The sequence below is a fragment of the Rhizomonospora bruguierae genome (assembly GCF_018397995.1).
Classification (GTDB): domain Bacteria; phylum Actinomycetota; class Actinomycetes; order Mycobacteriales; family Micromonosporaceae; genus Rhizomonospora; species Rhizomonospora bruguierae.
The window spans coordinates 1-52,103 of record NZ_BBQH01000043.1; the positions used below are offsets into that span (position 1 = coordinate 1).

50 protein-coding genes and 1 pseudogene are annotated in these 52,103 nt (G+C 73.3%); 26 read left to right on the forward strand and 25 right to left on the reverse strand.

Features of this window, described 5'->3' with window-relative positions; translation table 11 throughout:
- Nucleotides 1-187: 187 nt before the first annotated feature.
- Nucleotides 188-898: a VOC family protein gene (locus KJS59_RS21410; RefSeq protein ID WP_213454744.1), complete on the reverse strand. Its 711-nt coding sequence runs from the start codon at nucleotides 896-898 to the stop codon at nucleotides 188-190.
- 197 nt (nucleotides 899-1,095) lie between these two features.
- Here KJS59_RS21410 and KJS59_RS21415 point away from each other — a divergent pair, with 197 nt between their 5' ends.
- Together KJS59_RS21415 and KJS59_RS21420 are read left to right on the forward strand one after the other, a co-directional pair.
- Nucleotides 1,096-1,416, forward strand: coding sequence for a hypothetical protein (locus KJS59_RS21415; protein WP_213454745.1), 321 nt, complete (start codon nucleotides 1,096-1,098; stop codon nucleotides 1,414-1,416).
- A gap of 259 nt (nucleotides 1,417-1,675) precedes the next feature.
- Nucleotides 1,676-2,803, forward strand: coding sequence for a PP2C family protein-serine/threonine phosphatase (locus KJS59_RS21420; protein ID WP_213454746.1), 1,128 nt, complete (start codon nucleotides 1,676-1,678; stop codon nucleotides 2,801-2,803).
- Here the strand turns inward: KJS59_RS21420 and KJS59_RS31840 are convergent.
- Entirely contained in the window at nucleotides 2,800-2,922 is a 123-nt protein-coding gene (locus tag KJS59_RS31840) for a hypothetical protein (protein WP_283775836.1), read from the reverse strand. The two genes, KJS59_RS21420 and KJS59_RS31840, sit on opposite strands and share 4 nt — an antisense overlap.
- A gap of 253 nt (nucleotides 2,923-3,175) precedes the next feature.
- Between KJS59_RS31840 and KJS59_RS21425 the strand changes: the two genes are divergently transcribed.
- Together KJS59_RS21425 and KJS59_RS21430 are read left to right on the forward strand one after the other, a co-directional pair.
- On the forward strand, nucleotides 3,176-5,032 hold the full coding sequence (locus KJS59_RS21425; protein ID WP_213454747.1) for an acyl-CoA dehydrogenase: 1,857 nt from the start codon (nucleotides 3,176-3,178) through the stop codon (nucleotides 5,030-5,032).
- Nucleotides 5,033-5,142: 110 nt separating this feature from the next.
- Nucleotides 5,143-5,424, forward strand: coding sequence for a DUF6458 family protein (locus KJS59_RS21430; RefSeq protein ID WP_213454748.1), 282 nt, complete (start codon nucleotides 5,143-5,145; stop codon nucleotides 5,422-5,424).
- A gap of 15 nt (nucleotides 5,425-5,439) precedes the next feature.
- Here KJS59_RS21430 and KJS59_RS21435 read toward each other — a convergent pair whose 3' ends face one another.
- Together KJS59_RS21435 and trhA are read right to left on the reverse strand one after the other, a co-directional pair.
- Nucleotides 5,440-5,949 (reverse strand): SixA phosphatase family protein, encoded by a 510-nt coding sequence (locus KJS59_RS21435; protein ID WP_213454749.1) that lies wholly within the window; start codon nucleotides 5,947-5,949, stop codon nucleotides 5,440-5,442.
- A 125-nt stretch (nucleotides 5,950-6,074) separates the two neighbouring features.
- Nucleotides 6,075-6,749 (reverse strand): PAQR family membrane homeostasis protein TrhA, encoded by a 675-nt coding sequence (gene trhA, locus KJS59_RS21440; protein ID WP_213454750.1) that lies wholly within the window; start codon nucleotides 6,747-6,749, stop codon nucleotides 6,075-6,077.
- A gap of 68 nt (nucleotides 6,750-6,817) precedes the next feature.
- Here trhA and KJS59_RS21445 point away from each other — a divergent pair, with 68 nt between their 5' ends.
- From KJS59_RS21445 to KJS59_RS21460, 4 genes are all read left to right on the forward strand, one after another.
- On the forward strand, nucleotides 6,818-7,432 hold the full coding sequence (locus KJS59_RS21445; protein WP_213454751.1) for a 5-oxoprolinase subunit B family protein: 615 nt from the start codon (nucleotides 6,818-6,820) through the stop codon (nucleotides 7,430-7,432).
- Nucleotides 7,330-8,283, forward strand: coding sequence for a 5-oxoprolinase subunit C family protein (locus tag KJS59_RS21450; RefSeq protein ID WP_213454752.1), 954 nt, complete (start codon nucleotides 7,330-7,332; stop codon nucleotides 8,281-8,283). Before KJS59_RS21445 ends, KJS59_RS21450 begins: the two co-directional genes overlap by 103 nt.
- Nucleotides 8,284-8,288: 5 nt before the next feature.
- Nucleotides 8,289-9,038 carry a LamB/YcsF family protein gene (locus KJS59_RS21455; RefSeq protein WP_213454753.1) on the forward strand — a complete coding sequence of 250 codons (750 nt, stop codon included), beginning with the start codon at nucleotides 8,289-8,291 and terminating at the stop codon, nucleotides 9,036-9,038.
- A 113-nt stretch (nucleotides 9,039-9,151) separates the two neighbouring features.
- Nucleotides 9,152-9,895, forward strand: a complete 744-nt coding sequence (locus tag KJS59_RS21460) for a GNAT family N-acetyltransferase (protein ID WP_213454754.1) — start codon at nucleotides 9,152-9,154, stop codon at nucleotides 9,893-9,895.
- 27 nt (nucleotides 9,896-9,922) lie between these two features.
- On the opposite strand, the gene KJS59_RS21465 is transcribed toward KJS59_RS21460, so the two are convergent.
- The 7 genes from KJS59_RS21465 to pdhA all read right to left on the reverse strand — a co-directional run bounded on the left by KJS59_RS21465 (nucleotide 9,923) and on the right by pdhA (nucleotide 20,649).
- Nucleotides 9,923-11,761: an NHL domain-containing thioredoxin family protein gene (locus tag KJS59_RS21465; protein WP_213454755.1), complete on the reverse strand. Its 1,839-nt coding sequence runs from the start codon at nucleotides 11,759-11,761 to the stop codon at nucleotides 9,923-9,925.
- A 43-nt stretch (nucleotides 11,762-11,804) separates the two neighbouring features.
- A complete protein-coding gene (locus KJS59_RS21470) occupies nucleotides 11,805-13,160 on the reverse strand; it encodes an MFS transporter (RefSeq protein WP_213454756.1) in 1,356 nt (451 codons plus the stop codon).
- Nucleotides 13,161-13,229: 69 nt separating this feature from the next.
- Nucleotides 13,230-15,158, reverse strand: coding sequence for a hypothetical protein (locus KJS59_RS21475; RefSeq protein ID WP_213454757.1), 1,929 nt, complete (start codon nucleotides 15,156-15,158; stop codon nucleotides 13,230-13,232).
- A gap of 1,517 nt (nucleotides 15,159-16,675) precedes the next feature.
- The gene (locus KJS59_RS21480) at nucleotides 16,676-16,822 is read right to left on the reverse strand and encodes a hypothetical protein (RefSeq protein WP_213454758.1); all 147 of its coding nucleotides are present in this window, start codon (nucleotides 16,820-16,822) and stop codon (nucleotides 16,676-16,678) included.
- Nucleotides 16,823-17,030: 208 nt separating this feature from the next.
- Nucleotides 17,031-18,470, reverse strand: coding sequence for a dihydrolipoamide acetyltransferase family protein (locus KJS59_RS21485; protein WP_213454759.1), 1,440 nt, complete (start codon nucleotides 18,468-18,470; stop codon nucleotides 17,031-17,033).
- Nucleotides 18,467-19,456, reverse strand: a complete 990-nt coding sequence (locus tag KJS59_RS21490) for an alpha-ketoacid dehydrogenase subunit beta (protein ID WP_213454760.1) — start codon at nucleotides 19,454-19,456, stop codon at nucleotides 18,467-18,469. The genes KJS59_RS21485 and KJS59_RS21490 overlap by 4 nt, the downstream gene beginning before the upstream one ends.
- Nucleotides 19,456-20,649, reverse strand: coding sequence for a pyruvate dehydrogenase (acetyl-transferring) E1 component subunit alpha (gene pdhA, locus KJS59_RS21495; protein ID WP_213454761.1), 1,194 nt, complete (start codon nucleotides 20,647-20,649; stop codon nucleotides 19,456-19,458). The genes KJS59_RS21490 and pdhA overlap by 1 nt, the downstream gene beginning before the upstream one ends.
- Before the next feature lie 478 nt (nucleotides 20,650-21,127).
- Between pdhA and KJS59_RS21500 the strand changes: the two genes are divergently transcribed.
- A complete protein-coding gene (locus KJS59_RS21500; protein WP_213454762.1) occupies nucleotides 21,128-21,880 on the forward strand; it encodes a hypothetical protein in 753 nt (250 codons plus the stop codon).
- Nucleotides 21,881-21,945: 65 nt separating this feature from the next.
- Here KJS59_RS21500 and KJS59_RS21505 read toward each other — a convergent pair whose 3' ends face one another.
- Genes KJS59_RS21505 through KJS59_RS21520 form a run of 4 tightly spaced genes read right to left on the reverse strand, consistent with a single transcriptional unit; the run spans nucleotide 21,946 to nucleotide 26,784 of the window.
- Nucleotides 21,946-23,157 carry a hypothetical protein gene (locus KJS59_RS21505; protein WP_213454763.1) on the reverse strand — a complete coding sequence of 404 codons (1,212 nt, stop codon included), beginning with the start codon at nucleotides 23,155-23,157 and terminating at the stop codon, nucleotides 21,946-21,948.
- 41 nt (nucleotides 23,158-23,198) lie between these two features.
- Nucleotides 23,199-23,351, reverse strand: a complete 153-nt coding sequence (locus KJS59_RS21510) for a hypothetical protein (protein ID WP_213454764.1) — start codon at nucleotides 23,349-23,351, stop codon at nucleotides 23,199-23,201.
- The gene (locus KJS59_RS21515) at nucleotides 23,348-25,009 is read right to left on the reverse strand and encodes a GTPase (protein ID WP_213454786.1); all 1,662 of its coding nucleotides are present in this window, start codon (nucleotides 25,007-25,009) and stop codon (nucleotides 23,348-23,350) included. Before KJS59_RS21515 ends, KJS59_RS21510 begins: the two co-directional genes overlap by 4 nt.
- 5 nt (nucleotides 25,010-25,014) lie before the next feature.
- Nucleotides 25,015-26,784 (reverse strand): ABC transporter, encoded by a 1,770-nt coding sequence (locus KJS59_RS21520; protein WP_376771231.1) that lies wholly within the window; start codon nucleotides 26,782-26,784, stop codon nucleotides 25,015-25,017.
- 824 nt (nucleotides 26,785-27,608) lie between these two features.
- Here KJS59_RS21520 and KJS59_RS31845 point away from each other — a divergent pair.
- From KJS59_RS31845 to KJS59_RS21540, 5 genes are all read left to right on the forward strand, one after another.
- On the forward strand, nucleotides 27,609-27,743 hold the full coding sequence (locus KJS59_RS31845) for a hypothetical protein (RefSeq protein ID WP_283775837.1): 135 nt from the start codon (nucleotides 27,609-27,611) through the stop codon (nucleotides 27,741-27,743).
- A gap of 315 nt (nucleotides 27,744-28,058) precedes the next feature.
- Nucleotides 28,059-29,972 carry a molecular chaperone DnaK gene (dnaK, locus tag KJS59_RS21525; RefSeq protein WP_213454765.1) on the forward strand — a complete coding sequence of 638 codons (1,914 nt, stop codon included), beginning with the start codon at nucleotides 28,059-28,061 and terminating at the stop codon, nucleotides 29,970-29,972.
- A complete protein-coding gene (gene grpE / locus KJS59_RS21530; protein ID WP_213454766.1) occupies nucleotides 29,969-30,913 on the forward strand; it encodes a nucleotide exchange factor GrpE in 945 nt (314 codons plus the stop codon). The genes dnaK and grpE overlap by 4 nt, the downstream gene beginning before the upstream one ends.
- 33 nt (nucleotides 30,914-30,946) lie before the next feature.
- Nucleotides 30,947-32,125 carry a molecular chaperone DnaJ gene (gene dnaJ / locus KJS59_RS21535; protein WP_213454767.1) on the forward strand — a complete coding sequence of 393 codons (1,179 nt, stop codon included), beginning with the start codon at nucleotides 30,947-30,949 and terminating at the stop codon, nucleotides 32,123-32,125.
- Between the two features lie 29 nt (nucleotides 32,126-32,154).
- Complete coding sequence (locus KJS59_RS21540; RefSeq protein ID WP_213454768.1) at nucleotides 32,155-32,592, forward strand: heat shock protein transcriptional repressor HspR; 438 nt, start codon at nucleotides 32,155-32,157, stop codon at nucleotides 32,590-32,592.
- Nucleotides 32,593-32,605: 13 nt separating this feature from the next.
- Here the strand turns inward: KJS59_RS21540 and KJS59_RS21545 are convergent, their stop codons facing one another.
- The 3 genes from KJS59_RS21545 to KJS59_RS21555 form a co-directional block, all read right to left on the reverse strand.
- Nucleotides 32,606-33,037, reverse strand: coding sequence for a hypothetical protein (locus KJS59_RS21545; protein ID WP_213454769.1), 432 nt, complete (start codon nucleotides 33,035-33,037; stop codon nucleotides 32,606-32,608).
- Between the two features lie 162 nt (nucleotides 33,038-33,199).
- A complete protein-coding gene (locus tag KJS59_RS21550; RefSeq protein WP_213454770.1) occupies nucleotides 33,200-34,402 on the reverse strand; it encodes a cation:proton antiporter in 1,203 nt (400 codons plus the stop codon).
- A 6-nt stretch (nucleotides 34,403-34,408) separates the two neighbouring features.
- On the reverse strand, nucleotides 34,409-34,909 hold the full coding sequence (locus tag KJS59_RS21555; protein WP_213454771.1) for a cation:proton antiporter regulatory subunit: 501 nt from the start codon (nucleotides 34,907-34,909) through the stop codon (nucleotides 34,409-34,411).
- Between the two features lie 172 nt (nucleotides 34,910-35,081).
- On the opposite strand from KJS59_RS21555, the gene clpB reads away from it, so the two are divergent.
- The gene (clpB, locus tag KJS59_RS21560; RefSeq protein WP_213454772.1) at nucleotides 35,082-37,676 is read left to right on the forward strand and encodes an ATP-dependent chaperone ClpB; all 2,595 of its coding nucleotides are present in this window, start codon (nucleotides 35,082-35,084) and stop codon (nucleotides 37,674-37,676) included.
- Between the two features lie 34 nt (nucleotides 37,677-37,710).
- Here clpB and KJS59_RS21565 read toward each other — a convergent pair whose 3' ends face one another.
- On the reverse strand, nucleotides 37,711-38,157 hold the full coding sequence (locus KJS59_RS21565; protein ID WP_249714643.1) for a MarR family winged helix-turn-helix transcriptional regulator: 447 nt from the start codon (nucleotides 38,155-38,157) through the stop codon (nucleotides 37,711-37,713).
- A gap of 64 nt (nucleotides 38,158-38,221) precedes the next feature.
- On the opposite strand from KJS59_RS21565, the gene KJS59_RS21570 reads away from it, so the two are divergent.
- The 7 genes from KJS59_RS21570 to KJS59_RS21600 all read left to right on the forward strand — a co-directional run bounded on the left by KJS59_RS21570 (nucleotide 38,222) and on the right by KJS59_RS21600 (nucleotide 42,854).
- The gene (locus KJS59_RS21570; RefSeq protein WP_213454773.1) at nucleotides 38,222-38,599 is read left to right on the forward strand and encodes a cupin domain-containing protein; all 378 of its coding nucleotides are present in this window, start codon (nucleotides 38,222-38,224) and stop codon (nucleotides 38,597-38,599) included.
- 138 nt (nucleotides 38,600-38,737) lie between these two features.
- The gene (locus KJS59_RS21575) at nucleotides 38,738-39,433 is read left to right on the forward strand and encodes a hypothetical protein (RefSeq protein ID WP_213454774.1); all 696 of its coding nucleotides are present in this window, start codon (nucleotides 38,738-38,740) and stop codon (nucleotides 39,431-39,433) included.
- 125 nt (nucleotides 39,434-39,558) lie between these two features.
- Nucleotides 39,559-40,176: a hypothetical protein gene (locus tag KJS59_RS21580; RefSeq protein WP_213454775.1), complete on the forward strand. Its 618-nt coding sequence runs from the start codon at nucleotides 39,559-39,561 to the stop codon at nucleotides 40,174-40,176.
- Nucleotide 40,177: 1 nt separating this feature from the next.
- Nucleotides 40,178-40,969 carry an SDR family NAD(P)-dependent oxidoreductase gene (locus KJS59_RS21585; protein ID WP_213454776.1) on the forward strand — a complete coding sequence of 264 codons (792 nt, stop codon included), beginning with the start codon at nucleotides 40,178-40,180 and terminating at the stop codon, nucleotides 40,967-40,969.
- A gap of 160 nt (nucleotides 40,970-41,129) precedes the next feature.
- On the forward strand, nucleotides 41,130-41,672 hold the full coding sequence (gene pyrE, locus KJS59_RS21590) for an orotate phosphoribosyltransferase (protein WP_213454777.1): 543 nt from the start codon (nucleotides 41,130-41,132) through the stop codon (nucleotides 41,670-41,672).
- Nucleotides 41,673-41,729: 57 nt separating this feature from the next.
- Complete coding sequence (locus KJS59_RS21595) at nucleotides 41,730-42,107, forward strand: ArsR/SmtB family transcription factor (RefSeq protein ID WP_111244082.1); 378 nt, start codon at nucleotides 41,730-41,732, stop codon at nucleotides 42,105-42,107.
- 114 nt (nucleotides 42,108-42,221) lie between these two features.
- Complete coding sequence (locus KJS59_RS21600; protein ID WP_213454778.1) at nucleotides 42,222-42,854, forward strand: class II aldolase/adducin family protein; 633 nt, start codon at nucleotides 42,222-42,224, stop codon at nucleotides 42,852-42,854.
- A 15-nt stretch (nucleotides 42,855-42,869) separates the two neighbouring features.
- Here the strand turns inward: KJS59_RS21600 and KJS59_RS21605 are convergent, their stop codons facing one another.
- From KJS59_RS21605 to KJS59_RS32325, 3 genes are read right to left on the reverse strand one after another with little or no spacing between them, the layout of a single operon-like run.
- Nucleotides 42,870-43,622 (reverse strand): DedA family protein, encoded by a 753-nt coding sequence (locus KJS59_RS21605; RefSeq protein WP_213454779.1) that lies wholly within the window; start codon nucleotides 43,620-43,622, stop codon nucleotides 42,870-42,872.
- Nucleotides 43,623-43,645: 23 nt separating this feature from the next.
- A complete protein-coding gene (locus KJS59_RS32320; protein WP_376771232.1) occupies nucleotides 43,646-44,071 on the reverse strand; it encodes a hypothetical protein in 426 nt (141 codons plus the stop codon).
- Entirely contained in the window at nucleotides 44,037-44,432 is a 396-nt protein-coding gene (locus KJS59_RS32325) for a hypothetical protein (protein WP_376771230.1), read from the reverse strand. Before KJS59_RS32325 ends, KJS59_RS32320 begins: the two co-directional genes overlap by 35 nt.
- A gap of 379 nt (nucleotides 44,433-44,811) precedes the next feature.
- Here KJS59_RS32325 and KJS59_RS21615 point away from each other — a divergent pair, with 379 nt between their 5' ends.
- Nucleotides 44,812-45,690, forward strand: a complete 879-nt coding sequence (locus KJS59_RS21615) for an SPFH domain-containing protein (RefSeq protein WP_213454780.1) — start codon at nucleotides 44,812-44,814, stop codon at nucleotides 45,688-45,690.
- Nucleotides 45,691-45,765: 75 nt separating this feature from the next.
- Here KJS59_RS21615 and KJS59_RS21620 read toward each other — a convergent pair whose 3' ends face one another.
- Complete coding sequence (locus KJS59_RS21620; RefSeq protein ID WP_213454781.1) at nucleotides 45,766-45,975, reverse strand: hypothetical protein; 210 nt, start codon at nucleotides 45,973-45,975, stop codon at nucleotides 45,766-45,768.
- 174 nt (nucleotides 45,976-46,149) lie between these two features.
- On the opposite strand from KJS59_RS21620, the gene fbaA reads away from it, so the two are divergent.
- Complete coding sequence (gene fbaA, locus KJS59_RS21625) at nucleotides 46,150-47,175, forward strand: class II fructose-bisphosphate aldolase (protein WP_213454782.1); 1,026 nt, start codon at nucleotides 46,150-46,152, stop codon at nucleotides 47,173-47,175.
- Nucleotides 47,176-47,558: 383 nt separating this feature from the next.
- Complete coding sequence (locus KJS59_RS21630; protein ID WP_213454783.1) at nucleotides 47,559-48,620, forward strand: ETX/MTX2 family pore-forming toxin; 1,062 nt, start codon at nucleotides 47,559-47,561, stop codon at nucleotides 48,618-48,620.
- Nucleotides 48,621-48,702: 82 nt separating this feature from the next.
- Here KJS59_RS21630 and KJS59_RS21635 read toward each other — a convergent pair.
- A pseudogene (locus KJS59_RS21635) lies at nucleotides 48,703-49,449 on the reverse strand (LOG family protein); the annotation flags it as partial.
- Between the two features lie 324 nt (nucleotides 49,450-49,773).
- Here KJS59_RS21635 and KJS59_RS21640 point away from each other — a divergent pair.
- Complete coding sequence (locus KJS59_RS21640; RefSeq protein ID WP_213454785.1) at nucleotides 49,774-50,190, forward strand: DUF3151 domain-containing protein; 417 nt, start codon at nucleotides 49,774-49,776, stop codon at nucleotides 50,188-50,190.
- Between the two features lie 112 nt (nucleotides 50,191-50,302).
- Here the strand turns inward: KJS59_RS21640 and KJS59_RS21645 are convergent, their stop codons facing one another.
- Complete coding sequence (locus KJS59_RS21645) at nucleotides 50,303-51,613, reverse strand: MinD/ParA family ATP-binding protein (protein WP_249714647.1); 1,311 nt, start codon at nucleotides 51,611-51,613, stop codon at nucleotides 50,303-50,305.
- Between the last annotated feature and the right edge of the window lie 490 nt (nucleotides 51,614-52,103).

Below are 52,103 nucleotides of genomic sequence, written 5' to 3' on the forward strand. Positions count from 1 at the left end.
CCTGGCCGTGAACTCCTCTTCCAGGGAGTCCGTGTCCGTCTCATCCGTCCACCAGCCTGGCCAGACGTCGACACCGGAAGGCGCGCTGAGATCACCTACACGCCTCGGGATCTGCGGCCGAGCTGCCTCTGACCCTGCCCAAATCCCTGCCGGGGCTTCCGGGGGAGCTGAAACAGGGCGTGGGTCATTAGTCCCAGCAGAGGCAGAAGGGCTTGCCGGCAGGGTCGGCGTAGACCCGCCAGTTCACCCCGCCCGAGGCCAGTGAGGTGGCGCCGAGCTTCAGCGCCGCCGCCTCGGCCGCGTCGATGTTGTCGACCGTGACGTCGAGATGGAACTGCTGCGGATACGCGGGGTCGGGCCACCGCGGCGCCTGGTACTCGGCGATCTGTTGGAACATCACCGGCTGTGCCCCGTCCTCGCCGATCATCGCCACGCCTTCGCCCTCGTACGTGACGGGCTTGCCGAGGAGTGTTGCGTAGAACGTGCTCAGGTTTTTGGCGTCGGGGCAGTCGAGCATCACGTCCGCGAGAGTGGTTTCCGGCGTTGCCGGGAACAGGCACAGGTCGAACGGGTGCCCGGCCGGGTCGGCCAGCGTGTGGAAGTTCTGGTTCTTGCGCAGCGGCTCGGCGCCCAGTTCGACCGCCTTCGCCGAGGCGGCGTCGAGGTCCGGCACGCGTAGGTCGAGGTGCGCCTGCTGCGGGTACGCCGGGTCGGGCCACCGCGGCGGTACGCGGTCGGGGCTGTGCTGGACGGCGATGCGCCACCCGTCCCGGGTTTCCATCGAGATCCAGTCGTCTTCGGTGGACCGCTCGGTCCGCCCGAGGAGGGCGGTGTAGAACGCGGCGATCCGTCGGACGTCGGGCGCGTCGAGCACCACCGCGCGCAACGTGCCGATCATCGCACGCTCCCTCCCGAGTCACCGCCCATCATGCTCGGGCTTGCCGCCCGGCCGGGAACATTTCGTCGAGTATCTGTGCGATCCACAACGGGTCGACGCGCCATGGGCGCCAGGATGCGGGCGAAGAGTTCGACGGGCAACGGCAGCGGCGGGGCGGAGGGGCGGTCCGGGGTATCGCCAGCCGATACTCTGCCGCCATGGCGTCGGTGGCTCCCGTTATGGATGTGGTGTTCGGCGTGGCCGGGCTGCTCTCCGCCGGTGTCGCCGTCGCCCTTGTCCTCGGCAGCCGCCGTCACCCGGGTGCCGCCGTCCCGTGGCGGGACCGGCTCATTCCCGCGCCGAGGCTGCTTTCCCTGGTGTTCGTGCTGCTTGCCGCCGCGTGGGTGGCGCTGTGCACGTCCCGGCTGGCGTTCGGGGTCGACAGCGGCGGGCAGCGGAGCGCGATCGTGCTCGCCTGGCTGCTGTTCGTGGCCGCCGCGCTCACCCACGTCAAGTGGCTGCGCCTGCGTCGGCCGTGATCGCCCCGGCTCCGGTTGGGTCCCCACGGCATCATCCGGTGACGCGTGCGACCGGGGGTCGGCCCGGTGGTAGGCGGCCTGCGAGCCGCGTCATCATCTTGATCGTGGACGCTCGGGCACAGCACGATGGTTGCGGGACCGGACGAAACAGGTCCGCCCGGAGGGCAGGATCGTCCGGCCGGCGTGACGTGGCGTCGGGCGGGACAAAACCCGCTCGGACGACGGGTCAAAACCGTTCAGTCGCGGCCGTCGATCAGGCATGCTGTTCCGCGTAGCCATGCGTGCCTTCGTCTCGGGTCGACGCCCGATGAGCTCCGGTTCCCGCGCCGGTCTTGGCGCGGCCGTCATGCTGCTTTCGCTCGTCTCCGTGGTGGAGTGGGCCGACGGCGCGCAGGCGAATTATCTGGGACTGGTGGCGGCCGCGCCGTTCCTCGCGGCGGCGTTCGCGTCGTGGACCGTGGTGCTGGGCGTGGGCGTGGCGTCGACCGCGATCAGCGTGGCGTTCGCCCTGAACGGGCCGCCGTTCCGGCTGGCGACGGCGGTGAACATCCTGGGCGTGGTGCTGGCCACCGGTATCGCGGCGGCGGTGGCGGCGGTGCGCAGCCGGCAGGCGGAGCGGATCGCGGAGTTATCGCGGCTGGCGTCGGTGGCGCAGCAGGCGGTGCTGCGGCCGTTAGGTCCGCGGATCGGGACGATGGCGATCGCCGGCCGGTACATCTCGGCGAGCGCGGCGGCGGACATCGGCGGGGACCTTTACGAGGCGCTGGACACCCCGTACGGTGTGCGGATCCTCATCGGCGACGTGCGCGGCAAGGGGCTGGACGCGGTCCGGCTGGGCAGCATCGTGCTCGGGTCGTACCGGCATGTGGCGTATGAGCGGGCGGACCTGCGCGCGATCGTGGGTGACCTGGACCGGGCGGTGGCGCGGTCGGTGGGCGAGGAGGATTTCGTCACGGCGGCGCTGGTGGAGGAGCGCGGCGGGACGCTGACGATCGTCAACTGCGGTCACCCGTCGCCGTTGCTGCTGCGGCGCGGTCAGGTGATCACGCTGGAGCCGCCGTCGCCGGCGCCGCCGCTGGGCTTCATGCCGGTGGTGCGGCCCCGGGTGGAGCGGTTGGAGCCGGGCGACCGGTTGCTGCTGTTCACGGACGGCCTGGGCGAGGCGCGCCGGGACGGCGAGTTCTTCCCGACCGCGGAGCGTGCCTGGCAGTTGCTGGGCCACGGGACCGTCGGGGACGGGCTGGCGTCGCTGGAGAGCGCCCTGGTGGAGTGGGTGCGCGGGCGGCTGGACGACGACATCGCGCTGGTGCTGATGGAGTACACCGGCACGCAGGCGGTCACCACGGCCGCGGTCCCGAGCTGGGAAGTCGGGACGAATGGCACCTAGCCGTTCACCTCGGCGGCCGCCGCCACGGGCGGTTCGGGTGCCGGTTGCGCGGCGCGGTGCCGCCCGACGTACCGGTGGTGCTGCTGCTGCCGGAGCAGAACGATCAGTCGATTGAGCATGGGGTTGCCTCCCCGGGCCGGCGCGCCCCCCGCTTGGGCGCGTTCACTGCGAGAAACGATCGCCAACACGGTCGGTCACGAAATGACCGGCGTGGCTGCTTGCAAATCGCCCGAATGGAGGTAAAGCGGCCCGCACCGCGGGCCCGTGACCGGCGCGCGGTCAAGATCCAACTTGCCGCTTCCTACCGGCCGGTAATACAGTGCAGGTTACCGACCGGTAACCACGCGGCGAGAAGCGGGGGCCAGCGCGATCATGAGTCACTACCGAAGCAACCTGCGGGACCTGGAGTTCAACCTCTTCGAGGTCTTCGGGGCCGATCGGGCGTTCGGCCACGAGCCGTACACCGAACTGGACGTGGACACGGCCCGCAGCATCCTCGCCGAGGTGGACCGCCTCGCCCGCGAGGATCTCGCCCCCAGCTTCGCGGCCGGCGACCGGAACCCGCCGGTGTTCGACCCGGCCACGCACTCGCTGACCATGCCGGACGAGTTCCGCAAGTCGTTCGACGCCTTCATGGCCGCCGAGTTCTGGCGGCTGGACCTGCCCGCGGCGCTCGGCGGCACGAACGCGCCCCGCGCGCTGTGGTGGTCGCTGGCCGACCTCGTGCTCGGCGCCAACGCGCCGGTCTGGATGTACGCCTCGGGCCCGTCCTTCGCACACACCCTCTACCTGGAGGGGACGCCGGAGCAGAAGGAGTGGGCCAGGCTGTTCGTCGAGAAGCAGTGGGCCTCGACGATGGTGCTGACCGAGCCGGACGCGGGCTCGGATGTCGGCGCCGGGCGCACCCGCGCCATCGCGCAGCCGGACGGCTCGTACCACATCGAGGGTGTGAAGCGGTTCATCACCTCCGGCGAGCACGACCTGAGCGAGAACATCATCCATTACGTGCTGGCCCGGCCGGTCGGCGTCGAGGGGGCGGGCGGCCCGGGCACCAAGGGCCTGTCGCTGTTCGTGGTGCCGAAGTTCCACTTCGACCCGAAGACCGGCGACCTGGGCGAGCGCAACGGCGTGTTCGCCACCAACGTCGAGCACAAGATGGGGCTGAAGGTCTCCACCACCTGCGAGCTGACGTTCGGCGAGCACGGCACCCCGGCCAAGGGCTGGCTGCTCGGGGACGTGCACGACGGCATCCGGCAGATGTTCCTGATCATCGAGTACGCCCGGATGATGGTCGGCACGAAGGCGATCGCCACCCTCTCGACCGGGTACCTGAACGCGCTCGAGTACGCGAAGAACCGGGTGCAGGGCGCGGACCTGCTGCGCCAGGGCGACAAGACGGCGCCCCGGGTCACGATCACCCACCACCCGGACGTCCGCCGCTCGCTGATGCTCCAGAAGGCGTACGCGGAGGGCCTGCGTGCCCTGGTCTGCTACACGGCGACCTGGCAGGACCGGATCAACATCGGGGCGGCGGCCGGCGACGAGGCGCAGGTCAAGCTCGCCAAGCGGGTCAACGACCTGCTGCTGCCGCTGATCAAGGGGTGCGGCTCGGAGCGGGCGTACGAACTGCTCGGCCACGAGTCGCTACAGACCTTCGGCGGCTCCGGCTTCCTCCAGGACTACCCGGTGGAGCAGTACGTCCGCGACTCGAAGATCGACACCCTCTACGAGGGGACCACCGCGATCCAGAGCCTCGACCTGTTCTTCCGGAAGATCGTGAAGGACGGCGGCGCGTCGCTGCTGACCGTGGCCGGCGAGATCCAGCAGTTCGTCGAGTCCGAGGGTGGCGACGGGGAACTCAAGGAGGAGCGGCTGGCGCTGGGCAAGGCGCTGGCCGAGGTCCAGAAGATGCTCGGCGTGCTGACCGGCTGGCTCGGCGAGGCGCAGGGCGGTGAGCCGCGGGCGCTGTACAAGGTGGGGCTGAACAGTCGCCGGCTGCTGCTGGCGCTGGGCGACCTGGTGGTCGGCTGGCTACTCCAGCGGCAGGCCGAGGTGGCGCTGCGGGCGCTGAACGGCGAGGTCTCCGCCGCCGACCGCGCCTTCTACACCGGCAAGGTGGCCGCCGCCCGGTTCTTCGCCCACGAGGTACTGCCCCGCATCGGCGCCGACCGGCGGATCGTCGAGTCCACCTCGCTGGACCTGATGGACCTGCCCGAAGAGGCGTTCTGAGTCCGGCGTGACGGGCGTGGCCGGCGGGGTGCCCCGTCGGCCGTGTCTCCGCGGATGCCTGCGAAGTGCCTCCTATCCGGTTAGCCTGGCTTTACCGGATAGGAGGTCGTATGGGCATAGGTGGCGGGATCTTTCTCATCGCGATCGGCGCGATCCTGGTCTGGGGAGTCCGGGCGGATCTCCGCGTGCTCGACCTGCACGTGATCGGCTGGGTGCTGATCCTGACCGGAATCCTGGTCCTTGCCCTCACCCTCTGGTTCTGGAACGACCGGCGGCGCCGCGGCCTGGTGACCGTGGTCGAGGAAACCAAGATCGCCCACGACCAGTCGGGCCGCCCGGTGCAGCCCGAGCCGCCCGACTCGTCGATCCCGCCCCCGCCCAGCGGCCCGTAGTCGCGGGCGGCGGCCTCAGCCGCGGGCGGTGTGCGAGGCGACCAGGCGCGCCGCCCCGGGCGTGCACTCCGCCCACGATCCGGTGACGCCGTGCACGGCGATGCCCGCCGTCCGCAGCCCGTCCGAATCCGCGGTGCCGTCCGGGTCCAGCAGCGTGGACAGCTGCGAGATGGCCGGGTTGTGGCCGACCAGCAGGATCGTCGCGACCGTCGCCGGCGCGGCCCGGACCAGGGCGAGCAGCCTTTCCGTCGCGCTCCCGTAGATCTCCCGCTGGTAGCGCACCTCGGGCGCCGCGCCGTCCACCGTGTCGGCGAACGCCACCGCCACCCCGTGCCAGGTCTGGCGGGTCCGCCGGGCGGGCGAGCAGAGAACGAGAGCCGGAAGGTACCCGCGCCGGGCAAGCCAGGCGCCGGCGGTGGTCGAGTCGGCGAGACCGCGGGCGGTCAGGGGACGGTCCTCATCGGGCAGGTTCGGCGCCTGCTCGGCCTTCGCGTGCCGCAGCAACACCAGCGAGCGGTCGGTCATGGGCACAAGCTTGCCTGATGGAGCGAAGTGACGCCTGGGTAAACCGTCAACGCCGGTGCCTCACGGGCGGCTTGGGGCCGGCGGCGCGGGTCGGCCGGCCCGTGCCCTGGGCTGCCGGCGGCCGGTCAGGCGAACAGTCCGAAGTAGATGGCCACGTGGTGGCAGAGCGCGGCGACCAGCGTGCAGGCGTGGAAGAACTCGTGGTGGCCGAAGATGGTCGGCCACGGATTCGGCCGGCGCAGCGCGTAGAAGACGGCGCCCACGCTGTAGGCCACGCCACCGATCAGCAGCAGCACCAGCGCCGCCACGCCGCCGCGGCGCAGGATGTCGGGGAGCACCGCGATCGCCACCCAGCCGAGCGCGATGTACAGCGGGGCGCCGAACCAGCGCGGCGCGTGCGGCCAGATCATCTTCAGCGCCACGCCGAGCATGGCGCCGCCCCAGACCACGCCCAGGATGACCCGCGCCCGGTCCGGCGGCAGCAGCAGCACCGAGAACGGGGTGTACGTGCCGGCGATGAAGACGAAAATCATCGAATGGTCCAGTCGCCGCATGACTTGGTAACCGCGCTCCGACCAGACCCGCCGGTGGTACAGCGCGCTGACCCCGAACAGCCCGCACACGGTCAGGCTGTAGATCGCGCAGCTCACCAGCGGGGCGATGCCCGGACGCGTCGCGGCCAGGGCACACAGGACGATGCCGGCCAGGCCGCCGGCGAAGAACGCGTAGGTGTGCAGCCAGCCGCGCAGCCGCGGTTTGCCGATGTCCACCGGCCGCAGCCGGGGTGCGGAGACGGTCACGCGATCAGGTTACGACACCGTAGGTTACCAGGAGGTAGTGAATCAAATCACGGGCCGGGAGCGGCCGGATGACCGGGCTGCGCCGCGCCGGCCCGTCCGGCCTGCTCATCGAGTGCGCCGACGGGGCCGCCGTCGAGTCCTGGCGCGCCGAACTGTGGCGCCGGCGCGAGGCCGGGCAGCTCGCCGCCGCCGAGATCGTGCCAGGCGCGCGCTCGGTGCTGATCGACGGCCTCGCCGACCCCGCCGCCACGGCCGTCGCCATCGCCGCCTGGCCGCCGCCGCCGGCCGCCGGGCCCGCGTCCGGCCCGCTCGTCGAGATCCCGGTCCGCTTCGACGGTGAGGATCTGCCCGCCGTGGCCGAGCTTTGGGCCATCCCGGTACCGGAGGCAGCGCGCCGCCTGTGCGCCACCGAACTACGCGTGGCGTTCTGTGGCTTCGCTCCCGGGTTCGCGTACCTCACGGGACTGCCGGCGCGGTGGGCGGTGCCCCGGCTCGACACCCCGCGGGCGAGGGTGCCGGCCGGTTCCGTCGCGCTCGCGGGCGAGTACGCCGGCATCTACCCGTCCGGGTCGCCGGGCGGATGGCGGCTGGTCGGCCGGACCGAGGTCACCCTGTTCGACCTGGACCGCGACCCGCCCGCGCTGCTCGCGCCCGGCACCCGGGTCCGGCTGGTGGAGCGGTGATCGAGGTCCGGCGCGCCGGCGCGCTCACCACCGTCCAGGACCTGGGCCGCCCCGGGTACGCGCACCTGGGCGTACCCCGGTCGGGCGCACTGGACCCACCCGCGCTCACGCTCGCGAACCGCCTCGTCGGCAACGCCCCGGGGGCTGCCGCCCTGGAGATCACCGCGACCGGCTGTGCGATCCGGTTGCGCCGCGCGGCGGCCGTCGCGGTCACCGGCGCGTACGCCGAAGTCCGGGTGGACGGTCGGGCGGCCCAGTTCGCGGCGCCCCTGTCGCTGCCGGCCGGCACCACTGTGGACGTCGGACCGGCGCGCGCGGGCGTCCGGTCCTACCTCGCCGTCGGCGGTGGGCTGGCGGTGGCGCCGGTGCTCGGATCGCGGTCCACCGACACGCTGTCCGGGCTCGGCCCGGCCCCCCTGCGGGACGGGGACGTGCTGCCCCTGGGTACGCCGGAGAGGTTCCCGGCGGCGGACTTCGCGCCGTGGCGTCCCCCCGCGGGCGACCTGCTGCTCGCGGTGCGGTTCGGCCCGCGCGCGGACTGGTTCACCGACGACGCCCGCGGCACGCTGCTCAGTACCGAGTACAAGATCAGCCCGATGAGCAACCGGGTCGGTGCCCGACTGTCCGGCGCCCGGCTGGGCCGGGCCCGGGGCGGTGAGTTGCCGAGCGAGGGGCTGGTGCTCGGCGCGGTGCAGGTACCGGCGGCGGGCGAGCCGCTGATCTTCCTGGCCGACCACCCCACCACCGGCGGGTACCCGGTGATCGCCGTGGTCGAGGACGTGACGCCGCTGGCCCAGGCCGGGCCGGGCACCGCGGTCCGGTTCCGGGAGGTCGGCGGGCCGGTACGGTGAGGGCGATGGATCTCAACGCGGACCTCGGCGAGGGCTTCGGCGCCTGGCGACTCGGCGACGACGAGGCGCTGCTCGACGTGGTGACCTCGGCCAACGTGGCCTGCGGCTTCCACGCCGGCGACCCGGGCACCATGCGGCGGGCGTGCCGGTGGGCGGCCGGGCGCGGGGTGGCGATCGGCGCCCAGGTCGGGTACCGCGACCTGGCCGGATTCGGCCGGCGCCGGATCGACTACGCGTTCGCCGATCTCCGCGACGACGTGCTGTACCAGCTCGCCGCGCTGGACGGCTTCTGCCGCGCGGCCGGCGTCGGCGTCGCGTACGTCAAGCCGCACGGGGCGCTCTACAACACCGCGTGCGTCGACGAGGGCCAGGCGGAGGCCGTGGTCGCCGCGATGGTTGACTACGACGCCCGCCTCCCCGTACTGACCCTGCCCGGTTCGGTCCTGGCGCGGGTGGCCGCGGAGGCCGGCCTGAGGGTGGTCGGCGAGGCGTTCGCGGACCGCGGGTACCGGAGCGACGGCCGGCTCGTGCCGCGGACCGAGCCCGGCGCGCTCATCACGGACGGCCCGACCGTGGCGGCCCGGGCGCTGCGCATGGCGGTGGACGGGACGGTCGAGGCCGCCGACGGGACGGTGCTGCGGTGCCGCGCCGAGTCGATCTGCCTGCACGGGGATACGGCGGGGGCGGTCGTGCTGGCCAGGGCGGTCAAGGCGGCCTTGACCGGTGCCGGCGTGTCCGTGGCCCCGTTCGTCTGAGCCCCCGCCCCGCCCCGCCATGGTCGATCTTGGAGGTGTGGTGCCCGTTTCGGTGCGATCGCCACCACAACTCCAAGATCGGCGGGGTCGGGCGGCTGGTTTAGCGTGTGGCTGTGATCGAGACTTCCCTCACCGACCGGGTTCGCGCCGCCCACGCGGACGCGTGGCAGGTGCACGGCGCGATCCGGGCCGGCGTCGCGGAACTGCCCGGCGTCCGGCTGATGGCCTCCGGCCTGCCGTTCGCGCAGTGGAACAGCGGCGACGTGCACGACGTCAGCGTCGCGTCCCCCGCCGACATGATCGACTGGTACGCCGCCCTCGGCGTGCCGTGGGGTCTGCGGGTACCGGCCGGCGCGCGGTGGCCGCACGGGAGATTCCTGTTCTACAAGCGCTGCATGGGGCTGCGCCCCGAGGCATTCGCGCCCGCCCCGGAGGTACCCGGCCTCACCATCCGCCCCACCCGCCCGGAAGACCTGGACACCGCGGCCGTCATCGACGCCGTCGCATTCGGCGACTCCGTGGCGGCCACCCGCGCCTGGATGGCCCCGGAAGTCACGTCCCCCCGGTGCCGACCGCTGCTCGCCGAGCTGGACGGGATTCCGGTGGGAGTCGTCACCGCGATCCGGTCCAGCGGTTGGGCCGGCGAGGCGGTGGGCATCTTCGGCGTCGGTGTCCTCGCCGAGTACCGCCGGCGCGGGATCGGAGCGGCCCTGACCGGCGCCGCCTGCGCCTGGGGCTTCGAGACGGGCGCCACCCTGGCCCACCTCAACCCCGACACCGAGAACGCCGGCCGCCTCTACACCCGCCTCGGCTTCACCGAGACCGGCGGCTTCGACATCTACATCGACCTGGCCTGAAGATCGCGCGTGGGCGGAGGGTGGGGTTCAGCGGTCGAGGCCGCGGAGGATGAGCGGGAGGCGGGCGGCGCCGTCCGGCCTGACGCGGACCGGGACGCCCCAGTCCTGGCGGGTGAGGTGACAGGCGGCGTGCTCGACGTCGGCGTCGCAGGTGGCGGCCTGCGCCACGACCTGGAGCACCCCGCCCTCGACCGCGCCGTTCAGCACCAGCCGGCGGGTCAGGTCCGTCGTGCTGCCGGACCCGTCGAGCAGCAGTTCCGGCGGGGACGCCGAGACCTCCAGCCGGGTGGACGGGCCGAACGACTCGTCGAGCTTCTGGCCGGGCGCCGGGGTGAAGATGACCTCCAGGCTCACCTCGCCGGGTGCCACGTCGGTGGGCGGGCGCTCGGTGCGGTGACGATCCCCGTCCACGACCGATTCGCCGAGGGCGCCCGGCGCCAGCCGGACCAGTCGATGCGCCGCCGACTCGACCACGACGACCGTGCCGTCCGCGGTCAACGCCACGTCGCTGGGCTCGGCGAGCCCGCTCTCCACGGTGGACACCTGCTCCTTCGCCGGGTCGAACCGGCGGACCGCCCCGTTGTACGTGTCCGCCACCAGCACCGACCCGTCGGGCAGCGCGCACACGCCCAGGGGGTGCTGGAGCAGCGCCTGGGCGGCGGGCCCGTCCACGTGCCCGAAGTCGAACAGCCCCTGACCGACGGCGGTGTGCAGGGCGCCGTCCTCGATCCAGCGCAGTGCCGACGTCTCGCTGTCCGCGACCCACAGCCGGCGCCCGTCGACGCCGGTCGACAGCCCGGACGGCTGAGCCATCCACACGTCCGGCAGCGGGCCGTCGCGCAGGGCCTCCACGGTGGTGCCGGCGTACACGCCGATCGTGCGCCTGATCGGGTCGAACCACCACAACTGGTGGATACCGGCCATCGCGATGATCACGCGGTCGTCGTACCAGGCCAGATCCCAGGGGGACGACAGGTCGGCGGCCCGCGCGTCGTGGGCGTGCGCGTCGACGGTCGACCGCCACGGGCGCCCGGTGCCGGCGACCGTGGTCACTTCGCCGGTGGCCAGGCGCACCCCGCGCAGCAGGTGGTTGACCGTGTCGGCGACGACCAGGTCGTACCCGGCCACCCCGGCGACCTGCGGCGGCAGCGGGCACAGCCCCTGCGGCTCGCTGAACTGGGCCGCCTCGGCGCTCCCGTCCGCCCGGCCACGGGTACCGGAGCCGATGCGTCGCACGGGGGTCTCCGCGTCCGCCGACAGTTCCACGATCGCGTGCCGGGCCGAATCCGACACCAGGAACCCGCCGCCCGGCAGCGCCACGGCCTTGCCCGGGAACCGCAGCGCCGTGGCCGGCTCGGCGGGCGGCACGTACGGCCCGCCGCCCCGGTGCAGCGTGCCCCTCGCCTCATGGGTGGCGATCAACTCGTCGAGCAGCCGGGCCAGCCCCTCGGCGTGCCCCTCGCCGGCCATCGACGCCACCACGTACCCCTCTGGGTCGATCACGGACAGCGTCGGCCAGGCCCTCGCCGCGTACTGGTTCCACATGCGCATCTCGGGGTCGTCCAGCACCGGATGCGTGACCCCGTACCGTTCGACCGCCGCCGCCAGCGCCGTCGCGTCCCGCTCGTGCTCGAACTTCGGCGAGTGCACGCCGATCACGACCAGCACGTCGCCGTACCGGTCCTCCAGCGGGCGCAACTCGTCCAGCACGTGCAGGCAGTTGACGCAGCAGAAGGTCCAGAAATCGAGCAAAACGATCTTGCCGCGCAGGTCGGCCAGCGTCAGCTCCCGCCCGCCGGTGTTGAGCCAACCGCGCCCCCGCAGTTCCGGAGCGCGGACGCGGGCGGTCGGACGAGGCGCAGTCATGCGTCCCATCCTGCCGGATGACGCCGTTGGCGCCCGCGACCGGCTACACCCGGACCGGCTCGCCCTCGGCGTCGGTCGGTTCGCCCGCGCGGGCGTCTGTGTCACCGGCGCCGGCGTGCCCGCTGTCCTCCGCCGTGGTACCAGCCGCCGGCACGCGGCCGTCCTGTTCCGGGGTGAGCAGGCGGTGCAGGCTGAGCGCGAGCAGCGTGGCGAGCAGGGACCCGCCGACCACGAGCGCCACCCACAGGCCGCTCCGGCCCGCGCCGATCAGCGGGCCCGCGGTCACCGGACCCACCACGCCGCTGACGCCTAAGATCATCGAGCTGACGGCGTTGTACCGGCCGCGCAACTCGTCGGTGGCGAGCCCGTTGACCAGGGCCGGGAAGACCGGGGAGAGCAGCGTCTCGCCGATCGCGAAAATGGCGGAGCACAGGATGACGCCGCCCGCGGACAGCACCGCGCTGGAGCCGTCGATCACGCCCGAGGCGCCCAGCACCAGCCAGGACGCCGCGAAGATGCCGCCGACCATGGCCAGCGCGCGGGTGCGACTGCGCCCCTCGAGGCTGCGGATCACCAGGAGTTGGGCCACCACGATGGTCACGGTGTTCGCCGCCAGCGCCCAGGCGACGATCCTCGGGCTCACGCCCACCACCCGGGTCGCGAACGCCGCGAAGCCGACCTCGATCTGCGCGTACCCGCAGGTGGTGAGCACCAGGCCGAAGATCACGAGGCGGCGGAACTGGCGGTGTCGCAGGACCGTGAGATAGCCGCCGCGCCCGTGGCCCGCTGCGGCCCCGCCGGACGCGCCCGCCGCGATCCGGCGGCCGACCGCGGGCATGCTCATCAGGATCAGCGCCGGGGCGAGGTAGGTGCACGCGTCCAGCAGGTAGATGAGCTGGAAGGTGCCCGGGCGGGCCACGTCCACGACCGCGCCGGAGATCACGCCGCCGGTGCCGATACCCAGGTTGAGCAGGGCGAACTGGAGCCCGAAGACGCGCTGGCGCTCCCCCTCGCCGGTGAGGGAGGCGAGGATCGTGGCCTGCCCGGACCACAGTGCCGAGGCACCCGCCGCCGCCACCGTGAGCACCGCGAACAGCGCGAGCGGGCGCTCCGCCAGGGCCAGCGAGCCGGTGCCGGCCGCCTCGATCAGGAAGCAGGGCAGCACGATCCGCCGGGCGCCGTACCGGTCGATCAGCGTGCCGCCGATCGGGGACAGCGCCAGCGTCACCACCCCGAACCAGCCGATGGCCACGCCGGCCAGGCCGTCGGAGAGGCCGCGCACGTTGGTCAGGTAGATGAACAGGAACGGGAGCGTCAGCCCCCGCCCGATAGCGGACAGTAGCGTGCCGACCAGCAGACGACGGGCTTCGGGGCGGCTGGGCAACACTGCGCGCAACATGGGCGAAGCATTGCCGCGGGGTACGACAGTTCGCGACCGAATGTGCTCAGGCCGGCGCTGTGTGCCCGGTCACTTCCCGGCCGGGTTCAGGCACAGCACCTGCTCGCGACCCTTGCTCGCGGGCACGATCACGTGCGGCTGGGTGGGATCGGCGCACTGGTTCACCTGGTCCACCTTCTGCACGATCGTGAACGCCCCGGACTCGCCGCAGTCGGCCTTCACCGCCTGGTCGCCCGCCTTGCGGACGCAGGAGTTCACGTCGAAGGTGGGCGTGCCGGGCCGGGTCGCGACCCAGGTGATCCCGAACGCCACGACCAGCAGCAGCGCGGCGGCGCCCACGATACCGAGGATCGCCAGCGGCAGCCGTACGTTCTTCGGCGGGGGCGTCGGGTCCGGGCTCGGTTGGGCGCTGGTGGGCGCCCCGGTGGTGAAGGCGTTGAAGCGCTCCTGCTCGGCCGCGTCCGGCGCTGCCGTACGTGCCGCCCCGTACGTGCCGCCGCCCGCCGCTGGCGACGGGGAGGCGGGTGCGGCGGCTCCGTACATGCCACCGGCCACCGGCGATGGAGGGGAGGCCGGTGCGGCAGCTCCGTACATGGCGCCGGCAGCCGGCGACGGAGTGGAGCCGGGTGCTCCGTACATGGCGCCGGCGGCGGGTGACGGAGAGGAGGCTGGCGCGGCCGCTCCATACATGCCACCGGGTGGCGAGGGCGTGGCGGGTGCGGCGGGTGCGGCGGCTCCGTACCTGCCACCGGTGGCGGGCTGCCCTTCCGGTCGTACACCGACCTGGACCTGCGTGTAGCCCGGCGGGGCGGAATTCTGCGGCGGCGCGCCGTAGATGCTGGGCGCGCCGTCGTCGGGCGGCACGGCCGCGGAGCGGCCGTAGACGCGGGGCTCCGCGGGCCCCGACGCGGTCGGGACGGGCTGGTCCGGCGGCGGGGTGACCCGGTTGACCACCGGGACGCTCGCGGACGCGGCGACTGCCCGGCCGGTCGCGCGCGGGGGCGTGCCGGTGGCGCCCGCGGCACCGTTCGGGGCCGCGCCGCCCGCGGGCTGACCCGGCGTCGGGGCTGCCTGCGGGTCGTACCCCGGGGCCGGCACGCCGTAGGTGCCGGTGGTCGGCGGTGTGGTGTCTCCGCCGGGCACGCTCACGCCGGCCGGCGCGGTGCCATACCCGCCAGGGATCTGCGGCGGCGTGTTCGCGGGCCCACTGGCGCCCTCGGTCGCGGTGCCGGAAAGGGCCGAGCCGTAGGCGTCGACGGCCCGCACGCTGGCACCCTGGGGCGCGGCGGGAGCGGAGTCGTACGTGCTCGACCCATAGGCGGCGGGAACGTAGGTGCCGGCGCTCGGCACGGCGCCGTACGCGGCACCGCCCGCCGCCGCGTCGCTGGCCGGAGGGGCGCTCGACGTGGCGAAGCCGTAGACACCGCCCGGGTCGCTGCCGGGAGGGGCGCTCGGCGTGGCGAAGCCGTAGACACCGGCCGGGTCGTGGGCGCCCGGCGCCGGGCTGTTGGAGCTTGGGACGCCGGCCGGCGGGCTCCAAGGAATACCGGGTACCGCCGTGCTGCCCGCCGCCGCACCTGACGTCGGAGCGCCTGATGTGGGCGCGCCGGACGTCGGGGCGCCGGCAGACGGGAAGCCGGTGTCGGGTGCGCCGGATACCGGCCCGCCCGAGGGCGTGGAGAAGTCCGTGCCGGGGCCGCCGGACGTGGGGGCGCCCGCCGTGAAGGCGCCGGACGAGGAGAAGTCGGAAGGGGTGCCCGGGGTGGAGCAGGTCGGGGTACCGGAACTCTGGCCGTAGGCACCGGGACCGCCCGAGGTCGGAACGCCCGTGGGTGAGCCGTAGGTCGCCTGCCCCGCCTCCGCGCTGTCGTAGCCGGCGCCGTAGCCGCTCTCCGCGGCGCCGTAGCCGCTCCCCGAGGAGGCGTGGCTGCCCGACGAGGTGCCGTAAGCGCCCTCGGCCGTGCCGTAGGTACCGTCGGCCGTGCCGTAGCCGGCCACCGCCGACGGGTCGGCCGGCGATGAGGAAGTCGCTGGCGACGAGAAGTCGGTTGACGACGAGGCGCCGGCCGAGGACGAGCCGGCAGACGACGAAGAGTCGGCGGGGTACGAAGAGCCGGCTGGTGAGGAGCCGAAGCCACCGGACTGGGCGTCGTTCGCCGGCCAGGCGTTCGGCTCCCCGGACGCGTGGTACGAACCGGCAGCCCACCCCGTCGACTCGCCACCGGTCTGAGCCGCGCCACCCGCCTCCGCGTAGGGGCCGCCACTCGCGCCCGACGTGGGCGCCCCCGCCGGGGAGCCGAAAGCGCCCGACGTGGATGCCGCCGCCGGGGAGCCGAAAGCGCCCGACGTGGATGCCGCCGCCGGGGAGCCGAATGCGCCGGACGTCGGCGTAGCGGCCGGTGAGCCGAATGCGCCGGACGGCTCCGGGGCGGGCGCCCACCCGACGCCGGCCGACTCCTCCGCCGGTGCGCCCCACTGAAGCTCGGCGCTCGACCGATCGGCGCTCGACGCCGTTACGCTCGATGGCTCAACGCTCGACCGGGGAGCGGGAATCTGCGCGGATGACGTGGACGAAGCCGGCGTGAAGCCGGGGAACGAGGTGGTGTTCTCGAGGTTGGGGATGGGCGGGACCGCCGGGATTCCCGTGCGAGTGCCCGTGCCGGACCCGCTACTGTCCGCGAACCCCGACGTGGACTCCGCCGGCGAGGCGACGGAGGCGCGGGCGTACCCGGGGGGCGGCTCGTACGGCGCGCGCGGCTGGGGGAGCGGGGGGGCCGCGGAGCCACCCTCCTCATAGGAGCTTCCGGAGCCGCCGTAGGTGCTGCTGGACGGTGGTTCCTGTGTCGGTATGGCCGGCGCGGAGTAGGCGGCCGGTGGCGGTGGGTAGGCGGCTGGCGGCGACGCCGGGTCGGTACCCAGGGAGCCGGAGGCCGACGCGCCGGCACCCGAGCCGAAGTCGTACTCCCCGGGCTCGGACAGACCGAACACACCGGATGACGCGTACGCCGGGCGCTCGCCGGGCTCCGAGGGAAAGCCGGGCTCCGGGGGGAAATCGGAGCCGTAGGCGACGGGAGCGCCGTGGACGGGTCCGTTCGGGGCTGTACCGTCCGCCTCGCGGCCGTCCGGGCGCCGGCTATCGGACGTCATCTTGTGCTCCTTTGTCACCTCGTCGACTCCGGCGACGACCCGGTGGGCCGCGGAGGCGGCGACCCGGTGGGCCGCGGCGGCGCGGGGGCTGCGCCGGCCGGGGGCCGTGGTAGTCCGCCGCCCCTGCGGGTGCGACCCGGTGGCCGGTGATGCGCACCGAGGGATGACGACCGTGCCCAACCGTACCGGTCCGGACCCGGACCCGGTACTCCGGACTCCGCGCCGCACGGTCAGAACCGTGCCAACTGGACGGTGGTTGCGGGCGCGGATCCAGCGTGGGCGGCAAAGCAACGACCCGGCGGGGTCAGTACCCGCCGGGTCGATGGGAGGGGGTGCGCTTCGAGTCGCCGGCGCCGGCGTGGCCGGAATCAGAAGCGCGGGATGTAGTAGCGGTCCGCGATGGACAGGATCTCCTCGCGGAGGGCCGGCGTGTTGGCCGAGTTCAGGGCGCGCTCGATGGCGCGGGTGCGGCGGGCGGCCTCGCGGCGACTGCGGTAGCGGTTCAGCATGTTCATTGTTCATCCCCCGGATGCCAGAGTGGTTCGATGACTATTGAACCACCCGACCCGCGCCGCGGACAAAAGATTCGACGGTGATGTCCGACACCAGCCGAAGAATCTAAGGTCAGCGCCGGCCTCAATGGGGTCATGAAACGGCTGCGGCCGGCGCTCCAGCGGGTCTTGCACCGCCGGGCGCCGGCCGCGGGCCGGGCTGGTTGAGGGGTCAGGTCCAGGCGAGCAGGGCCGCCTCCGGGTCGCTGAGGAAGGCTCCCACGTCCCGCAGGAACTTGGACCCCAGTTCGCCGTCGATGATCCGGTGGTCGAAGGACATGCCGAGCGTGGTGACCTGCCGCGCCCGGATCTTGCCCTTGTGCACCCAGGGCTGCTCCCGGATCGCGCCCAGGGCGAGGATCGCGGCCTCGCCCGGCGGCAGGATCGGGGTGCCGGTGTCCACGCCGAACACGCCGACGTTGGTGATGGAGAACGTCCCCCCGGCCATGTCCGCCGGCGAGGTGCGGCCGGCCTTGGCCGTCCGCACCAGGGCGGTCAGCTCGTCCGCCAGGTCGCGGAGGGTGAGCCGGCCGGCGTCCTTGATGTTCGGGACGATCAGGCCACGCTCGGTCGCCGCGGCGATGCCGAGGTTCACGTACTCCTTGATGATGATCTCGTTGGTCGCGGCCGACCAGGTCGAGTTGATCATCGGGTACCGGCGGATGCCGAGCAGGACGGCCTTGGCGACCAGCAGCAACGGGCTGATCCGGGCGTCCCGCCACTCGGCGCGCTCGCGGAGCCGGTCGAGGGCCCTCACGCCGCGCGTGACGTCCACCGTCAGGAACTCGGTGACGTGCGGGGCGGTGAACGCCGAGGCGACCATGTTCTCCGCGGTGAGCTTGCGCACGCCCTTGATCGGGGTGCGCTGCTCGCGGTCCGGGCCGAACGCCGGCGCCGCGACCGCGGTCGCGGCCATCGCCGGAGCCGGCGCGGCGGCCGAGGTGGCGGCCTGCACGTCCTCGCGGGTGATCGAGCCCAGCGGCCCGCTGCCCGTCAGGGCCGTGAGGTCGACGCCGAGGTCCTTCGCCAGCTTCCGGACCGGCGGCTTGGCCAGCACCGGGACCCGCGGGCCGACCGCCGCCGGCCGGCCGCCGGCGGGCGCCGACGACACCGGCGCCGCCACGGAGACCGGGACCGCCGGTGCCGGAGCGGGAACGGGCGCCGGGACCGGCGGCGCCGCCGGCTCGACGGCCGCGCCGCCGACCGCCGCCGCCATGCCGTTGGTCGCCGTCTTGCGGGCGCGGCGCTTGGCCGCGCCCGTCTTCGGGCCGTACCCGACCAGCACGGCGGTGCGCTCCTCCGCCACGTACGCCGGTCCGTCCGCCGGGGCGTCGTCCGCCGGCGGGTCGCCCGCCTCCGGGTCGGTGTCGATGGCGATGATCGGGGCGCCCACGTCCACCGTGGCGCCCTCCTCGTGGAAGATCGCCGTGACCCTGCCGGGCCACTTCGCCGGGATCTCCACGGCCGCCTTGGCGGTCTCCACCTCGACGATCGGCTGGTTCTGCGCGATCGTGTCACCGACCTTGACGAACCACCGGAGGATCTCGCCCTCGGTGAGCCCCTCGCCGAGGTCGGGCATCTCGAACTTGCGGATCCGGGACACGCCGCTCACCACCCGAAGGTCCGGTCGACGCCGTCCAGGACGCGGTCCAGGTCGGGGAGGAACTCCTCCTCCACCCGGGCCGTCGGGTACGGGGTGTCGTAGCCGGTCACCCGCAGCACCGGTGCCTCCAGCGAGTAGAAGCACTCCTCGGTGATCCGGGCGGCCAGTTCCGCGCCGAGGCCGATGGTGCCCGGCGCCTCGTGCACCACCACGCAGCGCCCGGTGCGCTTGACCGACTCGTACGCCGGGCCCAGGTCCAGCGGGGAGAGCGTGCGCAGGTCGATGATCTCCAGCGAGCGCCCGTCCTCCGCGGCCGCCGCGGCCGCCTCCAGCGCCGTGCGTACCATCGGGCCGTACGCGAGAACCGTCGCGTCCGTGCCCTGGCGCAGCACCCGGGAGGCGAACAGGGGGCGGGCGCCGTCCAGGGACGCGTCCAGGTCGACCTCGCCCTTCTCCTGGTACCGGCGCTTGGGCTCGAAGAAGATCACCGGGTCGTCGCAGGCGATGGCCTGCTGGACCATCACGTACGCCTCGGCCGGGTCGGCGCAGGCGACCACCTTGAGGCCGGCGGTGTGCGCGAAGTACGCCTCCGGGGACTCCGAGTGGTGCTCGACCGCCCCGATGCCGCCGCCGAACGGGATGCGGATCACGATCGGCAGGCGCAGCTTGCCCTGCGACCGGTAGTGCATCTTCGCCACCTGGGAGACGATCTGGTCGTACGCCGGGTAGACGAAGCCGTCGAACTGGATCTCGCAGACCGGCCGGTACCCGCGGATGGCCAGGCCGATCGCGGTGCCGACGATGCCGGACTCGGCCAGCGGGGTGTCCAGCACCCGGTTCTCGCCGAAGTCCTTCTGCAGGCCGTCGGTGACCCGGAAGACGCCGCCGAGCTTGCCCACGTCCTCACCCATGATCACGACCTTGGCGTCCGCTTCGAGGGCGCGGCGCAGGCCGGCGTTGAGCGCCTTGACCATGGTCATCGTCTTCGCCGCCATCAGTGCCCACTCCCCTCGAAGGACGCCTGGTACTCGACGAACCGCGCCCGCTGCTGCCGGATCTGCGGCGTCTCGTCGACGAAGACGTGGTCGAACAGCGTCACCGGCTCCGGGTCCGGCATCGCCAGTACCCGCTCGCGCAGGCTCATGGCCTCCGCGGTGGCCTGCTCGTCCACCTCCGTGAAGAAGCCGGCGTCCGCGATCTGCTGCTTCGCCAGGAACGCCCGCACCCGCGCGATCGGGTCCTTGGCCTGCCACGCCTCGACCTCGCTGATCCCGCGGTACCGGGTCGGGTCGTCGGTGGTGGTGTGCGCACCCATCCGGTAGGTGTGCGCCTCGATCATCGTGGGGCCCTGGCCGTGCCGCGCGTTGTCCAGCGCGTGCCGGGTGACCGCGTACGTGGCGAGCACGTCGTTGCCGTCCACCCGCACGCCGGGGAAGCCGAAGCCGGCCGCCCGCCGGTACAGCGGGATGCGGGTCTGCCGCTCGATCGGCTCGGAGATCGCGTACTGGTTGTTCTGGCAGAAGAAGACGATCGGCGCGTGGTAGACGCTGGACCAGATGAACGCCTCGTTGACGTCGCCCTGGCTGGTCGCGCCGTCGCCGAAGTAGGCGATGACCGCCTCGCCGTCGGCCGGGTCGTCGGAGTTGCCGACCTTCCCGTCCATGGCGATGCCCATGGCGTAACCGGTGGCGTGCAGGGTCTGCGCGCCGATCACGATCGTGTACATGTTGAACTTGTGCTCGACCGGGTCCCAGGCGCCCTGGTCGACGCCGCGGAACAGGCCCAGCGGCATGATCGGGTCGATGCCCCGGCAGTAGAGGACGCCGTGCTCCCGGTACGTCGGGAAGGCCATGTCCTGCGGGCGCAGCGCCCGGCCGGAGCCCACCTGGGCGGCCTCCTGGCCCAGCAGGCTGGCCCAGATGCCCAGTTCACCCTGGCGCTGCAGCGCGGTGGACTCGGCGTCGAGGCGGCGCACCACGACCAGGTCCCGGTAGAGCCCGCGGTATTCGGAATCGCTGAAGTCGACCGAGTACTCGACGCCGTCCGGGCCGGTCACCCGGTCGATCCGCTCACCCTCGGGCGTGAGCAGTTGAACCAGGTCGTCGCCCAGCGGCGCGCCCGGCTCGGCCGGCGGTGGACCGGCGGTACGCCGGTCGCGGAGCCGCGCTCCGCGGTCGCCCTTCGCCATAGCGTGTCTCCCTGTCGTGTGTGCGGCCGCGGGGTTGACCCGACCGGCGCGCGACTCTGGCGCCTTCCGGCGAATGCCGGGCAGGCTATCGGGGTGCCGCGCCCTAGCCCGGGTGGGGTTGCCGCGCGGCGTGGTCGGGGTTCGGGCGGAACCCCGGCCGGGGGGAGCGGCGGCGACGGTTCGGGCCCGGGCGTGGGTGCGCGCGAGCCGCGGCCGCGTTGCCGCCGCCTCCATCCTGGCAGACGAGGTGAGGGCGGCCACAGAGGCGGTTTGATCACATCAGCGATTCAATCGGTTGGTGGCCCATGTCGGCACCGGTTGCGCAAGTATCGCAAGGTCGCCGAACTAGCACAGTGCGTAGTGATGGCGATGTACCCGCGACCGCGTGACCCTGTTCCGCGTTAGCCCAGTCGCCGGACCCGACGGTCCATCGAAGACGTCCGACGAATCCCCCGGTTGTCGAGCGCGAGGAGGGCACGTGCCGCCCGATCCGCCCCTCAGGCACGAGCCCGGTACGCACCGGGCCCCGGCATACGGGCTGGCCGGCCCCGGCCGCCGGTACGCCCTGATCGTGCTGCTCCTGACGGGACTCACGTCGCTGCCCACGCTCGCCGCGATCCGGGCCGGCTCGGCGACGATCGACGACGCGGCGATCCGCGGCGGGACCACCCCGTTCGTCCCGCCACCGAGCCAGCCGCCGCCGGTGACCGTGCCGCCGCTGGTGCCGCCGACCGACGTGCCGCTGTTACCGCCCCGGCCCGGCCGGGACGCCCTCCCGCAGGACGCCTCGCCGATTTTGCGGCGGCCCGTCCCGCCCGGGCCGCGACCCGTCCTGGTCGTCGGACGGGACGAGTCGTCCAGCGCCGGGGGCAGGCGATGGATCGCCGAGTCGGCGACGAGTCCAGGCACCCACCGGCAACGCCCGCCGAAGCCGCTCCGGCCCGAACTGCCGCGCCCGCCCAAGCCGCCCCGGCCCGAGCCGCCCCGCCCGCCCGAGCCACCGCGGCCCAAGCCGCCGCGCCCGCCCGAGCCGCCGCACCCGCCCAGGCGGCCGCGCCCCGAGCCACCGTCCATCCCGGGGCCGCCCCGGCACCCGAAGGCGCCGTGCCCGCCGCCGAGGCGCCCCCTCCCGCCGAAGGTGACCAACCCGAAATGGCGGGACGGCCACCACCACCGGTACGAGAACCACGGGGGCGCAGGCAGGCCGAAGGGCGCCGGCCGCGGCCGCTAACGTGCGATCCGTCGTACGAGGAATGTCGCCCCAGGATCGTCCGATGTGGAGCGTGGTCGGGCCGGCTACTCGCCGAGCCGGTCGCGGTTCTCCTGGATCCAGGCGTCCACCGCGGCGGGGTCGTTCGGGTCCACACCGTCCGAGATGAGTTGGGCGACCGCCGCGGTGGCGGTGCTGCGCCGCTCGCCCGTGGCGTACAGCCGGGCGAACTCGTCCGTCATGTCCACCACCGCCGCGTCGGTCCGCGCCGCGGCGGTGGCCGGCAGGCCGCGCACCCGGGTCGCGTACGCGGCCCAGGCGCGCACCACGCGAGGCAGCATCGCGGCGTCGTCCATGTCCAGCACGGCGCGGCGGTGCACCCAGTCCAGCAGGAACAGTTCCGCGACCATCGGGCTCCAGCGCAGCGGCTCGGGGTCGGGGAAGCTCCCGGCGTAATCCAGGATCAGGCTCAGGCAGAAATGCAGCGACGACTCCTCGACGCCGCTCGCGTCGGCCAGCCGGGCCGCCGCGGCCTCCGGCGAGGCGAGGAAGTCGCGCTGGAGCCGGTCCCGCTCGGCGTCCATGAGCGGCCGCACCGACTCGGGCGCCGGCGGACCGTTGGCGGGCAGCGCCGCCAGCCGGGCGCCGACCAGGGCCCGGTCGGTGGCGAGCGAGCCGTCGTCCGGCAACTCGTCCAGGTCGTCGGTGAACGCCAGGTGCCGGGCCACCTCGCCGCGCAGCCGGGCGGGCGGCACCTCGGCGAACCAGATCAGCTCATCGCCGCCGCACGCCTCGCGCACCTGGCCGACGATCGGCGCCGCCGGGCCGACGAAGATGTCCTTCGCGATGCCGATGTTGTGGTCCACCAGCGCCACCACGGCGTGCTCCTCGCCGCCGCCGGTGTCGTCCTCGTACGCGAAGGTCGCCAGGTAGCTGGTCTGGTCCCCGTACACGTCGCCGTAGGCGTAGCTGCCGGTGAGCCGCACCCGCCCCAGGTGGGCGGACCACGGCGGTGCCGGCGGGCCGGGGCGGACGGCGCCGGCGCCGGGGGCGTCCGGCACGAGCGCTGCGAAAACCTGGCGGATCGCCGTGGCCGCCGCGCCGCGCCGGCGGGCCGTGGCGGCGAGGAAGTCGCCCACGAAGGCGCGCACCGCGTCCGCCCGGTCGTGCTCGGCGACCGCGTACACGCTGCCGAGCAGGGCGGTGCCGAGCATCTCCGCGTCCAGCGCGGAGGTCAGCTTGGTGACGTCGCGGGCGGCCAGGAGTATGGCTTCGTGCGGGGTCTTCGGCGTCGCCATGGTCCGACCCTACGCGGTCTTGGGCGCCGGTGTGGGCATCGTCACCGGCCGCTGCGGCCCGGGCGCTCGACCGGCCCGCCGCGCACCGCCGGCAACCGGCGCACCAGCACCAGCAGGGCCAGCGGCAGCAGCACCCCGCCGGCCAGGCTGACCCAGCGGTCCGGGCCGGCCATCAGCCCGTGGCGGGCGGTCACGAACGCCCGGCGGCGGTGAGCAGTTCGCGGGCGTCGGCGTAGGCGTGCAGCACCTCGCGGACCGGGGCCACCACGCACTCCCGGGCCACCTCGGTGACCGCCGCCCGCAGCCGGGCCTCCGCCCGCCGGGCGGCCCGCCGGGCACCCCAGCTGACCAGCGGCCTGACCAGCAGCGCCGCGAGCACCCCGAGCAGCAGGCCGCCGAGCAGCAGCAGCGTCGGCACCGGGGTCAGGCCCACCTTCGGGTTCTGCAGCGCCGGCAGGCCCAGCGCACGGACCACATACCCGGCGACCAACCAGCCGAGGCCGACCACCGCGGCGAGCGTCGCCAGCCACTGGATCACCCCGGCGACCCGCCACCAGACCGGCGTCCGGTGCACGCCCAGGTCGGTACCGGCGACCGCGCGGTCCAGCGCGTCCGGCACGTCGTCGAGGCGGGACCGGGCGGCGGCGGTGACCGCGGCGGGCCACGGCACCGGCAGGTCCCGGGCCGCCTGCGCGGCGACGCCCCGCACGGCGAGCCCCACGGCGGCGCGCTGCGCCTCATCCGGGTCCGGCACCGAGGTGACCGGGAGCGGGGCGCCGGCCTCGCCGCCCTCCTGCAGGTGCAGGCGGCGCAGCGGGTCCGGGCGGAGCCGGCCCAGCCAGCGCAGCAGCGGCCACCCGGCCGCGGCGGCCGCCCGCTGCCGGTACGCGCGCCCGGTCGCCGACACCACGGCGGGCACCCCGGCCGAGCCGGCCAGCGCGTCGGTCAACTCGCGGACCGTGACCCGGTCCACCATCTCCCGCGGCGCGGGCGGACCCACCGCGTCCGACAGCCCGGCCACCGCCTGGTCCACGTCGCCGTTGAGACGTTCCAGGGCGGCCTGCCGGGCGGCCACCGTCCGCTCCAGCATGGCCCGCAGCTCGCCGTGCCCGTTCGGGTCCACGGCGGAGGTCGCCAGCACCGGCACGTCGGGCAACTCGTCCCGCTCCAGCAGGCGGCGCAGGTCCGCCAGCAGCCGGGTGAGGTCGACGGCGCTGAGCCGGTCCGCCTGGTTGAGCACCACGACGGTCACCCCGGCCAACCGGTGGAACTCGCGCAGGTAGCTCTGGTGCACCACCCGATCGGCGTACTTCTGCGGGTCCAGCACCCAGATCACCAGGTCGACCAGGCCGAGCAGCCGGTCCACCTCCAGCCGGTGGCTCTTCTCCACCGAGTCGAAGTCCGGCAGGTCCAGCAGGACCAGGCCGTGCAGCGCCGCCTCGTCGTCGCCGTCCAGGGCGCTCTCCCGCACGAACCGGTTGCGCGGCAGCACGCCGACCCAGTCCAGCAGGCGGCCGGCCGGCTCCAGCGGACCCCACACGCAGGAGTGCGCCACGCCGGTGGTCGGGCGCAGCACGCCGACCGGGGACAGGTCCAGCCCGGCCAGCGCGTTGAACAGGCTCGACTTGCCGCTGCCGGTCGAGCCGGCCAGGGCGACCACGGTGTGGTCCCGGGACAGGGCCAGCCGGGCGCCGGCCCGCTCGACCGCCGTCTGCGCCTTCACCAGTCGCTCCGACGGCAGGTGTCCCTCGACCGTGCGCACGAACCGGCGCAGCGCCTCCACCCGGTCCACCAGCCGGTCGGCGTCGACCCGGTGGTCCGTCCGCAGCGCCTCCCGCATCCGGCTCACCATCCCGCTCACCCGAGGCCCTCCGGGGCGGCGGGGTAGCCGGCCGGGAAGTCGAGCACGGCCCGCCCCCGGGACAGGCCGGCGGCGGAGCGGGTGGCCTCCACCTCGGCCGCCGCCGCGCGCAGCCGCTGCCCCGGCTCGGCCGCGGCGTCCGCCGCGCCCAGCCGCTCCAGGTACCGGGCCGCCTCCTGGGCGAGCAGTTCCTCGACCCGGTCCAGCAGGTCTTCCCGGGCCTTCCCCGCCAGGCCGCGAATCGCCTGGTCGCCGAAGATCGCCTCAAGGATCTTCTGCGCGGCGACCGTCGTGCCGCCGGCCACCGCGATCTCCGCGCCGGTCGGGATGAACGCCGTCGAGGCGAACACCGTCACCATCACCAGCAGGCCGGTGGCGTTCACCGCGTACGCCGCGCCGCGCGCCGTGGCCCGCTTGTCGGCCGCCTCCCGGCGTACCAGGTCCAGCACGCTCCGCTGCCACTCCCGGACCAGACGCTCGGCCCGCTCGTCGAGGTCCGGCGACGGGCGCGACAACTCCGCCCCCAGCAGCGCGGCGCCGGCCGGATGCGCCTGCCAGCCCGTGTACGCCTGCTCGGCGGCGTCGCCCGCGGCGCCCCGGATGAGGGTCACCAGCCCGGACTCGATCGCCGTGCGCAGGTCGCCACCCGGCGCCGGTCGCCCCCGCACCGCCGCGGCGACCCGGTCCCGCAGCCGGCCGATCCGCGCCTCCAGGGCGCGCAGCAGCTCACCGGTACCCACGAACTCCTGCCAGCGGGCCAGCACCTCGCCGCGCAGCAGCGTCCCGTCCTTGACCCCGTGCGCCACGATCGCCAGCCCCGACCGGTACGCCGCGCCCACCCGCTCGGTGAGTACCTCGGTCGCGGCGGCCTGCTCCTCCACCGCCGCCGCGAGCCCCTCCACGGCGGGGCCGAGCGCCGTGAGCGCGCCGTCCAGCGTCTGGCGCACCACGGCCGCCCGCGCGGACGCGTCCGCCGCCAGCCGGGCGAACCACTCCCGCAGCGGGCCGACCTCCGCGTCGGGCAGCAGCCCCTGGCCGTCCACCCCGGTCTCGGTCAGCACGAACAGCGGCGCCTCGGCCAGGCCGTGCTCGGCCAGCATCCGGCTCAGGTGCCCGGCCACCGCGCCGGTCGCCCCGGGCGGCACCCGGTCCAGGACCAGCGCGGTCACCGTGCCCCGGAACCGCGCCGCGCGCAACAGCTCCCACGGCACCGCGTCCGCGTAGCGGGCGGCCGTGGTCACGAACAGCCACAGGTCCGCCGCCGCCAGCAGCTGACCGGCGAGGGCGCGGTTGGCGTCCACCACCGAGTCGATGTCCGGCGCGTCCAGGAACGCCAGGCCGGGGGTCAGCGCCGGGGCCACGACGAGCTGGAGCGTTCCCGGGTCGTCCGTCGCCGATGAGGTGCGGGTCAACCCCGGCAGCAGGTCCCCCTTGCGGAACCAGGAGCTGTCGGAGGGGTGGCAGACCAGGACCGGCGCCAGCGTCGTGGGCCGCAGCACACCGGTCGCGCTCACCGGCGCCTGGACCAGGCTGTTCACCAACGTCGACTTGCCGGCACCGGTGGAACCGCCGACCACCACGAGCAGCGGCGCGTCCAGCCGCGACAGGCGCGGCAACAGGTAGTCGTCCAACTGCGCCATCAGGCCCGCGCTCGCCTGGCGGGCCGCCTCCGCCGAGGGCAGCACCAGGGGGTACGCGGCCCCGCCGATCGCCGACCGTAACTCGACCAGCGCGGCGGCCAGATCCTTCGCGGGACCGACCGGCACCGGGACGGGCTCCGCCCAGGCGGCGCCGCCGTCGACCGCACCGCTCCCATTACCGGTGGGCGTGGTGTCGCGCCACGCAGCGCTCTCGGGGAAGCCCTCGCGGACCGAGTCAGCGGCGAGGCCGCCCGCGGTGACGGCTGCGACCTTGCCAGCCACCTCGCTGGCCGCCAGCCAGGCGGAATGCTCCGTGACTTCGTCGGCCGGCTCGGTGGCGGGGCCGCCGGCCGGGCCCGTGTGGGGGTCGCTGGCTGCCGTGTGGTCCGTGGCGCCTGCCGGCTGGGTGGGGTCATCGGCTGCGCCAGCGGCGGGCTCATTCGCGGTCTCGTTGGCTGGCGTGCTGGCGGGATGGTCTGTGGCTTCGTCGGCCGGCTGGGTGGCTGGGTTGCCGGCTGGGTTGGGTTCGCTTGCGGCCTCACTGGCTGCCGCGCTGGCGGAATGCTTCGCGGCTTCGCTGCCCAGGGCGGTGGCAGGGTCGGCGGCCAGCCCGGTGCCGGAGTCGCCCGCGGCCCCGACGGCCGGTCGGGTCTCGACGGACGCGGCAGGCTCATCGATGGATGCCAGCTCCTCGGGCGGCCCGGCCCCCGCCCCGGGCGTGGCCTTGCCAGCGGTGGGTTGCGCGCCCGCCGGCTCCTCGGAGGGCGGCGGCGTCTCGGGGTTGCCGTGCAGGTCAGGGGCCTGTTCCGGGATGTTGGGGGCGCCATCGGTGAACGACGGCTGCTCCTCCGACCGGGGTGCGGGATCCCCTTCGGCGGGCGTGGCCGAGCGCGCGGCGGCGGGCATACCGTGCGGCGTCACGCCCACACCCTAGTGTTTACGCGCCCGCCGTGCCTGACCAGTTCGCACGCCTCAACCGCGCCGCCCACCCCATCCCGACCCGCCCCGACCTGCTCCGCCCCGACCCGCGCCGCGCGCTCCGCCCCGACCCGCTCGGCCTTCGCCACCCCGGCCCCCGAGGGTGAGATCTTGGTACGACACGCCGCTTTTCTGGCCAGATCGGTACCAAGATCTCCCACCCGGCGGCCGCCACGGGCACCGACACGGCGCCGAAACGGACAGGTCCGGTAAGGAGTGCTGCTTCCTCTGCGGAAGCAGAGCGAGGCGCGGCCATCTTTACCGCAGGTGGCGTCGAGGGGGAGGGAGGGCGAGGCGGAGGGACTTGCGTGTGATTGACTCAACTTCGGGTTGCCGCTCGGCGGCCCCGTGGCAGAATTGAGCCCGGCCCGCTCAACTTGCGGGGCATCCACAGCGAACTACGCAGAAGCGAGGAAGCGAAGATGGCACGTGCGGTCGGCATCGACCTCGGTACGACCAACTCGGTCGTGTCCGTGCTCGAGGGTGGCGAGCCCACCGTGATCGCGAACGCCGAGGGATCGCGGACCACGCCGTCGATCGTCGCGTTCGCCCGCAACGGCGAGGTTCTCGTCGGCGAGGTCGCCAAGCGGCAGGCGGTGACGAATCCGGACCGGACGATCCGCTCGGTCAAACGCGAGATGGGCAGCGGTTGGTCCATCGACATCGATAGCAAGAAGTACACCCCGCAGGAGATCTCCGCGCGGGTGCTGATGAAGCTGAAGCGCGACGCCGAGGCGTACCTGGGCGAGCAGATCACCGACGCGGTGATCACCGTGCCGGCGTACTTCAACGACGCGCAGCGCACCGCCACCAAGGAGGCGGGCGAGATCGCCGGCTTCAACGTGCTGCGGATCGTGAACGAGCCGACCGCGGCCGCGCTGGCGTACGGCCTGGACAAGGGCTCCAAGGAGCAGACGGTCCTGGTCTTCGACCTGGGTGGCGGCACCTTCGACGTGTCGCTGCTGGAGTTGGGCGAGGGCGTCATCGAGGTCAAGTCGACCAGCGGCGACAACGCCCTGGGCGGCGACGACTGGGACCAGCGGGTCATCGATCACCTGGTCAAGACGTTCCGCGGCCAGCACGGCGTGGACCTGTCCCAGGACAAGATGGCACTGCAGCGGCTGCGCGAGGCGGCCGAGAAGGCCAAGATCGAGCTGTCCGCCGCCACCACCACGAACATCAACCTGCCCTACATCACGGCCGGCCCCTCCGGCGCGGACGGCGGCCCGTCGGCCCCGCTGCACCTGGACGTGACGCTGACCCGGGCGGAGTTCCAGCGGATGACGCAGGACCTGCTGGACCGCTGCAAGGGCCCGTTCGAGCAGGCGATCAAGGACGCGGGCGTCCGGATGCAGGATGTCGACCACGTGATCCTGGTCGGCGGCTCGACCCGCATGCCGGCGGTCTCGGAGCTGGTCAAGCAGCTCACCGGCCGGGAGCCGAACAAGGGCGTGAACCCGGACGAGGTGGTCGCGGTCGGCGCGGCGTTGCAGGCCGGCGTGCTCAAGGGCGAGGTCAAGGACGTCCTGCTGCTCGATGTCACCCCGCTGTCGCTGGGCATCGAGACCAAGGGCGGCATCATGCACAAGCTGGTCGAGCGGAACACCACCATCCCGACCAAGCGCTCCGAGGTCTACACCACGGCGGACGACAACCAGCCCTCCGTGCTCATCCAGGTCTACCAGGGTGAGCGGGAGATGGCCGCGTACAACAAGAAGCTCGGCACCTTCGAGCTGACCGGCATCCCGCCGGCGCCGCGGAACGTTCCGCAGATCGAGGTCACCTTCGACATCGACGCGAACGGCATCGTCCACGTCAACGCGAAGGACCTGGGCACCGGCAAGGAGCAGTCGATGACCATCACGGGCGGCTCGGCGCTGCCCAAGGATGACATCGAGCGCATGATGCGCGACGCCCAGGACCACGCGGACGACGACAAGCGCCGCCGCGAGGAGGCGGAGACCCGCAACCTGGCCGAGCAGTTGCAGTGGCAGACCGAGAAGTTCCTCGCGGAGTCCGGCGACAAGCTGCCGGCCGAGTCGAAGGACGCGCTGACCGAGGCGCTGGGTGAGCTGCGCGGCGCGCTGGGCGGCTCGGACATCGAGAAGATCAAGTCGGCCCACGAGAAGCTGATGGCCGCGAACCAGCAGGCCAGCCAGCAGCTGTACGCGAACGCGCAGGCGTCCGGCGCGGCCGGTGAGCCGGGCGCGGGTGCGGGTGCGGGTGCGGCCGGCGGTGCCGCGGGCGATGCGGCCGGTGCTGCTACCGGCGGCGCGGCCAGCGGTGGGGACGATGTGGTCGACGCCGAGATTGTGGACGAGGACGACAAGAAGTGACCGAGAAACCAGGCGCCACCGGCCCGGCGGCGGAGCCCGGCGACGGGCTTGCCGCCGAGCGGGTGGTGATCCGGGACAGGAGGAAAGTGGACGCCACCGGTCGGGCGAAGCACGCGGCCGAGTCGCGGGACGACGCCGACGCCAAGCCGGGTACCGGGGCGGCGAGCGCGGGCAGCACAGCCAGCGGCCCCGACGCCCCGGCCGGCCGCTCCGACGCCAAGGGCGCCGATGACGCGGCGGCGGAGGCCGGCGGCGGTGCGGAACCGGCGGCGGAAACCGGCGGTGCGAAGCCTGCGGCCGGCGAGCCCGGCACCGGCGAGCCGGAGCAGCCGGCGGTGGCGGAACCGGCGGGTACCGAAGCACCCGCCGGCGAGTCCACCGCCGCCGAACCGGGGGCCACCGACCCGTCGCCGGCGCAGCCGGTCGAGGTTCCGGCCCAGCCGGTGGCCGACGAGGACGCCGAGCCGGGTGCGGAGCCGGACGGGAAGGCCGCCGGGGCCACACCCGAGTCCGAACTGGAGTCGGTGCGGGCGGAGTTGGCCGAGCGCACGCGGGACCTGCAGCGGGTCACCGCCGAGTACGCCAACTACCGCAAGCGCGTCGACCGGGACCGGAGCCTGGCCGCGGAGCAGACCACGGGCGCGGTGCTGAGCACGCTGCTGCCGGTGCTGGACGACCTGGACCGGGCGCGGGACCACGGCGACCTGGTCGGGCCGTTCGGGTCGGTGGCGGAGCAGTTGATCGCCGCGCTCGGCAAGTTCGGGCTGACGCCGTTCGGCGAGAAGGGCGACGCGTTCGACCCGACCCGGCACGAGGCGGTGGCGCACACCACGTCGGCCGAGGTCACCGAGCCGACCTGCGTCGACGTGATGCGCCGCGGCTACCTGCTCGGCGAGCGGCTGCTGCGCCCGGCGATGGTCGCGGTGGCGGACCCTGAGTAAGCGGACAACGAGATCGGACGGGGAGGTGGACCGGTGAGTTCCAAGGATTGGCTGGAGAAGGACTTCTACGCCGTCCTTGGCGTGTCCAGGTCCGCCTCGCCGGACGAGATCAAAAAGGCGTACCGGAAGCTGGCCCGGGAGAACCACCCGGACCACAACCCGGGCAACGCGGCGGCCGAGGAGAAGTTCAAGGCCGTCTCGGAGGCGTACGACGTGCTCTCCGACGCCGGGCGGCGCAAGGAGTACGACGAGATGCGCAGCCTGTTCGGCTCCGGTGCGTTCCGGCGGGGCGCCCAGGGCGGCGCGGGCTTCGACCCGTCCGACCTGTTCGGCGGCTTCGGCGGCACAGGGGCCGGCGGTGCCGGCGGCGATCGTCGGTTCGGCGGCGCCAGCTTCTCGGACCTGTTCGGCTCGATCTTCTCCGGTGGCGGCGGCACCGGGCGGCGCGGCCCGGCCCGGGGCCGCGACGTGGAGGCCGAGGTCACGCTCGACTTCGCGGACGCCGTCAAGGGCACCACGCTGCCGCTGACCCTGCGGGCGCCCGGGGTCTGCGACACCTGCAAGGGCAGCGGTGCCAAGCCGGGCACCCAGCCGCGGAACTGCCCGCAGTGCCGTGGCAGCGGGCTGGTGACCCGCAACCAGGGGTCGTTCAGCTTCTCGGAGCCGTGCCGGGAGTGCCAGGGCGTCGGGACGGTCGTCGAGGAGAAGTGCCCCGAGTGCCGGGGCACCGGCGGCGTCACCAAGACCCGCACGCTCAACGTCCGCTTCCCGGCGGGCGTGGCGGACGGGCAGCGCATCCGGCTGGCCGGCCGCGGCGAGCCGGGCGAGCGCGGCGGTCCGGCCGGCGACCTGTACGTGCTGGTGACGGTGCGCCCGGACGCGCTGTTCGGGCGGACCGGTGACGATCTCACGCTGACCGTGCCGATCACGTACCCGGAGGCGGTTTTCGGGGTCGACCTGAAGGTACCCACGCTGGATGGGGCGGTGACCCTGCGGGTGCCGCCGGGCTCGCCGAGCGGGCGGGTGCTGCGGGCCCGTGGCAAGGGCGTCGTGAAGAAGTCCGGCCAGGCCGGTGACCTGCTGGTCACACTGGACGTGATGGTGCCGAAGGACCTGTCCGACTCGGCGCGCAGCGCGCTGGAGGAGTACGCCGCGAAGACGCCGCCGGCGCCGCGCGAACATCTCCGCTCGCAGGTGCGCCGGCACGAGTGAGGCTGTGCAGGTGGGGAGGGTGAGCCGAGGTGGATGAGGAGTTCACCGTCCGCGTCGAGTCCGACGCGAAGGTGCTGATCATTTCGGTGGCCGCCCGGATGGCCGGGATGCACCCGCAGACGCTGCGCCAATACGACCGGTTGGGGCTGGTGCAGCCGGGGCGGGCGGCCGGCGGCGGCCGCCGGTACAGCGCACGCGACGTGGCGCTGCTGCGGGAGATCCAGCGGCTGAGCCAGGATGAGGGCGTGAACCTCGCCGGCGTGAAGCGGATCATCGAGCTGGAGCAGTTGGTCGGCGAGCTTCAGGAGCGGATGGTCGCGATGGAGGCCGAACTGGACGCCGCCTACCGGCGGATCGCCGAGCTTCAGGCCGGCAGCGCGTATCCGCGCGGCGACATCGTGCCGATGGGGCGCACCTCGACCGCGCTGGTCGTCTGGCGGCCCCGCCGCTTCGCCGACGGGAAGTGAGCCCCGGCGCGCCTCAGCCGAGCCGGCGGGGGTTGCGGACCAGGCCGCCCTCGCACCAGTCGGGGTAGGTGAACAGCTCGGGGCGGGCCAGCAGCATGCGGCTGTTGTGCGCCCAGTAGCGCATCATCTCGTCCCCGTCCGACTCCGCCTCCTCGACCAGCTTCCGCAGCTTCCGGCGCGGGTGGGCGCGGAAGTTCGTGCGGATCGCGTCCGCGGCGTAGATGTACAGGCAGTGCAGGGCGAACCGGCGCGCCGGGCAGCTCGGGTCCATCGCCAGGTCGAACAGGGTGCCGACCAGCCGGTCGCCGGAGACCAGCAGGTCCCAGTCCGCGGGCATCGTGTGCAGCGGGACGGAGCCCGGCTGGTACGCCCAGGCGCGCAGTTCGCGCGGCGTGGGGTCGACCGGGTTGGCGAACCCGCGAAACATGGACTCTTGCACGCTCACCGCTCACCCGCCCCGGCAGCAAAGCCTGATCTGGGCGTCACGGTAGCGCGCGGCGAGCGGGCAGCGGAAGGCTGCACGCCCCATTTGGGCCCCGACCGTTACGAGTGGGTCGCCGGCACCCCCGCCCTGGTCCGGGCCGCCGGCGCGGCGGCGCCCGCGGGCTCAGTCGGCGGCCGGCACCGGCCCGGCGCGGTGGTGGGCCACCCAGCGCCGAACTATCCGCTTGAACCAGGTGGCGTCCGGCACCCGGGCCAGGATCGGCCCGGTGACCACGGTGATCAGTACGTATGCGGTGGCGAGCGGGGCGAGTCGGGGCTCCACGCCGGCGGTCACCGCCAGCCCGGCGATGACTATCGAGAACTCGCCGCGTGGGGTCAGCGCGAAGCCGGCACGCAGCCGACCGGGCAGCGCGATTCCGGTGCGGCGGGCGGCCAGGTACCCGGTCGCCACCTTCGTCGCCATCGTGACCACGGCCAGGCCGAGCGCGGGCAGCAGCACCGGCGGCATGGCGGCCGGGTTCGTGGCCAGGCCGAAGAAGACGAAGAACACGGCGGCGAACAGGTCCCGCAGCGGCGTGAGCAGTTCGGTCGCGTGATGGGCGACCGGGCCGGACAGCGCGATGCCGACCAGGAACGCGCCCACGGCGGCGGAGACCTGCAGTTCGGCCGCGAGCCCGGCGACCAGCAGGGTGAGGCCGAGCACGCCGAGCAGCAGCGCCTCGGGGTCCTCGGCGGACATCGCCCGGGACAGCAGGTGCCCGTACCGGATGGCGACGACCAGCACGAGCAGCACCGCGCCGACCGCGATGGCCAGCGCCTTGCTGCCGCCGAGCAGGCCGGTGCCGGCCAGGACGGCGGTCAGCAGCGGCAGGTAGAGGGCCATCGCCAGGTCCTCGATGACCAGGATCGACAGGATCACCGGGGTCTCCCGGTTACCGAGCCGGCCGAGGTCGCCGAGCACTTTGGCGATGACGCCGGAGGAGGAGACCCAGGTGATGCCGGCGAGCACCACGGCGGCCACCGGCCCCCAGCCGAGCAGCAGCGCGAACGCGGCGCCCGGCAGGGCGTTGAGCAGCCCGTCGATCAGGCCGGCCGGGGCGGCGGCACGCAGGTTGCCGACCAGTTCGGTGGCGGAGTACTCCAGGCCCAGCATGACCAGCAGCAGGATGACACCGATCTCGGCGCCGACCTGGATGAACTCCTCGCTGGCGGACAGTGGCAGCAGGCCGCCCTGGCCGAAGGCGAGGCCGGCGAGCAGGTAGAGCGGGATCGGGGACAGGCCGATCCGCCGGCCGAGCCGGCCCAGGGCACCGAGCGCGAACAGCAGCGCGCCGACCTCGATCAGCAGGATCGTCGTCGAGTGCACCGGCGATCAGCCCGCCGGGTCGTCGACGGCGAGGATCGCGGAGGCGCCGTCGAGGCCCTCCCGGGTGCCGACCAGGACGACCACGTCGCCGGCGGCGAAGAGGAACTCCGGGCCGGGCGATGCGTTCACCTCCCGGTCGCGCAGCACCGCCACGATCGACGCGCTCGTGCGGGTACGGATCTTGGCGTCGCCGAGCGGGCGGCCGACGTAGCGGGAGCCGGCGGGGATCGTGATCTGCTCGGTGAGCAGGCCGGCCGCCTGCTGGCGCAGCCCGGTGAGTTGGCCCAGCATCAGCGACGCGCCGAGGATGTCGGCCAGCGCCTCGGCCTCGTCGTCGGTCAGCGGCACCGACGCCAGGCAGGAGTCCGGATCATCTGGATCGAACACCAGGAAATCCCGCCGGCCGTTGCGGTGCGACACCACGCCGATCCGCCGGCCGGTACTGGTCACGACGTCGTGGCGGACACCGATGCCCGGCAGCGTCACTTGCTCTACCCGAACTCGCACGGCGCTAAAAATACCGTGTGGTCCGGTGGCGCTGGTGCCGGCAGGGTCATGCTGCGCGCGGTGAGCCGGTTCACCGGGACGACATAGACTTGAGCGCGCTAGACTCAACTCTGGTCGGAATCGAATCCGATCTTCGGACCCACGTCCGCGACAGTTTCCGCCAGGGGAGCGCATGAACGCCGAACGTCTCACCACCAAGAGCCGCGAGGTCATCACCGATGCGGTGGCCACCGCCACCCAACGCGGCCACGCCACGGTCGAGCCGTGGCACCTCCTGCTGTCCCTGCTGGACACCGGCGGTTCGCTGGCCGGCGCGCTGCTGCGCGCGGTCGGCGCCAATCCCGCCGACATCCGCCGGGCGGCCGCCCGGGCGTTGGAGAACCTGCCCACCGTGCGCGGCTCCAGCGTCGCCGAGCCGAGCCTGGCCCGCGAGTTCGCCAACGCCGTCGGGGCGGCCGAGCAGATCGCCCGCCCACTGGGCGACGAGTACATCTCCACCGAACACCTGCTCGCCGCGCTGGCCCGGGTGGGCGGCGCGGTCGCCAAGGTGCTCAAGGAGGCCGGCGCCACCGAGGAGAACCTGGTCGCCGCGTTCCCCGCGGTGCGGGGCGGCAACCGCCGGGTCACCACCCCGGACCCGGAGCAGACCTACCAGGCGCTCGAGAAGTACGGCGTGGACCTGACCACCCAGGCCCGCGAGGGCAAGGTGGACCCGGTCATCGGCCGGGACGCCGAGATCCGTCGGGTGATCCAGGTGCTGTCCCGGCGCACCAAGAACAACCCGGTGCTGATCGGCGAGCCGGGCGTCGGCAAGACCGCGATCGTCGAGGGCCTGGCCCAGCGCATCGTGGCCGGCGACGTGCCCGAGTCGCTGCGCGACAAGCGCCTGGTCTCGCTGGACCTGGGCGCCATGGTCGCCGGTGCGCAGTACCGCGGCCAGTTCGAGGAGCGGCTCAAGTCCGTCCTGGAGGAGATCAAGAATTCGGACGGCCAGGTCATCACGTTCCTGGACGAGTTGCACACGGTCGTCGGCGCCGGCAAGGGCGAGGGCTCGATGGACGCCGGCAACATGCTCAAGCCGATGCTGGCCCGCGGCGAACTGCGCATGGTCGGCGCGACCACGCTGGACGAGTACCGCGAGCACATCGAGAAGGACCCGGCGCTGGAGCGGCGGTTCCAGCCGGTGCTGGTCGGCGAGCCCACCATCGAGGACACGATCGGCATCCTGCGCGGGCTCAAGGAGCGCTACGAGGTGCACCACGGTGTGCGGATCACCGACGCCGCCCTGGTCGCCGCCGCGTCCCTGTCCGACCGGTACATCGCCGACCGGTTCCTGCCGGACAAGGCGATCGACCTGGTGGACGAGGCGGCGTCCCGGCTGCGCATGGAGATCGACTCACGCCCGGTCGAGGTGGACGAGGTCGAGCGCGCCGTGCGCCGGCTGGAGATCGAGGAGATGGCGCTGGCGAAGGAGCCGGACGAGGCGTCCGCCCAGCGACTGGAGCGGCTGCGCGCCGAGCTGGCCGATCGGCGCGAGCAGCTCACCGCGCTCAGCGACCGGTGGCGCACCGAGAAGGAGCACATCTCGAAGATCTCCACCGCCAAGGAGGAGCTGGAGCGGCTCAGCGGCGAGGCCGACCGGGCCGAGCGCGACGGCGAACTGGAGCGCGCCGCCGAGCTGCGCTACGGCCGGATTCCGCAGCTCAAGGCCGATCTGACGCGGGCCGAGCAGGAGCTGGCCGTGTTGCAGGACGCGGGCGCGATGCTCAAGGAGGAGGTCGGCGCCGACGACATCGCCGAGGTGGTCGCGTCGTGGACCGGCATCCCGACCGGCCGGCTGCTGGAGGGCGAGACCGCCAAGCTGCTGCGCATGGAGGAGTCCCTGGCCGCCCGGGTCATCGACCAGGAGCGCGCCGTGCAGGCGGTCGCCGACGCGGTCCGCCGCGCCCGCGCGGGCGTCGCCGACCCCGACCGGCCCACCGGCTCGTTCCTGTTCCTCGGCCCCACCGGTGTCGGCAAGACCGAGCTGGCCAAGGCGCTGGCCGAGTTCCTGTTCGATGACGAGCGGGCCATGGTTCGCATCGACATGAGCGAGTACTCGGAGAAGCACTCGGTCGCCCGCCTGGTCGGCGCACCGCCCGGCTACGTCGGCTACGACGAGGGCGGCCAGCTCACCGAGGCGGTCCGGCGCCGGCCGTACTCGGTGGTCCTGCTGGACGAGGTGGAAAAGGCCCACCCGGACGTGTTCGACGTGCTGCTCCAGGTGCTCGACGACGGTCGGCTGACCGACGGCCAGGGGCGCACCGTGGACTTCCGCAACGCGATCCTGGTGCTCACCTCCAACCTCGGCACCGCGGGCCTGTCCGACCCCACGATCTCCGACGAGGAGCGGGAGAACACCGTGTTGGCGGCGGTCCGGTCACACTTCAAGCCGGAGTTCCTCAACCGGCTCGACGACATCGTCGTGTTCCACTCGCTGGCCGGGCCGGCCCTGACCCGCATCGTGGACATCCAGCTCGCCCGGATGCGCAAGCGCCTGTCCGACCGGCGGCTCACCCTCCAGATCACCGATGGGGCGACGACCTGGCTCGCCGAGCGCGGCTACGACCCGCTGTACGGTGCCCGGCCGCTGCGCCGCCTGGTCCAGTCCGCGATCGGGGACCGACTGGCGAAGGCGCTGCTGGCCGGCGAGGTCCGGGACGGCGACACGGTCCTGGTCGACCTGGCCGACAACAAGGAGGGCCTGACCGTCACGCGCGCCGGCTGACGCCGGCCGGGTGCGGCGGCGGGCCGCGTGCCCGTTACCAGAAGGGGCGCAGCGGCGGTGGATTGCCGCCGCTGCGCCGCGCGATCAGGGTCGTCAGCGCCTCGCGGAGCCGGGTCAGTTCCTGCGCGCCCACCTGCGCCTCGACCTCCCGCTCCAGCTCCCGCATGATCCGGCCGGCGGTCACCAGGTGCTCCCGGCCCCGCTCGGTCAGCACGACCAGCCGCCGCCGGCCGCCCGCCGGGTGTGGCTCCCGGCGCAGGTAGCCCTTGCCGACCAGCTCGTCCACCAGGTGACCGGCCGCCTGTTTGGTCACCCCGAGGGCCGCCGCCAGCTCCGTGCCGGTCGCCCCGCCGTGCTGGACGGCCTGGAACACGTACCCGTGCATGGGTCGTAGATCCGGGTACCCGGCCGCCTCCACCCGCCGGACGAACTCCGCCAGCAGCAGCTGGAAGCCCATGCCCAGGAGGAACGTCAGCTCCATGTAAAGCATCTTGACACACCTGCTTTACTGGCTGAGTAAAGGAGCTTTACTCAGGAGGCGCAACATGCTTGTGATCACTCCCGACGACGCCGCGGTCGTCACCACCCCGAACGGTCGGGTGACCCGACTGGCCACCCCGAGCCTCGGCAGCGCGGAACTGAGCACCTGGCGGCTCCGGATGGAGCCCGGCTCCGCCGGCCCCGTCCACAGCATCGACCGCGAGCAGATCCTCATGCCGGTCGAGGGCGCTTTCGAGATCACGGTGGACGCGGTGGCGCACCGGGTGGCGGCCGGCCAGGTCGCCGTCCTTCCCGCCGGGGTGGTCCGCCAGGTACGCCCGGCCGGCGAACGCGCGGCCGAGGCGGTGGTCTGCATGCCCGTCGGCGGCGTCGCCCTGCTCCCCGAGACCGGGGAGACGCGCGACCTCCCCTGGGCCCGGTAGCGCCCGGCACGAGGTCACGCGCATTCTCGACCACGCCCGGTGCGGGTGGTGCGATTACTGATTCGGGTACCCCAAGGGCGGGCCGGTTGCCGCACCGGTGGGTAACGTGCCTGCCAGACAGGACCGAGGAGGAAACGCATGTCCGATGTGACCGGTGCGCCCGCTGAGCGCACCCGCCCCGCCATCGTGACCACAGCCGGCTATCTGCTGTACGTGGTGGCGGCGGTGCAAGTGATCAACGCCATCGCGGCGATCAGCACGGCGGGAACAGTCTCGCGGGTCTACAAGGAATGGGCCGCGGGGACCCCGGCCGAGTCCGGGGGGACGTTCGCCGTGGTCGGCTCGATCGCCAGCGCGGTTATCGGGCTGATCATCGGCGTCGTGCTGGTCGTGCTGGCCATCTTCAACAACCGGGGGAGCAACGGCACCCGGATCACCACCTGGGTGCTCAGCGGCATCCTGCTGTGCTGCACCGGCCTGGGCTTCGCGGGCAGCGCGGTGAACAGCGGCCTCAGCGGTGGCGGTGGCACCCCGGACCCGAAGGTGCTCCAGGAGCGGCTGACGCACGAGTTGCCGGGCTGGTACAACGGTGTCACGATGACCAGCAACGTGATCACGGTCCTGGCGCTGCTCGCGGTCGTCATCCTGCTGGCCCTGCCGCCGGCGAACGCGTTCTTCCGCAAGCCGGCGCAGGTGTGGGAGCCGCCGGTGCCGGGCTACCCGACGTACCCGCCCGCCCCGGGTGGCCCCGGTGCGCCCGGTGGGCCTGCCGCGCCCGGTGGGCCGCAGGCGCCTGGTGGGCCGGGTGCCCCGCCGCCTCCGCCGGCCGGCTGACGCGGCCGGGCCGACCGGACGCCGGTGCCCTTCCCCGTCCGGCTTAGCTGACGGCGATCAATCGCAGCGGGCACATCCCCACGGGTAAGTTCATCCGCGGATGACGTACTCGGGGGGATGTGCCCATGTCGTACCCGGAGCCGGCCCTCGCGCGCCGGCGCCCCGCCTCGGTGACCGCCGCCGCCGTCCTGATGCTGGCGATGGCGCTGCTCGGCGTGGTCGGCGCCGTGGTCATGCTGGTCACGGTCGGCGGCATCGTGGACGACTTCCGCGCCGCCGCGGCCGGCGCCGCCCGGGACCAGGTGAACGGTCTGTCCACATTCCTGCGCACGTACTCGGTGCTCGCCGCGGTCCTCGGCGTGCTCGGCGCGATCCTGCTCGCCGCCCTGGCGCTGGGCAACCTGCGCGCGGTGCCGGGCGCCCGGATCGGTACCTGGGTGCTGTGCGGGCTGGGGTTGGCGGTCGGGTGCTGCGGCGTGTTCGGCGTGCTGCTGTCCGGCGCGGTGCAGTTGAACGACGCGACGGCGGCGGACCCCGCGGTGGCGCGCGCCCTGGCGGACGCGTACCCGGGATGGTGGCTGTGGGTGAACGCCGTGGTGTCCGGCGGGCAGGCCCTGGGATACATTGCGGTGGCCGGGTTGCTCGCCCTGCCCGCGGCGAACGGGTACTTCCAGCGCACGCCGCCGGCCCAGGCGACACCGGTCTGGTATCCGGCGGCCGCGCCGCTGTCCCGTCCGATGTGAGGTGTCCGTGACCGGTCCCGCCCGCCGGCGTGCCGCCGTGGTCACCGGCGCGACCGCCGGCATCGGCGCCGCCTTCGCCCGCCGCCTCGCCACCGAGGGGTACGACCTGCTGCTGGTCGCCCGGGACGCGGATCGCCTGCGCGGCACCGCCGCCGACCTGAGCGGCCGCTACGGCGTGAGCGCCACGGCGCTGCCGGCCGACCTGTCCACCCCGGACGGCTGCGACTCCGTGGCCGCGCGGCTCGGCGGCGTCCACCTGGTGGTGAACAACGCCGGCATGAGCCTGAACCGGGGGTTTGTCGGGTCCGACGTGGCCGATGAGGAGCGGTTGCTGGCGCTGAACGTGACCGCCGTCCTACGGCTGACCCACGCCGCGCTGCCCGGCATGGTGGAGCGGCGCCGGGGCGCGGTCGTGAACGTCTCCTCGGTCGCCGGCTTCGCCGCGCTCATGCCGGGCTCCACCTACGGCGCCAGCAAGGCGTGGGTGACCGCGTTCAGCGAGTCCATCGGCCAGTCCGTTCGCCCGTTCGGGGTACGGGTGATGGCGCTGTGCCCCGGCTACACCCGCACCGAGTTCCACGATCGGGCCGGCATCGACATGTCCGGGACCCCGCGGTGGCTGTGGCTGGACGCCGATCGGGTGGTCCACGACGGCCTGCGCGACCTGGCGCGGGGGCGGCTGGTGAGCGTGCCGGACTGGAAGTACCGGGCGGCGGTGTTCGGCATGCGGCACGCGCCGGCCCGGCTGCTCCAGGCCGTCGCCCGGGACACCCGGGGGCGCACCGGCCGCTGACCGGTGCGAAAGCTCACATCCGTCACAGTGATCGCCGTCTTTCCCGCCCTGCTCGCGATGGTCGGCGCTGCTCGGAGGTTCTTGCGGCCGTCGATGAGGTACGGGTCACCCACGCCGGGTCGTCGCTTCGGATCACCGGGGCGCGCAGTACCCTCGACGCATGGGGGATCGGGAAGATCTGCGTAAATTCATCACTGATCTGGCGGTCGTGCACGGCCGGGTGGTGCTGTCCTCCGGACGCGCGGCCGACTACTACGTCGACCTGCGCCGGGTCACGCTGCACCACGCGGCGGCGCCGCTGATCGGGCGGGTCCTTCTCGACCTCACCAGCGACTGGGAGTACGACGCCGTGGGTGGCCTGACCCTCGGCGCCGACCCGGTCGCCACGGCGATGTTGCACGCGTCCGCGGCCGGTGTGGGCCGTCCGCTGGACGCCTTTGTGGTCCGCAAGGCCGAGAAGACGCACGGCCTGCAACGGCGCATCGAGGGGCCCGACGTGACGGGTCACCGGGTGCTTGCCGTTGAGGACACCTCGACCACCGGAAGTAGTGTGCTTACCGCTATCGAGGCGTTGCGCGCCGTTCGGGCCGAAGTCGTGGGCGTGGCGGTTATTGTCGATCGGGGTGCGGGCGAGGCGGTCAAGGCCGCCGGATTGCCGTACCGGGCCGCCTTTACGATGGCCGACCTCGGCCTTCCGGCCTGAAAAACTGCCGGTTCGGACCTGCTGGTATGCAGGCGGATCGATGGCATTGGTGGAAGGATGGAGTACGTGGGAACTGCGTTGGCCGAAATGACTATGCCTCAGATCTCGCCGCTTGCCGGCGAGCCAATCGAACGAGCCGATGCCGAGCGGCTCGCGGGGGTGCTGAAGGCGCTCGCCGACCCGGCCCGACTGAGGCTGCTGAGCCTCATCCAGTCGGCGCCCGAGGGGGAAGCGTGCGTCTGCGACCTCACCGCACCGCTGGGCCTGTCCCAGCCGACCGTTAGCCACCACCTGCGCATCCTCACCGAGGCTGGCCTGCTGGAGCGGGAGAAGCGCGGCGTGTGGGCGTACTACCGGCTGGTCCCGTCGGCGATCGCCACGATCGCCGACCTGCTCACCCCGCCGCGCAAGCGGGCCACCAAGAGGGCTCGCTGACCCGGCAGGTGATCGCACCGCCCCGGCGTCGGCGCCTCGACGCGTGACGCCGGGCGGCGCGGCGGCGGACGACCCGCCACTCCCGTCTGGGGCAACAGACGGGTGCGGGCGGCGATGACGCACGCCGGCGGTGACCTGCGCGACCGGCTCGCCCGCGTCGGACACGACGTGGCGGGAGCCGGTCTCGTGGTGGCGTCCGGAGGCAACCTCTCCGCCCGGGAGCCGGGCGGCGATGAGTGCTGGGTCACGGCGACCGGCACCTGGTTCGACCGCCTGGACCGCGAGTCGTTCGTCCGCGTCCGCCTGCGGGACGGCGCGGTGCTCGACCGTGCCTCGCCCACGTCGGAACTCGCCCTGCACCTGGCGACCTACCGGGTCCGCCCGGACGTGAACGCGATCGTCCACCTGCATCCGCAGACGGTGGTCCTGCTGGCCGCGCTCGGCGAGCGCATCCGCCTGGTCACGACCGACCACGCGCACTACGTCCGCCGCGTCGCCGTGGCACCCTTCCACCCTCCGGGCACCCCGGAGCTGGCCACGGCGGCGGACGCGGTCGCCGACGGCACGGACTGCGTCGTGCTCGCCCACCACGGCGTCTCGGTGCTGGGCGAGACGGTCGAGTGGGCGCACCGCCGCGCACGGAACCTGGAGGAGGCGGCCCGCCTCACCTACCGGGCGCTCGCGCTGGGCAGGCTGGACACCCTCCCCGAGTGCCCCGGCTTCACCCCCGGCCACCCACTCGTCTGACCCGGCCGGGTGTGCTCACTCCGCCCGGTGACGCGGGCGCGCGGCTCCCGACTCGGATGCGGCGAGGGCGCCGGCGCGGCGGCGCTGGCGGCGGTCCCGGAGGATCTCCAGGAAGATCGGCAATACCGAGATCAGCACGATCACGAACACCACCGGCAGGATGTACTTGTCGATGTCCGCCGGGTTGATCACCTTGATGATCTGGGCCGCCAGGTAGTAGCCGCCGAGAAGGATGCCGTCGGTCCAGATCACCCCGCCGACGATGTTCCAGATCAGGAACTTGCGGGCCGGCATGCCGAGCACCCCGGCGACCGGGTTCAGGAACGTGCGCACGATCGGGATGAAGCGCGCCAGCACGACCGCCTTGGCCGGCCCGTACTTGGTGAAGTAGTACTCCGCCTTCTCCACGTACTCGCGCTTGAACAGCCGGGAGTCGGGCCGGTTGAACATCCGGGAGCCGAACCGGGCGCCGAGGTGGTGCCCGAGCTGGGCGCCGGCGATCGCGCACGCGGGCGCGCCGATCAGCAGCGCGATGATGCTCAGCCGGGTGCCGTCCCCGAAGATCGCCTCGGCGACCGGGGAGGCGGCGACGCCGGCCAGGAACAGCAGCGAGTCGCCGGGGAAGAAGAAGCCGATGAGCAGCCCGGTCTCGGCGAAGATGATTGCCCAGACGCCGATCAGGCCGAACGTCTGCACCAGCGCCTTGGGATCCAGCGGGTTGAACGTCAGCCCGTCGGACAGGGCGCGATACTGCTCGGCGTTCTTCACGCAGACGAGGGTACCGGCGCCGGCTAGAGCCTGGGGTCCACGGGTTCGGATTCGCTCGCCAGCACGGCGAACACCGGTTCGTGCACCCGCCACAGCGGCTCGCCGGCGGCCAGGCGGGCCGGGGCGTCCACGCTGTCCGGGTCGGCCGCCTCGTCCTCGAGCCGCCGCTCCGCCAGGCGGGCCAGGGCCTCGCCGGCCAGGGCCCGGCGGTGCGCCAGGTATCGCCGGGTCACCAGGGCGCGCTCCGGGTGCCCCGCCAGCCACCCCTCGCCCGCCCGCAGCAGCTTCTCCACCTCGTCCGGCGCGACCCAGTAGTGCTTGGCGTCGTCCAGGGCGGGCAGCAGCACGTACAGGTGGTTCAGGGCGTCGGCGAGGCGCAGCGCGCCGGTGAGGGTGAGATCGATGTAGCGGCTCTCACCCCATTTGGGGTACTTCTCGTCCCCCGGTATCGGCCACGCCCCAGCCGAGCGGCGCGAAGAACCGCTCCGCCAGGTCGGCGCCGCCGGGGCAGCGCAGCACCGGAATCCGGATCTCCAACGGCAGCGGCGCCGCCGCCAGCGCCGGCCGATCCCGGGACGCCCCCCGCAACGCCGACCGGTACACCTTCGCCAGCGCCGCCGCGAGCAGGCTCGACGCCGCGTACGGCCGGTCGTTCACGTACTGCCCGAGGGTGAACCCGTCCGGCGCGTCCTTGCGGCCGCGCCCCATCAGCCGCCCCGGGTCCACGTCCAGCACCAGCGCCGCCGTGCAGCGCTCGGCCGTCGCCTCCGGGTACAGCACGTATGCGGTACCGGTGGGCAGGTCGGCCACCTATACCCGGTCGGGGTGCTTCACCAGCAGGTACCCCAGGCCGTGGCGGGTCGGTGGGTGGTGGTGATCGTGAGCAGCACCGGTCGATCGTGCCAGGCGCACCGTGAACGTGGGGACGATTTCCCGGCCCGAATACACATTGGACACCGGTGTACCGCGGGAGGCGTGGCGGGACGGCGAGCGCCCGAGAGCTACTGTCGCCGGCACGGGCCGCCTCCCACGCCGAGTGGTCCGCACCCGTCACCAGCACGAGGAGGGCGCCGCGTGACGCGCTTCGGCCGGCCCCGCCGACCGACCGTCCATTGTCGTCGGTGCCACCCGGTAGGGCGCCCCTCGGCGCCATCCGGATCCGCGATGACCGCAAGGAGAAGTAAACCCCGTGATGCCCACCGCTTTCTGGGCCGCGATCGCCTTCGCGGCGCTCGCCGCCGTCGCCGCCATCGCGGCCCTGCTCACCCGCAGGGCGCCCCGGCGCTCCACCCTCGCGTCCACGCACCAGCTGCTCCGGGGCGGCGCCATCGCCGCCGTGGTGGTGGCCGCGCTGTTCACCGTGGTCGCGTCCGCGAACACCGTGCCGGTCCGCAACGTCGGCATCGTGACCGCCTACAACAAGCCCACCGGGAAGACAACCGGATCCGGATTCCACTGGACGAAGCCCTGGCAGAAGATCGCCGATTGGGACGCCTCGATCCAAACCGATGACGCGAGGACGAACGTCCGCATCCAGACCGGCGCCGTCGCGGAGGTCGTGAACAAGGTCCGCTGGCAGGTCAGGGAGGAAGCCGCCCCCCGCCAGTACACCGACTACAAGGGCGACTTCGACAACATGCGGCGCAACCTGTTCCAGGTGGAGAAGCAGGCCGCGTTCAACGAGGCGTTCGCCGACTACAACCCCATCAACCAGCAGTCCGGCGACGACGGCAAGGTCGTGTTCGATCTGGGGAAGATGGCCGACGAGGTGAAGCGGATCCTCGCCGCGAGGCTCGGAAACGACTTCATCATCCACTCCGTCGTCATCCCGATCATCAACCACGACAAGGCCACCCAGGCGGCGATCGAGGCGTACCAGAAGAACGTCGCCGACGGCCGGAATCTCGAGCAGAAGGAACGCAACGCCGAGGTGGAGCGGCGGATCGCGGACCGACTGAAGAACCTGCCGCCCGAGTACTACATCAACAAGTGCCTGGACCTGGCCAAGGAGCTGAACAAGGACCCCGGGTTCTGCATGACGGGGCCCCCGACGCGAGTGTCGTCGTGACCGCGCCGCTCGGGGTGGTGGCTGGGACCGCGCCGGACCCGACCACCGCCCGGAGCGGTACTACAGGTAGCCGATCTACCGATAGTCGTCCTCGAAGCTGACCACCCGGGCCTGCTCGACGGCGTCCCAGTCGTCGACCTCCAGGCCGCGGTGTACCTCCTCGGTGCCGTCGGCCGGGTCCGCCACGGTGGCCTGCTCCACGGCGTCCGCCGCTGGCGCCTCCGGGTCCCGCTCGTCGGGGCTAAGGTGATCGGTGAGGATCACGTCTTCCTCGGGCTGGGCCATGGCCGCCTCCTCGGCTGTCGCGGTCGGTTCCACGGTACGGCGCAACGGGCGCCATCGCAGGGACGTACCCGGAAAGGCCCCGATTCCACGCCGGCACCCGGCTGGGGAATACTTCGGGGCGGAGGACAGCGCGGTCCGGGCGCACACAAAACACGTCAGCAAGGAGCATTCGAGATGCCCATCGCTACCCCCGAGGTCTACGCGGAGATGCTGGACCGGGCCAAGGCCGGCGCGTTCGCCTACCCCGCGATCAACGTCACGTCGTCGCAGACGCTGCACGCGGCGCTGCGCGGCTTCGCCGAGGCGGAGAGCGACGGGATCGTCCAGGTCTCCACCGGCGGCGCCGAGTACCTCTCCGGCTCCACGATCAAGGACATGGTCACCGGTTCGGTGGCGTTCGCCGCGTTCGCCGCCGAGGTCGCCAAGAAGTACCCGGTGAACATCGCCCTGCACACCGACCACTGCCCGAAGAACAAGCTGGACGGCTTCGTCCGCCCGCTGCTGGCCGTCTCCAAGGAGCGGGTCGCCCGGGGCGAGGCGCCGCTGTTCCAGTCCCACATGTGGGACGGCTCCGCCGTGCCGCTGGCCGAGAACCTCCAGATCGCCGAGCAGTTGCTGGCCGACGCCAGCGCCGCGCACGTGGTCCTGGAGATCGAGGTCGGCGTGGTCGGCGGCGAGGAGGACGGCATCGTCGGTGCGATCGACGAGAAGCTGTACACGACCGTGGAGGACGGCCTGGCCACCGCCGCCGCGCTCGGCCTGGGCGAAAAGGGCCGCTACATGGCGGCGCTCACCTTCGGCAACGTGCACGGCGTCTACAAGCCGGGCAACGTCAAGCTCCGCCCGGAGATCCTCAACGAGATCCAGGACGCGGTCGGCGCCAAGTACGGCAGGGAGAAGCCGTTCGACCTGGTGTTCCACGGCGGCTCCGGCTCCCTGCTCGAGGAGATCCGGGCCGCGCTGGACTACGGCGTGGTGAAGATGAACATCGACACCGACACCCAGTACGCCTTCACCCGCCCGGTCGCCGCGCACATGTTCACCAAGTACGACGGCGTCCTGAAGGTGGACGGCGAGGTCGGCGACAAGAAGTCCTACGACCCGCGCACCTGGGGCAAGGCCGCCGAGCAGGGCATGGCCGAGCGGGTCGTGCACGCCTGCGAGAACCTGCGCAGCACCGGTACCACGCTGGCCAAGTAGCCTTTCGCAGCCGTCGACACGGCCGGCCGGGAGCGGTCCCGCGCCGGCCGTTCGCGTACCCAGCGGTTACCCGCTGGCGAGTGCCGGCGCGGGATCCATCCGCTTGCCTGCCCGACCGTCGAGGCTTCGGCTCATCGGCTCCGCCCCGTTGGCGTTGATGAATGAGCGCCCCCGCTCGGAAAGCGCATGCACCGGGCGCAGCGGCCTGACGCGGCAACAACATGGCGGCCGGTGGGACGCAACCGTCCGGACTGGAAACTGACTCTCCGGTCAGGATGGTATTTTCCCGCGGCGGCACCGACTCCTGTCCCTGTCTGCCGTCCGGTGCGGACGCCCGCACCGGACGCCACTGCCACAAGCAGGTCAACAGAGACGAGGAGTCAATGCACTTACGGAAAACCGTGGCCGTCCTGGGAAGTATCCTGACCGGGCTCGGGATGACCCTGGCCATGGCGCAGCCGGCCGCCGCCCAGCCCTACTGCGACGTACCCATTCCGCCGCCGAGGTGCAACCCGGGCGAGCCGGAACCGCCGCCACCGCCCACGTACGCACCGGTGCTCGCCATCGACGCCGCACAGCAGACAACGTCGCGGACCGGGGTGCGGGTGCGGGGATGGACGGCCGACGGCGACCAGCCGACGACCGCGCTGACCGTGCAGTTCACAATCGACGGTGCGTACGCCGGCTCGATGGTGGCCAACGGATCCCGGCCCGACGTCGCGGCGGCGTACCCGCAGTACGGTGCGGCGCACGGCTACGACATCACGCTCGCGGCGTCGGCTACCGGCCACACCGTCTGCGTCACGGCGGTGAGCGTGGGCGGTGGGGCCAACACCCAACGATGCACCAGTGTGGACACCATCGTCTCGTTCGACCCGTACCGGATCGACTACGACACCGCGCACGCGGTGCTGACGAGCGCCTCACTCGACCAGTTGGACCGGGTCACCACCGACAACGACACAGAGGTCCAGCAGTCGACTGAGATCAGCGGATCGAAGACCCGGACGGAAAGCAAGGGCTGGTCGGACACTCAGGGCGTGCGGATCTCGGCGTCGACCAGCTTCAAGGTCGGCGTGCCCATCTTCGCCGAGGGCAAGGTGACGGTCTCCGCCGAGGGCTCCTTCACCTTCACCCAGAACGGCTCCGTCCAGACTTCGCAGACGTGGTCCTGGCGGCAGCCGGTGCTGGTGCCGCCGCGGTCCATCGTGGAGGTGACGGTCACCGTCACCAGCGCGACCATCACCGTTCCATACACATTGTCCGGTGACTTCGTCTACGCCAGCGGTGCGCGCGCCGCCGGCACCCTGGGCGGGATGTTCGCCGGCGGCAACAGCGAGAACCTGAGGGTCACCCTGAAGCAGTACAACCTGGACGGTACGCCGACCGCAGCGCCGGTCAAGCAGCCGCAGGCCACGCTGCTGAAGGTGGAGCGGGTGCGGTAACCCACTTCGGTACAGCGCCCCGCGTCGGTGGTCCGGCGCGGGGCGCTGCACGCTGGTGCCGGGTCAGGCCGCATGCTGCGTGCTATGCGGTGAGCAGGGCGATAGCCTCCCGGGCGTCGTCGGTAACGTGGACCAAAGTGGACAGATCGCCATGCGGTGAGCTGGCCAGAAGCGTGCGGAGCAGGTCCGGTGCCGGGAGGCCGGTGGCCCAGAACGCGGCGTCGAGGAACACGAACGGACCGCTGGCGCCGTCGGTGCCGTAGTGCGTCTTCGTGGCGGCCTGGAAAACCTCCTGGACCGTGCCGGCGCGACCCGCCGCGAAGACGATGCCGCCCCGCGCCAGGCGCAGGATGGTGTCCTCGCGGATGGCGTTCGAGAAGTACTTGGCGATCAGGCCGGCGAACAGGTTGGCCGGCTCGTGCCCGTACAGCCAGGTGGGGATCGCCAGGCCGCCGGTCCAGCCGCCGCCGGGGGCGGGGAAACGGTCGCGGACGGCCAGCGCCGCCTCCGTGTACGGGTCGTGGTCGCGGAAGTCGGGGGCGGTGGCGAGCAGGTCCACGGCGGTGCCCAGTTCGGCGGCGGAGCGGGCCGACAGGTACGCGCCGAGGTTGGCCGCCTCCATCACGCCGGGTCCGCCGCCGGTCACCACCAGCCTCCCGGCCCGGGCCAACTCCCAGCCGAGGGTCGCGGCCAGGCGGTACGCGGTCGAGCCGCGGCGGACGGCGTGCCCACCCATGATGCCGACCACCGAGGCGGGGCCGTGCTCGGCGATCCAGGCGCCGGTCACGTCGACACCGGAGAGGTCCGCGCCGGCCAGGCGCAGCCCCTGCACGGTCAGGCCGGCCAGGCTGCCGGCCGCGACGTGCCGGTCCAGTTCCTCGGGGGCGTCGACATCCGCGGCGGTGTGGTCGTGCGGCGCGATGACGTCGGCGGGTGGTGGGGTGGACACCCGTGTGTTTATAGATGAGAGCCCGGTGACGTGGTCACCGGGCTCTCGTAACCGGGTCCTGGGGAGGCTCCGGACCTCCTATTCTCGTCCCGGGTCGGCGGCTGCGGCACCGGCCACCCGCCCGGAGGGGACCACCGGATCGCGTGACGAATTACTCAGCCGTTCAGCCATGACCCCGGGGGTGGGTACCGGTCTAATGGGGCGATGAGGAACCTGCTGCCCGAACCGCCCGCCACCCTGCTGCCGCCGGACGAGGAGGCGGAGGCGGCCCTGACCGCCGCCATGGACGAGCCCGGCGTCGAGGCGGTGGCCGCCCGGTGCCCGGACTTCAGCGGCGCGTGGGCGGCGCTGGCCGGGTTCGCGCTGAACGCGGGCAAGCCGGTCACGGCGTACGCGTACGCCCGCACCGGCTACCACCGGGGGCTGGACCAGTTGCGCCGCAACGGCTGGAAGGGCCACGGTCCGGTGCCCTGGTCCCACCTGCCGAACCGGGGCTTCCTGCGCAGCCTGCACGCGCTCTCGCTGGCCGCGGACGCGCTCGGCGAGGCCGACGAGGCGGCCCGCTGTGCCCGCTTCCTGCGCGACTGCGACCCGGCCGCGGGGGACGCCCTGGCGGGGTGACCCCTCGCGGGGTGTGGCGGCGTCGTCCGCGGGCCCGTCCGGCCGCGGGCGCCGCCGCCGGTGGAAAGAGTGCGGCCCTGACGGAGGGCCGCCGTTCGCTGGTCGGGGGGCGTCAGAGCCCCTCGGCCACCGCCGCCGCGATCTTGAGCCAGGCGTCCTTGGTGGCGCCGGACAAGTGGCCGTAGCGCAGCGGCTCGCCCGAGTCGATCAGCTTCTCGTACGGCGCCAGCAGCACCGCCCGGGTTCGGGCGGCGAAGTGCCGCTCGATCGCCGGCAGGTCGATGTCCTTGCGGGTCGGCGGCATCGACACCACGCTGACCGCCTGCCGCACCAGCCGCTGCCGGCCGGTCTGCTCCAGGTGGTCCAGCGCGCGGGCGGCGGTCTCGGCCGAGTCGTTACGGGCCGACATGGTGACCACGAGTTGGTCGGTCGCGTCGATGGCGGCCTGCCAGTTCTGCGCCCGGACGTTGTTGCCGGTGTCCACGAAGATCAGCTTGTAGAACCGGCTGACCACCTCGCGCAGTTCGCCGAACGCGCCCGCGGTGAGCATCTCGCCCGCGGTCGCGGACTCGTCCGAGGCGAGTACGTCGAACATGCCCTCGCCCTGGGACCGTACGTACTGCGACAGGTCGCCGACCCGCCCGTGCGCGCCCTTGAACTGGCCCAGGTCGCGCAGCATGTCCCGCACGGTGCGGCTGTGGAAGTCCTGCTGGGCGCGCATGCCGAGGGTGCCCTGGGTCTCGTTGTTGTCCCAGGCCAGCACGTAACCGCCGCGCCGCTGCCCGAACGTCATCGCCAGCAGCAGCACGGCCACCGTCTTGCCGGCACCGCCCTTCGGGTTGATGACGGTCACCTGGCGCAGCCCGCCGAAGTTGCGCCGGACCGTTTCGACGTCCCGGCGCATCTCCTGCTCGCGCCGGCCCGGCCCGAGCTTCACCAGACCCATGGAGCTGCGCGCGATGACCGCCCGCACGCCCTGCGTCGCGCTCTGCTCGGTCGGCCTCGCCGCCCGCCGCCGCGCGAACTCCTCCGCGGTCGGCACGCTCGGGTCCGGCATCCAGGCGGCGTCCTGGTGGTACGCCGGTGGCGGCTGGTGCGGCATCTGCTGCTGCTGCGGCACCTGCTGGTGAGGTGGTACCTGCTGGTACGGCGGCACCTGCTGGTGGGGCGGCATCTGGTACACGCCCGGCGCCTCGGGGCGCGCCTGCGGCGGTGGGGGCAGCGGGGTACCCGGGTGCGGCTGAAGGAACGACTCGTCCAGGTCGGTCGCTGCCGGCGGGACCGTCGGGTACTGCTGTGGGCCGTGCGCCAACGACGGCGGGTGCGGGCCGGCCGGCGGGTGGTACCCCGGCGGCGGCGCGGGCTGCTGGTACTGCTGCGGGGGCGGCGGCGCGGTGACCGGTGGGACCGTGGGCGGTTGCACCGCCGGCATCGGCTGTGGGGGCTGGGGCGGCGCGGTCGGCGGCTGCGCCCACGCGGACTCGGGCGCGTTGGGCAGCCCGGCGTCACCGCGGTCGCCACGCGGTGGCGTGCCAGCGTTCGGGATCGCGACCGAGGCCCGCGCCACGGCGGAGCCAGCGGTCGGGCCCCCCGGGACGGGCTGTGCCCTGCCGGCGCCCGGTGCCGCCGCGCCAGCGGTCGGTGCGGGGCCGGTGCCGGACGTCGCGGCGGGGCCGGCTGCGGGGGCGGGAGAAGGTGTGGCCGGCCCGGGAGTGGGCGCACCCGACGGGGCCGATGCCGATGGGGCGCCGGGCGGGCCGGAGGTGGGTGAAGCGCCGGGCGGGCCGGACGTCGGCTGCGCCGCGGGGGCGCCGGAGGTCGGGCGCGCGGTCGCGGCGACCCGACCGGCCTCGGCCCGCGCCTGCCCCGGTTGCGCGGGCTGCCCCGGCTGCCCCGGCAGTGCGGTGCCTGAC

What these genes read in the sequence shown, in the direction of transcription:
- KJS59_RS21410 (WP_213454744.1), bottom strand. Translation starts at nt 898, where the DNA reads ATGATCGGCACGTTGCGCGCGGTGGTGCTCGACGCGCCCGACGTCCGA.
- KJS59_RS21415 (WP_213454745.1), top strand. Translation starts at nt 1,096, where the DNA reads ATGGCGTCGGTGGCTCCCGTTATGGATGTGGTGTTCGGCGTGGCCGGG.
- KJS59_RS21420 (WP_213454746.1), top strand. Translation starts at nt 1,676, where the DNA reads ATGCTGTTCCGCGTAGCCATGCGTGCCTTCGTCTCGGGTCGACGCCCG.
- KJS59_RS31840 (WP_283775836.1), bottom strand. Translation starts at nt 2,922, where the DNA reads ATGCTCAATCGACTGATCGTTCTGCTCCGGCAGCAGCAGCACCACCGG.
- KJS59_RS21425 (WP_213454747.1), top strand. Translation starts at nt 3,176, where the DNA reads ATGAGTCACTACCGAAGCAACCTGCGGGACCTGGAGTTCAACCTCTTC.
- KJS59_RS21430 (WP_213454748.1), top strand. Translation starts at nt 5,143, where the DNA reads ATGGGCATAGGTGGCGGGATCTTTCTCATCGCGATCGGCGCGATCCTG.
- KJS59_RS21435 (WP_213454749.1), bottom strand. Translation starts at nt 5,949, where the DNA reads ATGACCGACCGCTCGCTGGTGTTGCTGCGGCACGCGAAGGCCGAGCAG.
- KJS59_RS21445 (WP_213454751.1), top strand. Translation starts at nt 6,818, where the DNA reads ATGACCGGGCTGCGCCGCGCCGGCCCGTCCGGCCTGCTCATCGAGTGC.
- KJS59_RS21450 (WP_213454752.1), top strand. Translation starts at nt 7,330, where the DNA reads ATGGCGGCTGGTCGGCCGGACCGAGGTCACCCTGTTCGACCTGGACCG.
- KJS59_RS21455 (WP_213454753.1), top strand. Translation starts at nt 8,289, where the DNA reads ATGGATCTCAACGCGGACCTCGGCGAGGGCTTCGGCGCCTGGCGACTC.
- KJS59_RS21465 (WP_213454755.1), bottom strand. Translation starts at nt 11,761, where the DNA reads ATGACTGCGCCTCGTCCGACCGCCCGCGTCCGCGCTCCGGAACTGCGG.
- KJS59_RS21470 (WP_213454756.1), bottom strand. Translation starts at nt 13,160, where the DNA reads ATGTTGCGCGCAGTGTTGCCCAGCCGCCCCGAAGCCCGTCGTCTGCTG.
- KJS59_RS21480 (WP_213454758.1), bottom strand. Translation starts at nt 16,822, where the DNA reads ATGAACATGCTGAACCGCTACCGCAGTCGCCGCGAGGCCGCCCGCCGC.
- KJS59_RS21490 (WP_213454760.1), bottom strand. Translation starts at nt 19,456, where the DNA reads ATGGCGGCGAAGACGATGACCATGGTCAAGGCGCTCAACGCCGGCCTG.
- pdhA (WP_213454761.1), bottom strand. Translation starts at nt 20,649, where the DNA reads ATGGCGAAGGGCGACCGCGGAGCGCGGCTCCGCGACCGGCGTACCGCC.
- KJS59_RS21505 (WP_213454763.1), bottom strand. Translation starts at nt 23,157, where the DNA reads ATGGCGACGCCGAAGACCCCGCACGAAGCCATACTCCTGGCCGCCCGC.
- KJS59_RS21515 (WP_213454786.1), bottom strand. Translation starts at nt 25,009, where the DNA reads ATGGTGAGCCGGATGCGGGAGGCGCTGCGGACGGACCACCGGGTCGAC.
- dnaK (WP_213454765.1), top strand. Translation starts at nt 28,059, where the DNA reads ATGGCACGTGCGGTCGGCATCGACCTCGGTACGACCAACTCGGTCGTG.
- clpB (WP_213454772.1), top strand. Translation starts at nt 35,082, where the DNA reads ATGAACGCCGAACGTCTCACCACCAAGAGCCGCGAGGTCATCACCGAT.
- KJS59_RS21565 (WP_249714643.1), bottom strand. Translation starts at nt 38,157, where the DNA reads ATGGAGCTGACGTTCCTCCTGGGCATGGGCTTCCAGCTGCTGCTGGCG.
- KJS59_RS21570 (WP_213454773.1), top strand. Translation starts at nt 38,222, where the DNA reads ATGCTTGTGATCACTCCCGACGACGCCGCGGTCGTCACCACCCCGAAC.
- KJS59_RS21575 (WP_213454774.1), top strand. Translation starts at nt 38,738, where the DNA reads ATGTCCGATGTGACCGGTGCGCCCGCTGAGCGCACCCGCCCCGCCATC.
- KJS59_RS21580 (WP_213454775.1), top strand. Translation starts at nt 39,559, where the DNA reads ATGTCGTACCCGGAGCCGGCCCTCGCGCGCCGGCGCCCCGCCTCGGTG.
- pyrE (WP_213454777.1), top strand. Translation starts at nt 41,130, where the DNA reads ATGGGGGATCGGGAAGATCTGCGTAAATTCATCACTGATCTGGCGGTC.
- KJS59_RS21595 (WP_111244082.1), top strand. Translation starts at nt 41,730, where the DNA reads ATGGAGTACGTGGGAACTGCGTTGGCCGAAATGACTATGCCTCAGATC.
- KJS59_RS21600 (WP_213454778.1), top strand. Translation starts at nt 42,222, where the DNA reads ATGACGCACGCCGGCGGTGACCTGCGCGACCGGCTCGCCCGCGTCGGA.
- KJS59_RS21620 (WP_213454781.1), bottom strand. Translation starts at nt 45,975, where the DNA reads ATGGCCCAGCCCGAGGAAGACGTGATCCTCACCGATCACCTTAGCCCC.
- fbaA (WP_213454782.1), top strand. Translation starts at nt 46,150, where the DNA reads ATGCCCATCGCTACCCCCGAGGTCTACGCGGAGATGCTGGACCGGGCC.
- KJS59_RS21630 (WP_213454783.1), top strand. Translation starts at nt 47,559, where the DNA reads ATGCACTTACGGAAAACCGTGGCCGTCCTGGGAAGTATCCTGACCGGG.
- KJS59_RS21640 (WP_213454785.1), top strand. Translation starts at nt 49,774, where the DNA reads ATGAGGAACCTGCTGCCCGAACCGCCCGCCACCCTGCTGCCGCCGGAC.